Genomic DNA, 57,671 nt, shown 5'->3' with positions numbered 1-57,671 from the left:
GCCCGGCTCGGCACCGCGGACGTGGACGCGGACGTGGACGTCGACGGCGAGCCGGATCCGCACTGAGGAACCCGCCGGGGAACCCGCTCCGGCACCGCGCCGCAGCCGCTCCCGCACCGACCGGGTGTCCGGTGGACCGGGCACCCGGTCGGCGTACGATCGAAGTGCGGCGACCTCCCGCGCGCCCCTCGTCCAGGGGGCGCGGACGCGGTGGTCGGCGCCCCCGGACGCTTCCCGGCCGCCTGCGGCGGCACCCGGCGCCGCACCCGGTCGAAGGCCGGCGGAGGACCCGACACAGGGAAGAGCGGACCATGTCACTCTCCACCACTCCGACGACCGGCCCGGACCGGGCCGGCCCCCAGACCTTCGAGACGATTCCCGTGGGCGCGGGCCCGCACAGCGTGGCCGCGAGCCGCGACGGCCGGCGGGTCTACGTCACCAACTTCCTCGACGGGACGGTCACCGCCGTCGACACCCCGGCGAACACCGTCGCACTCACCTTCCCGGCCGCCGTCGGCCCGTACGGGGTGGCCGTGGACCCGGCCGGCGATCACGTGTACGTCGCCGAGAACTCCTCCACCTTCGTCAAGGTGTTCGACGCCGCCACCGGCAAGAGGACCATCGGCACCGGCATGGGTGCCCGGCCGTACGGTCTGGCCGTCACCGTCCACCCCGAGCAGTTACTGATCGCCAACGCCATCGACAACCAGGTGATGATCTCCGACCTGCTCACCAAGAGCCACGGCACCCTGACCGGCATCGACTTCCCGGTCGGCCTCGCGGCGAGCGCGGACGGCAACCGCTTCTACGCCAGCAACTACTTCGCGAACACGGTGTCGGTGTACGACGCGACCGAGGTCATCGAGGTCGACGGGCCCAAGCCGGCCGAGCCGCTCGCGGTGATCACGGTGGACCGCGGGCCGTACGGGCTCGCCGGCGACGTGCACGACGAACGGCTGTACGTGGCCCACTTCCCCTTCGACACGGTCTCCGTGATCGACCTCGGCAGCAACACCGTCACCCGCACCATCGCCGTGTCCGGCGGCCCGCGGGGCGTCGCCGTCAGCCCGGACGGCAGCCGCCTCTACGTCAGCAACTTCTTCGGGCGGACGCTGACGGTCGTCCCCCTCTGACCCCCTCCGGCCCATACATTCGCATGCATGTTCGATTCTCGGCGTAGGCTGGACCCATGAGCACCACCGCCGCCGTCCACCTCCAGCCGTCGCTGTTCGACGACCCCGGCCCGGCCGGGCCCGTCCTGGGGCCGCTGACCGGCGTGCGCCGGGAGGTGCTGGGCTCGGGCGCCTGGGTGGACCTGCTGCCCGGCTGGCTGCACGGCGCCGACCGGCTGTTCGAACAGCTGGCCGCCGAGGTGCCCTGGCGGGCCGAACGGCGCGAGATGTACGAGCGCACCGTGGACGTCCCCCGGCTGCTCGCCTCCTACGGCGAAGGGGACGCGCCGCCCCACCCGGTGCTCGGCGAGGCCCGCGCGGCGCTCGGCGCGCACTACGCGCGGGAGCTGGGCGAGCCGTTCCGCACCCTCGGCCTCTGCTACTACCGGGACGGCCGGGACAGCGTGGCCTGGCACGGCGACCGGATCGGGCGCGGCGCGCGCCAGGACACCATGGTGGCGATCCTGTCCGTCGGCGAGCCCCGGCCGCTGCTGCTGCGCCCCCGGGGCGGCGGCGGACCGGTGCTGCGGCACCGGCTCGGGCACGGGGACCTGCTGGTGATGGGCGGCTCCTGCCAGCGCACCTGGGAGCACGCGGTGCCCAAGACGGCCCGCCCGGCGGGCCCCCGGATCAGTATCCAGTTCCGGCCGCGCGGCGTCTCCTGAGACCGTCGGCGCACCGACCCGGGAGGCCGCGGCATGCCGAAGGCGGGCAGGTACCACGAGGGCGTCCCCTGCTGGGTCGAGCTGGGCGCGGTGGACCTCGGACGGGCCCGGCGCTTCTACGGCGGGCTGTTCGGCTGGGAGTTCGTCGAGCTGCCCGGCTGGAGCGTCGCCACCCTGCGCGGCGCCCAGGTCGCCGGACTCACCGCCCGGCCGCCCGGCGCCGCGCAGTCCTGGACGACGTACCTGGCGGTGGCCGACGCCGCCCGGACGGCCGAGGAGGTGCCGGCGGCGGGCGGCCGCGTGCTGCGGGAGCCGTACGAGGTACCGCCCGAACAGGGCTGGGCCGCGCTCGCGGCCGACCCGGGCGGAGCGGTGTTCGGCCTGCGGCAGGGACTGCTCTGGCAGGGCGCGGGCCTGGTCGACGAGCCCGCCGCGTTCAGCTGGAGCGAGCTGCACTCCCCCGACCCGGACCGCGCCCGGGCCTTCTACCGGCGGGTCTTCGGCTACGAGTACGGCCGTGAGAGCGACGGCGCCACCCTGTTCCGGGTCGACGGCCTGCCGGCCGGCGCGATCGCCCTGGGCCCCGACAGCGGCTGGTCGGTCCACTTCGGCACCGCCGACACCGACCTCGCGGTCGCCCGGGTCCGCGACCTGGGCGGAACCGTCCTGACCGCCCCCGAACCCACCCCCTACGGCCGCCGCGCCGTGGTCCGCGACGACGCCGGAGCGCCCTTCACGCTGATCGGCCTCCCGTCGGCGGAGCGGTCCCTGGCCGCCTGAACCCCGGCTGTCCGGACCCGGCTGTCCGGACCCGGGCTACCCGAGCCCCGGCTGCCCGAGCCCCCGGCGCAGCCGGGCGACGTCCTCGGCGTCCTTCGCCCGGCGCGGACGGCGCGGGTCCCAGACCGGCATCATCCGCTTGATCTCGATCTGCGCCGCCGGTGCGACGATCGGACAGACCAGAGCGCCGAGCCGCCCCGGCGGTCCGTCCAGCAGCCCGGCCGGCCAGGCCGTCCCCGCCCAGGGGCCACCGGCCACCAGCACCCGGCCGTCCGGCGCGAGGTCGACCAGCGCGAAGCCGGACTCCAGGCCGTCCCTGACGACGTCGAACTGCTGCTCCGGCGGGCTGCCCGCCAGCGGGCGGTAGCCGAGGGCGTCCAGCCCGGCGGCGAGCGCGGCGGCGTCGGCGGCCGGGACGAACCAGTCGACGTCCTCGTGGTCGCGGGTCTGCTCGCCGAGGAAGAAGTCCATCGCCCAGCCGCCCCGCAGCCACACACGTGTGCCGAGACGGCGGGCGAGGCCCACCGTCTCGGCGATCTGCGCGAGTTGCCCGTCGGCTCGCTCCCGGTCCATGGACCCCACCTCCACGGCACCGGACGCTATACCCGTCGCAGCTTCTCGTCGCGGGGTTCTCGTCAGGGCCCGGGTCTCAGTCCTTGACGGCGCCCGCCAGCCCGGAGACCAGCTTGCGCTGCACCGCGATGAAGAAGATCAGGACCGGCACGGTCATCAGCGTGGAGGCCGCCATGATGCCGCCCCAGTCGTTCTCGTCCGGCTTGAAGAACACCAGCAGGGCCGAGGGGAGGGTCTGGTTCTCGGTCGCGCTGATGATGAAGGTCTTGGCGAAGACGAAGTCGTTCCACGCCGCGATGAAGGAGAACACGCTGGTCGCGGCCAGCCCGGGGGCGACCAGCGGCAGCAGGATCGTCCACAGGATGCGGGTCCGGCTCGCGCCGTCGATCTGCGCGGCCTCCTCGATCGACACCGGCACGGCGGCGACGAAGCCCCGCATCATCCAGATCCCGAACGGCAGCGAGAACGCCAGCTGCACCAGGATCAGCGAGGCCAGGGTGTTGAGCCCGATGCCCGGCGCGTACTGGCCCGCGTCGCGGAACATGAAGAACAGCGGGATGGTCAGCGCCTCGACCGGGATCATCTGGGCGATCAGGAACATCACCATGATGGTGGTGCGGAAGCGGAACTTGAACCTGGTCACCGCGACCGCCGCGAGGAAGACCACCACCGCGGAGAGCGCCACCACCGACAGCGCGATCACCAGGCTGTTGACGAAGTACCGGCCGAAGCCGGACACGCTGAGCACCTGGCGGAAGCTCTCCAGCGTCGGGTGCGCCGTCCACGGACGGGGGTTCAGCGACTGCACCTCGCCCTTCGGCTTGAAGGCCGAGAGCACCATCCAGAAGATCGGGAAGGCGGTGACGACGGCCACCAGGAGGGCGGTGGTGTTGGCGCCCAGGCGCCAGCGGCTACGGGCGTTCACAGTTCGTTCCCCGTCCTGCGCAGCGAGCGGATGTAGAGGACGGTGGGGATCACCAGGATCAGCAGCATGATCACGCCGATGGCCGCGCCGAGCCCGTACTGGGAGGAGGCGAAGGCCTTCTGGTAGGCGTAGACGTTGAGCACCAGGTTCTGGCCGGCGATGCCGCCGCCCTCGGTCATCACGTAGATCTGGGTGAAGACCTTGAAGTCCCAGATGACCGACTGGATCACCACGATGGTCAGGATCGGCCGGAGCATCGGGGCGGTGATCCGGCGGAAGGTGGTCCAGGTGCCGGCACCGTCCAGCGCCGCCGCCTCCAGGACCTCGGTCGGGATCGCCTTGATGCCCGCGTACAGCGTCACCATGACGAACGGGAACGAGTGCCAGACCACGACGGCACCGACGATCAGGAACGCCGACCACTTGTCGTAGAACCAGTTGTACTCGTGGAAGCCGTTCAGGCCGATGCTCACCAGGGTCTTGTTGACCAGGCCGAGGTTGGTGTCGAACAGGAAGCTCCACACCGTCGAGCCGGTCATCGCCGGCGCCGCCCAGGCCGCCATCGCGGCGGTGGTCAGCACCAGCCGGGGCACCCGGCCCACCTTGGTCAGCAGCACCGCGAGGGTGGCGCCGACGGCCAGGGTGGCGACCACGCAGAACGCGGCGAAGCCGATCGTCTGGCTCAGCACCGACCAGAACTGTCCGTCGCTCAGGATCTTCTGGTAGTTGCCGAAGCCGACGAAGCTGGTCGGCACCCCGCCGGAGGCCTGTGCCTGCCCGAAGTCCAGCACGGACAGCAGGCCGAGCTGGTAGATCGGGTAGGCCACCAGCGGGATCATGACGACCGCGGCCGGCAGCAGGAGCAGCAGCGGGGTTCGGCGTCGGCCGCGCGGGGGCGCGGCCGACGCCCTGCCCCGGCGCCACCCGCTCGGGGAAGGCGGCGCCGCCGGGGCGGTCGTGGTGGATGCGGACACGTACGGGACCTGCTCTCTGGATGCCCGGTGGGCCCGGGTCCGGCGGCGGGGAGCCACCGCCGGACCCGGGTTCAGCCGGCCTGGGCTGTCGACCTGGACCTGCTGGGCCTTCGCTCAGTGGGCGGCGAAGGCCGAGGTGATCTGGGTGGCGGCGTCGCCCGAGGCCTTCGCGACGTCCGCCTTGCCCGTGACGACCTGCTGGAGCATCGTCGGAATGACGGCCTGCGCGTCGATCTGCGCCCAGGCCTGGTCCAGCGGCACGAACTTGGTGCCGGCCGCGATGGTGTCGGTGAAGGGCTTGAGGAAGGCGTCCTTGGCGGCGACCTTGGTGTTGACCGACTTCAGCGTCGGCAGGTTGCCCATGGCGTCGTACATCTGCTCCTGGTACGCCGGGCTCGCCAGCAGCTCGGCGAACTCCACGGCCAGGGTGCGGTGCTTCGCCGCCTTCATCACACCGAGGTTGTTGCCGCCGGCGAACGCCGGGGCGATCGAGCCGGCCTTCTCGCCGGGCAGCGGGACGACCGCGTACTTGTCCTTGGCCGCGCCCGCGTCCACCTTGCTGCGGCTGGAGTTCGGCAGGATCGCCATCGCCGCCTTGCCGGCCGCGAAGAGGTCGACGGTCTTGCCGCCGGTGAGGTCGGCGCACTGCTGGACCGGGCAGCCGTTCTCGTTGAACAGGTCCGTGTAGCGCTTGAGGCCGGCCTGCGAGGCGGGCGAGCTGATCGCCGCCTTGAACTTGTCGCCCTCCTTGACGGCGATGTCGCCGCCCGCGTCCCAGACGAAGGGCAGCGCGCCGAAGGTGTACTTGCCGCCGACCGCGATGCCGAAGGTGTCCGGGTGCGCGGAGTGGATCTTCTCGGTGGCGGCGACCAGGTCGGCGTAGGAGGTCGGCGCGGCCAGGCCCGCCTCGGTGAACATGTCGGTGCGGTAGTACAGCGCGCGCACACCGACCCACCACGGCAGGCCGTAGGTCTTGCCGTCGAGCACGGCGGTCTTGGCGATCGCCGGGTCGAGGTCGCCCTTGTCCTTCCACTTGTCGAGGTCGGCGCCGATCTCGGCGAGACCGCCGGCCGCGACGTAGCCGGGCAGGTCGGTGTTGCCGAACTCGACCAGGTCCGGGGCGCTGTTCGGGTCGTTGAACGCGCCCTTCATCTTGGCGGCACGGGCCGAGGCGTCGGTGTCGATGTAGCTGACGTTCACGGTGACGCCCTGGTGGGAGGCCTGGAACTCGGTGACCGCCTTGCTGATCACCGCCTCCTTCGCGGCGTTGCCGGCCTCGTTGTACAGCCAGACCTGCAGCGTGCCGGTCTTGTCGTCGGCGGCCTTGTCGCCGGCCGGCACGGCGGTGCCGGGCGAGCAGGCGGCGGCAGCGAGGCAGGTGGCGGCGAGAACGGCGGCCGCGGTGGTCCGTCTGACGATGCGCATGGGTGTGGAGCCTCCCCTCCCGACAGCTGCCGCCGAGACGCGCGCCGCTGGGGACGGGCACGTCGAAGCAGGCCCTGACCGGGGCCGGTGATGGGTGCGTACGTGAACGCGTGGATGTGGGGGTGGTGCAACGCGGGTACGGCAGAGCGACCGCTCGGGTGGGCTGCGTCGCCTGCTCGATGCCAGGGACGTTAGGCGCGGGCGCTCGCGCCCAACAAGACCCGGTTCGCGAAGTTTTGCACTGCACAACGCTGTATCGAAAAAGCGGCGGCCACCCCCGAACGGGGTACGGTTCGACAACCGCTGCCGTCCGGCGGCGGAACGAGAGGGGAACGGGACCGATGACGGAACAGGAGGCCAGCTCGGCCACCTCCACCACCGCGAAACCGAAGAAGGCGGCGGGCGAGCGCAACCAGTCCTCCTCGCTGCGCCGGGCGCTGTCCGTCCTCGGCTACGTCCGCGACCACGGCGACGGGCGCGGCGTCCCGCTCGCCCAGCTCGCCGAGGCGCTCGACCTCAACAAGTCGACCGTGCTGCGGCTGACCGGCCCGCTTCTGGACGAGCACCTGCTCGACCGCGACCGGGAGACCGGCTGGTTCCGGCTCGGCCACGGCTCGCTGCGCCTCGGCCAGGCCTATCTCACCACCCTCGACCTGCGCAGCGTCGCCGCCGAGCACCTGCGCCGCCTCCAGCGCGAGGCCGGCGAGACCGTCCACCTCACCGTCTGGCAGGCACCGGGCATCGTCTACCTGGACAAGGTCGAGGACGAGACCAATGTGCGGATGGCCTCCCGGGTCGGCAGCCGGGCCCCCGCCTACTGCACCGCGACGGGGAAGGCGATCCTCGCCTGGCTCCCCGAGGAGGCCGTCACCGAGGTCGTCGCCGCCGGCCTGCGCCCGGTCACCGCCTGGACCATCTCCGACGAGACCCACCTGCGCGCCGACCTCGCCCGCATCCGCGCCCGCGGCTACTCGATCGACGACCGCGAGAACGAGCCCGAGGTCCGCTGCGTCGCCGCCCCGATCTTCGACCACACCGGCGAGGTGACCGCCGCACTCTCGGTGTCCGGCCTCACCTCCCGGATGACCGCCGCCCGCGTCCGCGCCCTCGGCCCGATCGTCGCCCAGGTCGGCCTGCGCATCTCCCGCGAACTCGGCTCCGACCGCCCGGTCCCGTGACACGCGGAAGGGCCCGGCACCTGAACGAACAGGTGCCGGGCCCTTCCGACCTCGGAGCGCCAGGCCCGGGTTGCACGGACTCTCCCCACTGAAAGTGGGACGTGCTCTGGTAGCACCACTGACGCCTGACGAGGAATCATCTCCCTCGCGACAGGAAGAACACTACCAGCTCGGAACACCTGCCCGAACCACGGGAAAACCCCGGGTGACATGCGAACGGGCCCGGCACCCGTGAACTCGGGTACCGGGCCCGTTCGGCCTCGGAGCGCCAGGCCCGGGTTGCACGGACTCTCCCCACTGAAAGTGGGACGTGCTCTGGTAGCACCACTGACGCCTGACGAGAGATCGTCTCTCTCGCAACAGGAGGAACACTACCAGGCCGGAGCGGGTGCGCCGGACCACGAACGGTCGCCGCCACCGAACCCCGCCGCCGTCACAGCTTCATAACGTCGTGTCAGTTGAATGGCTGTGACATTGCACATATCACATCATGCTTCCCATGAGAAAAATCATCACCTTACTGTCCACCGCCACCGCCATCGCCGTCCTCGGCGGCGCCGTCGCCGTCGGGGCCGAGCCCGGGAGCGGAGGGATCGACGCCGAGAGCGTGCTGGCCGACACCGGACAGGGAACGCTGGCATGGAGCTCCTGCGGGGACCCGGCCACGCCCGCGCTCCAGTGCGCGATGCTCGACGTGCCGGTGGACTACTCCGACCCGCGCGGACGCAAGATCAAGATCAAGCTGAACCGTCTCCCGGCCACCGCGCCGAAGGAGAAGCGCCAGGGGCCGATCCTGCTCAACCCCGGCGGCCCCGGGGGCTCCGGACTCTGGATGCCCGTCTCCATCGCCGGGCAGGTCCCGGCCGACGTCGCGTCCACCTACGACTGGATCGGCTTCGACCCGCGCGGGACCAACGGCAGCGAGCCCCATGTCGTCTGCGACGCCCACTACTTCGAGGCCGAGCGCCCCGACTACCAGGTGAGCCAGGGCTCCGCGAAGGCCTGGCTGAAGAAGGCCGCCGGCTACGCCTCCGACTGCGCCGCGGAGTGGTCCTGGCTGCTCCCGCACATGACCACCGTCGACAACGCGCGCGACATGGACAGCATCCGGCGGGCGCTCGGCGAGCCGAAGATCAACTTCTACGGCGCATCCTGGGGCACCACGCTCGGCTCGACCTACGGGCAGCTGTTCCCCTCGCGGGTGCGCCGGATGGTGTACGACAGCATCGTCGGGCCCACCATCTCCTGGTACGAGCACAACAAGCTCCAGGACAAGGAGCACCAGCGCCGCTTCGACGCCTTCGCGGCCTGGACCGCCAAGGCCGACTCCGTCTACCACCTCGGCACCGACCCGGCCGACGTGAAGCGGGCCTACGACCAGGTCGAGGCCGCCCTGCGGACCGACCCGCTGGACGCCGCCCCGGCCCCCGGGAAGATCGGGCCGGCCGAGTTCGAGGACACCTTCTACGGCGGCGGCTACAACTTCCTGCGCTGGCCCCGGATGGCCACGGTGATCTCCGCGTACGTGACCCGGCACGACACCCGGCCGCTCGCCATCGCCTACAACCGCTACGCGGCGCCCAGCGGGAACGACGGCTCCTTCCCCGCGTACAACGCGGTCCAGTGCAACGAGAACGCCTGGCCCCGCGACTGGGAGTACTGGAAGAAGGACCAGGCCGAGGTCAACGCCGTCGCGCCGTTCTACACCTACAACAACATGTGGTACAATGCCGCCTGCATGTTCTGGCCGCACGAGGGCAACCGGGCCGGCCGACTGAAGATCACCGGGAAGGGCCTGCCGCCCGCCCTGCTCTTCCAGTCCACCGAGGACGGCGCCACCCCGTACGAGGGCGGGCTCGCCATGCGCGACGCACTGCCCAACGCCAAGCTCGTCGTCCAGGACGGCGGCAGCTTCCACGGGATCCTGTTCCGCGGCAACGCCTGTCTGGACGACACCTTCACCGCCTACCTCCGCGACGGCAGCCTGCCGAGCGGCAAGGGCCGGATCGCCAAGACCTGCGCCGCCGGTGCCGAACCCGACCCGGTCTACGTGACCCCGCCGCCGACCGCCAAGGCCGCCACCGGGGCCACCGGCTCACCCGACGCCGCCCCGCTGTCGCCCACCGACCCGGAGGCCGTTCTCGGCGGGCTCCGCTGACGGAGGAACGAAAAGCGGAGGGGCCCGGCACCTGAACGAACAGGTGCCGGGCCCCTCCGACTTGGAGCGCCAGGCCCGGGTCGCACGGACTCTCCCCACTGAAAGTGGGACGTGCTCTGGTAGCACCACTGACGCCTGACGAGGAATCATCTCCCTCGCGACACGAAGAACACTACCAGGTCAGAGCACCTGCTCCGACCGCGCGGGCTCGTCGGGACGGCGGCCCTCCCGCGCACCGTCGGGCCTCGTGTACCGGACCCCGGTGGCGAGGGTGAAACCGAGCGCCTCCAGTCGCGCGGCGACGACGGCCGGGCTCGTCTTCCCCCCGCTGGCCTGCAGGACGTGCGCCAGCCCGACGGGCACCCGGGGGTCCAGCCACCGGGCGCTGGATTGCGGGTCCGGTCGAATCATCTCGACGTCCTCGGCCGTGACCGTCTCGGGAAGCGCCCCGTCCACCTCCAGCTCCAGGCTGAAACCGAGCTCCTTCAGCCGCGCCTGCACCACCGCCGGCGAACACTTCGCCCGGTGTGCCGCACGGAGCACCTGCCCGTGCGACACGACCCCACCGGACGTCGGCCGGCCCACCCGCTGGCCGATCTCCTCGTCGAGGACGGACAGGCTGAGCGGATCGGCCGAAGCCGGCACCGTGACGCCGGCGGGCAGTCGATGCCCGAGGTCGGCAAGTCGGGCCGCCACGCTCCGGGGTTCCCTGCGCAGTCGCAGGGCGGCGTCCATGACGTGCTTCAGCTGAAGCGGTTCCAGGGGGTCCAGCCAGGGCCCGGCGAAGTTGAGTCCACTGCTCAGGAGGATCAGGTCCTCGGGCTCGACGCAATCCGGAACGACCGCGCCGTCCGGCAGGGTGAGCCCGAGCTCCGTCAGACGCGCCGCGACCGCCGGCGGCGACCAGCCCAACCGCTCGGCCGCCGCCAGGACATGGCCGATGGACACCGCCACCGAGTAGCTCAGCCACGGCCCGAGCCCGTCGAGGTCCCGGCTCACGAGCACCAGGTCGTCGGCCTGTACGGCCTCGGGAACCACCGCACCGTCCGGCAGCGTCAACCCGAACCCGGCCAACCGCTCCACCACCGCCGCCGGCGCCCACCCCAACCAGCCGGCGACCATCAGCGCGTGCCCCAACCACAGCTGGCCGCCGAGGTCCGGCGCGCGCCAACTTCCGTCCTCGGTCCAGATGATCAGGTCCTCGGGCTCCACGGCCTCCGGGAGGACCACGCCTTCGGAGAGGGGGAATCCCAGCTCCGACAGGCGCGTCACCACCGCCGTCGGCGACCGTCCGAGGAGTTCCGCGGCCTTGAGGACATGGCCGGGGGTGACCCCCGTGGCGGCCGTCAGCCACGGAGCCACCGCGTCGAGGTCCCGGCTCACCAGCACCAGGTCCGCGGTCTCGACGGTCTCCGGAACCACCACACCGTCCCCCAGCGTGAACCCGAATCCGGCCAACCGCTCCACCACCGCCGCCGGCGCCCACCCCAACCGGCCGGCACACCGCAGCACGTGCTGCACGGACACCGGCCCCGAGTGCTTCAACCACGGCCAGGTGCGATCGAGCCGCTCGCTGAGGATCAGCAGGTCGTCGGGGTCCGCCTCCTCCGGCAGGGCGGCCCCGGCGGCTCCCCGCAGGCCGAACTCCGCGAGCCTCGCCAGCACGGCCGAGGTCGGACGCCCCAGCCAGGCGGCCACGTCGAGCACATGCCCGGCCGGGACGGGGACGTCACGCTCCAACCAGCGGTCCCGGGGATCGGTGTCGTCCCCGGGAGTCACGCGGCCACGAGGCGCACGGGCTGCCTGGTTGAGCAGGTAGTGGTCGGACGGACGGGCGAGGACGGCGGGCCCGTCCCCGGTCACCGCGACATCGGCGAACGTTCCGGCCGCGGCCCAGGCCAGCGCCCGCCATTCGACGACGTAGGCGGGTATGGTCCGAGGGGTTCGGAAGGCGGGCAGACCCGACGCGTCCGTCCGGACGAGGTCCGCGTCCGAGGGGAAGCAGCCGACGACGGCGCTGTCCCCCGAAGGCCCGCGCGAGGACCCCAGGGCGAAACTGCGGGCCGCCGCCTCGGCGGCCACGGCATCGGCCAGCCCCGGTAGGTGGCGCACCAGTTCGGACAACCACCCGTGGTCCAGCACCTCGGCGCCGGGCCGCAGCAGTGCCGGGATCTGCCGGTGCAGGAGCTCCGACACCCATCCGGTGTCGTACGACAGCGTCTCCCGCCGGTCGACGGTGAGCCGGGGCGTCTTCTTCCCGCTGAGATCGACAACGACTCCGAAGAGGGGCAGGCCGACCCAGAGGCCGTCCGCCAGGACGCCCCCGCCGCTTCCCACCCACCAGACGTCGGGCCGGTCCGTGGCGTCGACCCGGACCTTGGGTACACGCTCCGCCTCCCGCCGGTAGGGATCCTGCGCGCCCAACGGCGCCACCGGGGAGAGCTCGTCCGGCTTCCAGTGCAGGTCGGTCTCGCCGTCCTGCGCCGTCACGGTGTACTGGGAGCGCCAGAGCAGCCGCCGCAACAGGTCGGTGCAGGAAGGCGCGGTGTCGGGATTGCGGAGGTAGAGGCGCACGATGGTTCCGGCGTCGTAGTCGCGCCCGAGGTCACGGATCCGGAACAGCGAACCCGGGCCCGCGATGTGCACCTCCAGCCGGTTCCCCGGGTGGCCCTCGCGGTCGAGCCGACAGGTGGTCACCCGGATGTCATCGGCGATCATGAAGTAGCTCAGCACCCCGATGCCGAAGCGACTGTTGGGGTGGAAGTCGATGCCCTCGGCACGCCAAGCCGCCTGCTCGTCGATGAACTCGGGGAGCTCCGCGAAACGCACGCCCGCGTGCGAGAACACCTCGCGCAGCTCACGCGTGCCCATGCCGATGCCGTTGTCGCGGCATTCGATGTACGCGCGGCCGTCCTCGTCCACCCCCTGCACGAAGCCGATCCGCCCCGACCACTTCCGGAGGTTCGGGCGCTGCTTGCGCAGGTACCGGGTCCGGGCGTCTCGGTAACGGCAGGCGTCGAGCGCGTTCTGGTACAGCTCCCGGATCGCCAGGGCCGGGTCCCCGTAGAGCTGTTCGCCCATGAGGAGCTCCTGGATCCGGTCGTCGGCGAGCCGGAACCGCAGGTCGGTCGCCTCGTAGACCGGCCTGTTCCGTGCGTCGACGGCGGCGCGGACGCGGTCGGCGGTCGCGTGCGTCGGCAGGAGCTGGAGCGGGGCGAGCTGAGGATCGTCGGCCGCCTGGGTGTCGATCGTCCGCAACAGGGCGTCCAGCGCGGCGGCCTGTTCCCGCAGGGCCAGCCCCACCGCCGGGTGGTGGCAGGCGGCGGAGAGCACCCTGGTCCGGCCGCGCTCCTCCCAGCCGGCCCCCTGGACGGTCAGGTGCAGCTCGGCCAGGTCGACCGCGTCGAGGCGGATGCCGAGGTGGTCCACCACCACGTCCGGCAGCCGCAAGGGGTCGATGGCGAGGTGGTGCGCCACCGCCAGCAGCGCGATCAACAGCTGCTCCCGCAGCTGCTGTTCCGCCGTGGTGGATCCGACCAGTTGACGCACCGGACGGACCGCGCTCGGGTCGTAGGCGGTCCGGAGCGACCGCAACAGGGTCGTGAGCGTGTCGAGTCCGAACAGCTCGTGCACCAGGCGGCGGTCGACCTCGGTCTCGACCCCCTCGGTCAACCGGTCGACCGGCCCGCACAGTTCGTCCAGGATCTCCTCGTAGTGCCCGCCCGGCTTGTGGGCCAGCCACTGGCGGAACACCCACCAGCCGATGCCGGCCGCCCCGGCGCGGTCACCGTCCCGGACGGCCTGGGCCGCCCGGCGGACCTGCCGCGACCGGCCGACGGCGAACTGCTCGTAGGCCGACCGCGGTTCGGAGGGGTTCGCGGCCGGCGCGAGGTCGCCCGGCACGACCGGCAGGGCGCGGACCGCCGCCCGGTTCGCGCAGGCCACGTACAGGAAGGGCACGACCACCAGGAGCAGCGCCTCGGCCGGTGAGAGCGCCGGCTTGTCCCTGCCGAGCACCTTCGACAGCAGCCAGCCCAGCCGGACGGTCATCCGCTCCGCCAGGTCGGTGCGGAACCAGGGGTCCTCGCTCAACGCCCGCCCGTCGCGATCGGCCTCCCGGGCCAGTCCCGCGACCAGCACGGCGGCCGTCCCGCTCATCGCCTCGGCTCCCTGGCCGCCGCCGGCCAGCGTCCAGGCGGGGTGCTCCCTGGCCAGCCTGACCCACGGGTGCACACCGTCCGGGCCGGTGCTGCCGCGGTCCGGGCGCTCGAACAGCACGAAGTCGTCGAGACCGGTCTCGGTCCTGATCCGGATCCGCTGCGGCGCGGCCCTGTGCGCGACGGTCAGCCGGTCCAGCTCGCGCTGGAGGGGGCCGGACAGCTCGGCCAGGGTGCGGGGACCGCCCTCGTCCGCCACCACCGCGCTGAGGGCCCGCGAGAAGAAGCTGAAGGCCGCGCCCTCGTCCGCGAAGAACTGCGCCGACTCCCCCTTCGAGCAGGCGTAGACGTAGCCGTAGTGCCGCTCCCCGATCCGTTTCACGTCCGTCTCGGACCAGCGGTGGGCGTTGGTGACGGACATCTCCTTGAGCGTGATGCCCTCCCGGCAGGCGTCGACGAAGACCACGACGTCGCCGGCGAGGCTGCGCTCGACGTAGGGGCCGAAGTCGAGGGACAGGCACTTGCCGGGGAAGTCGTGGGCGCTCGTGCGGGCTCCCTTGGGCACGAGGTAGTCCACGTCGCCGTGGTGGACTCCGTGTCCGCTCAGGCACAGCAGGAGGGTGTCCCCCTCCGCCGCGCTCTGGAAGAAGCCCTCGATCGCCGCGTCGATGCTCTCCCGGTCCGTCTCGCCGGGCTCGTGGACGGCCACGTCGTAGCCGGCCGACGTCAACGCGCCCGCCAGCTCGGCCATGTCGTCGGTGACGAAGGGCAGATCGGGGATCGCCTTGTCGCGGTACTCGGGCACGCCGATCAGCAGGGCCCGGAAGGATCCGTTCATCGTGTGCGCAGCGGGCCGCCCGGTCAGGACCCGAAGGTCAGCGTGATGGCGCCCTTCGCCGCCACCTGGGCCGAGGTGCCGACCAGGGTGATCCCTCCGCTCGCGGTGACCTCGAAGGCGATCTGGGCCTGCTTGAGCGGCATGCCGCCGTCCGGGACCCGGATCTCGCCGAGCACGGCCTGGAGACCGTCGACGGTGCGCTGGAGGTTCGCCCGGAGGACCTCGACCGGGATGCTGCGGACCGAGGCCTCGCCCGCCGCGCCGTCCCGACGACCGAACAGGCCCTTCTCTCCGACCGTGGACGACTGCCCGGTGTCGTCGATCGAGACCAGGAAGTCGAGGGTGTGCACACCCTCCCCCACCGCACCGACGGTCGTGTCCGCGTCCTTGCGCTGCTCAAACACCGAGTCCCCATCCTCATGTGAGCGTCGTCGAGTTGACACATCATAGGGGAACCCGGTCGGGCTTCGGATCGACCGTCACCCGCCCGTGTCGCCGGGGAACCGCGCGGTCGCGGCGAGGTCCGCGCCGGGCTGCGGCGCGCAGCGCGAAGGCGAGGGCGGCGGCGGTGAGGAGCAGGAGGTGGGCGGCCTCGGCGGCGGGGTCGGTGAGGGCGAGGGTGCCGTGGCGGTGTTCGACGAAGCCGTTGTGGAAGAGCCAGCCGGCGAGGCCGATCAGCGGGGCGGCCGCCGGGTGGGAGTGGCGGCCGACGGCGGCGGCGAGGGCGGTGTAGGCGGTGAGGGCCACCCAGGTGGGACGGAGTTCGCCGAGGACGGCGAGGACGGGGAGCAGCGCGGCGGAGGCGGTGAGGGCGACGGCGAGCGCCGCCGAGGGGGCGAGGCGGGCGGTCACGCCGTCACCGTCAGGCGGGTGCCGGGGTGGCGCCGCAGGGCCTCCAGTTCGCGCTGGAGCGGCGGTTTGGGGACGGCGAGGACCGCGCAGGTGGCGTGCCGCGTGCAGTAGGCGGTGATCGACGGGTGCAGGACGCGGGCGAGGGCGCCCCGCCCGCCCGCGCCGAGCACGAGCAGGTCGTCCGGCCGGTCGGCGCAGCGCACCAGGGCCTGCCCGGTCTCGCCGCGGACGGCGACGGCGCGCAGCCGGACGCCCGCCCCGGCGCCGGCGAAGGCCTGGTCGAGGGCGTCGTGCAGCCGGGTGGCGGCGGCCTCGCGGCAGGCGGTCAGCAGCGGCGGGCAGGGTGAGCGGCGGTAGCCGAACTCGCCGCCGACCGGGGTCCAGCAGTGCACGGCGAGGACCTCGGCGTCGAGGCGGCGGGCCTCGGCGACGGCGCGGTGCAGGGCGGCGAGGCTGCCGAGCGAGCCGCTGACCCCGACCACGACGCGGCCGCGGCCGTCGTCCTCGGGGCAACGGGGTGTGCCGGGGAGGTCTGTCGGCTGCTCGTCCGCCATGGTGCTGTCCGTCCTCACGGGTGGTGGCTGGTGTCGTCGGGTCCAGCCAAGCCGTGGCGGAGGGGGGCGGGCGGTTCGTTGACGCAGCTCTGACGCGCACGGGCCCGGTCCGTACGGGTTCCTGACGCGCGGTGGACTCCGGTCAGGCGGTGCCCGGCCCGGCACCCGGCGCGGTGCCCGGCCCGTCGGCCTCCCAGAGGTCGGCGAACATCCGGTCCAGGTGCTCCTCGCCGATCGGCGGGACGGGCAGCGGGTGGGTGGCGCGGGTGCGGAAGCCGTCGAGCAGCAGGGCGAGGTAGCGGCGCCACAGGTCGGGGCGCAGGTCTGCGGCGGCGGGCAGGGCGCGGCAGAGCGGGCCGAGCATGAACAGCAGGTCCATGGTGACGACGTCGGTGCGCAGGGTTCCCTGCTCCTGCGCGCGGGCGACCAGCGTGCCGACCGTCACGGCGTTGCGGCGGCTGATCTCGATCATCCCGGGGACGGCCGGGATGGCCTGGGTGACCAGGTCGTTGATGCCCCGGTCGGCGGCGACCAGTTCGAAGATCCGCGCGAAGTAGCGTTCGATGGCGCTCCAGGCGTCCTCGGTGGCGAGCGCCTCGGCCCCGGCCTCGTCGAGCAGGTGGGCGGCGTCCGCGAAGACCTCGCCGATCAGCGCCTCACGGGTCGGGAAGTGCCGGTAGAGCGTGGCGTTGCCGACGCCCGCCTCCTTGGCGATCTGGTCGAGCGGTACGTCCAGCCCGTGCGCGGCGAAGAGGTCGCGGGCGGTGGCGAGCAGCAGGTCGCGGTTGCGCTGCGCGTCGCGCCGCAACCGCGCCGGGGGGTTCGCCCCGGTGGGGCCGCCGGTGCCGTTCGTCCTGCTCGCTGCCATGCCCCGACCCTAGCAACCCGGGCGGTCCCCGCCGGGCCGGCCGGAGCGGCGGCGGCGCGCCCGGCGGGACGGTGGCCGGGGGGCCACCGGTGGAAGAACAGGTGGCGGCGGGGTCCGGGCGAGGCGGCGGTGACCTGCGAGGACGCGGGGGACCGGTGCGCAAGGCCGACTGGACGGCCGCGGACGCCTGCCGCGCCCGGGGCCGGTGGTGGTCCGCCGCCCTGTCCTCGGGCCGAGCCGCGCCTCGACCTGTCGCCCCCAGGCTGTCGACCTCCTCACACCCGCCGCCCAATCCGCCTCCGCGCCCTGCCGTCCGCCTAGGGTGATCTTCCTCGGCGCGGACCCGGATCGGGCGATGGGGTGGAGCAGATGAGCGTTTCCCTGACGGCACACCAGCTGATCGGGCTGCTGGTCGACCCCGGCAGCTACCGGAGCTGGGACGAACCGGGCACCGCCGAGCCCGCCGACCCCGGCTACCGGGCGAGCCTCACCCGGGCGCGGGAGCGCACCGGCGTGGACGAGGCGGTGGTCACCGGCCTCGGCCGGATCGGCGGGGAACCGGTGGCCCTGGTCGCCTCCGAGTTCGGCTTCCTCGGCGGCTCCATCGGCGTGGCCACCGCCGAACGGATCACCCGCGCCGTGGAGCGGGCCACCGCCGAACGCCTCCCGCTGGTCGCCCTCCCGGTCTCCGGCGGCACGCGGATGCAGGAGGGGTCCGCCGCCTTCCTCTGCATGCTGCGGATCACCGCCGCCGTGCAGGCCCACCGGGCCGCGGGCCTGCCGTACGTCACCTACCTGCGCAATCCCACCATGGGCGGGGTGTTCGCCTCCTGGGGCACCCTCGGGCAGCTGGTCCTCGCCGAGCCCGGCGCACGGCTCGGCTTCCTCGGCCCGCGGGTGTACGAGGAGCTGCGGGGCGTCGGGCTTCCGCCCGAGGTGCAGCGCGCCGAGACGCTCGCCGAACGCGGCCTGGTCGACGCGGTGGTGGCGCCCGAGGAACTGCGCGAGGTGCTGCGCCGCGCGCTGTCCATCCTGACCCGTCAACCGCTGCCGGCCCCTTCCCCCGCCTCTCCCCGCACGGAGCCCGCCGAGCGCCCCGATGCCTGGCAGGCCGTCCTCAGCACCCGCCGCCCCGACCGTCCGGGCACCCGGGAGCTGCTGCGCCGCACCACCGAGGAGCTGGTCCTGCTCGACTCCCCCGGCGGCCGCGACGGCGCCCTCGTCCGCGCACTCGCCGTGCTGGGCGGGCAGCCCGCCGTGGTCGTCGGCCAGGAACGCCGGGCCGGCACCCGGGAACGTCCCTTCACCGCCGCCGACCTGCGCGCAGTCCGCCGCACCGCCCGCCTCGCCGAGCAGCTCGGCCTGCCGCTCGTCACCGTGGTCGACACGGCGGGCGCCGAGCTCTCCGTCCAGGCCGAACTGGACGGCGTGGCCGTCGAGATCGCCCACTGCCTCACCACCCTGCTCTCCCTGCGGACGCCCGTGCTCGCCGTCCTGCTCGGCCAGGGCTCCGGCGGCGGCGCGCTGGCCCTGCTCCCCGCCGACCACGTCCTCGCCGCCGCCAACGCCTGGCTCGCCCCGCTCCCCCCGGAAGGCGCCTCCGCCATCGTCCACCGTGACGGTACCCACGCGCCCGACCTGGCCCGCTCCCAGGGCATCACCGCCCACGACCTGGCCGCCGTCGGCCTGGTCGACACCGTGATCGCCGAACTCCCCGACGCCGCCGACGAGCCCGCCCCCTTCTGCGCCCGCCTCGGCCACGCCGTCGCCACCACCCTGGCCACCCTCACCGCTACCCCCGAACCCACCCGCCTCACCGCCCGCACCACCCGCCACCGCCGCCTGGGCGACGTCCTCGACCTGCCCTGACGGCCGTTTGCGGCGTGGGAAGTCGGCCGATCCGACTTCCCACTCCCCCGGCCCGCAGCACTTCGCCCCGCCGAGCCGGAGCTCGGCGGGGCGAAGTGCTGCGGGCGGCTGTGGGCCGATGTCGGATCAACCTCTCAAAACAGACACGTGGATAACTTGTGCGCATATACGACAAGTTTCAATGATTCGGTGCTTTACTCCCGTCTCAAGATCAGGTCCCCACTGCCCTGATCCCGGTGCGTACACGGAGGTCTGACGCCGTGCGTGCCGAAGCTTCCGACCTGGAGGGATGTCCGGAGTGAACTGGTCAAAGCGGGAGCCAACATCCGCCGACGGGCACGGGCGGGCGGTCACGCCCCGGCCCGGCGCGGGCGGGACGAGTCGGCCGAGGCGGCTCGGCCGCACATCGCGGCAGATAGCCGGGGGGTACTGAATGAGCACCACGGTTCGCCGCTCAGGGCGGCACCGGGGGCGGCCGCGCCGCTCACTCATCGGATTGCTGGTGATGGCCCTGCTGATCGGAGCGGGCGCCGTCGCGTTCCCGTTCCTCGCCGCGCCGCAGTCGCACGCGGCGGCGGGTGACCCGTTCAATCCGGCGGACCCCCAGGTCTTCATCGCGCAGGAATCGCCGACGCGGTTGTACCGGTCGATCACCGGAGCATCCGGCAGTGTCACCTTCCAGCCGGAAGGTCCCGTCGCCTCGACCTCCTACAACGCCATCAGCTACAACCCGGCGGACAACTACCTGTACGGCATCGACACCGGCACGACCCCCGGTGCGGTCGTCCGGATCGGGCAGGGCGGCGTCGTCACCCGCGTCGGTACCGACATCGTGCCGGGCACCGGGATCAACTGGGGCGCCTTCGCGCCGGACGGGAGTCTCTACGTCGGCAACAGCTCGACCGACACGGTCTACCGGGTCAATGTCGCCACCGGCAAGGTGACCGCGACGATCAAGCTGTCCGCGGTACCGAACGCATGGGATCTCACCTACGCGAACGGCTACTTCTGGGGTGTCGACACGAGCGGCTACCTGGTCCGCGCGGATCTCCTTGGAGCGGCCAAGACGGTCACAACGTTCCCCGCCGCGACGGTGACGCTGGGCGCCGGTGGCTTCGGTGCCGCCTGGACGTTCGGCAACGACAACATCGGCATCTCTGAGAACACGTCCGGAACGGTCTACCAGATCAAGATCACCAATCCGGCGGCCGCGAACCCGACGTTCACCCTCGTCTCCTCGTCACCGGGACCGGCGAGCGCCTACAACGACGGCGCGGCCTCGCTTGGTCAGCCGACCGACCTGTCGATCGTGAAGAGCGGTCCGGACGTGGTGAGGCCGGGCACCACCGTGACGTACACGCTGAAGGTGAAGAACAACGGGCCCGGTAACGCCAGCGGTTACACCGTCTCCGACACCGTCCCGGCGCCGCTCACCAACGTGAAGACCACGGCGCCCGGTTGCACCGTCGCCGGCAACACGGTGGTGTGTGTCGGCGGGCGCACCCTCGCGGGGGTCGAGAACACCATCACCATCACGGCGGACAGCCCCGCCACGATGACCGGCTGCGTCACCAACACCGGCGCGGTGCTGGCCAATGAGCAGGATCCGACGGCCGGCAACAACCAGTCCTCGGTGAAGACCTGCGCCGCGGCGCCGGCGCTGACGGTGAAGAAGTCGGCCGACCCGGGCACCGTGAGCAAGGTCGGCGACAGCGTGAAGTACTCCTTCGTGCTGACCAACACCGGAAACGTCGAGCTGTCGAACCCGGGTGTCACCGAAACGGCGTTCTCGGGCAGCACGCCGCCGGTGATCGACTGCCCGGCCGGTCCGCTGGCCCCGGGTGCGTCGCTGACCTGCACCGCCACCTACGCCGTCACCCCGGCCGACCTGGACGCCGGCTCGATCAAGAACACCGCCACCGCGCACGGCACCGCTCCGGGGTCCACCACCCCGACCGTCTCCCAGCCGGACTCGGCGACGGTCACCGCGACGTCCAACCCCGGCCTGAAGGTGGTCAAGTCCGCCACCACGAGCCGGCCGGACAAACTGGTCCTCGGTGAGCAGATCGCGTACAGCTTCGTGGTCACCAATACCGGCAACGTCACGCTGAAGGACGTCAAGGTCAACGAGACCGGGTTCACCGGCACCGGCACCCCGCCGGTCGCGACCTGCCCCGCCGGTCCGGCGGCCGCGCTGGCCCCCGGCGCGGATATGACCTGCACCGCCACCTACACGGTGACCCAGGCCGACGTGGACGCCGGCTCCATCAAGAACACCGCCACCGGCACCGGCAACCCGCCGACCGGCCCGCCGCCGGTCTCCCCGCCCAGCGAGGTGACCGTCCCGGCGCCGTCCGACCCGGCGCTGACCGTGGTCAAGTCCGCCTCCACCGACAAGCTGGTCGCCGGCGAGAAGATCACGTACAGCTTCCGTGTCACCAACACCGGCAACACCACGCTGAAGGACGTCAAGGTCACCGAGACCGCGTTCACCGGCAGTGGCACGCTCGACCCGGTGACGTGCCCGAGCGGTGCCGCTTCGCTCGCTCCGGGCGCCTCCGTCGTCTGCACCGCCGGGTACACCGTGACGCAGGCCGACGTGGACGCGGGTTCGGTGAAGAACACCGCCACCGCGACCGGTACCCCGCCGAGCGGCCCGCCGCCGGTCTCCCCGCCGTCCGAGGTGACGATCACCGAGCCGCCGGCTCCCGCGATGACGGTGGTCAAGTCGGCCACCAGCAGCCGGCCCGACAAGCTCGTCCTCGGTGAGCAGATCACCTACAGCTTCGCCGTCAAGAACACGGGCAACGTCACGCTGAAGGACGTCAAGGTCACCGAGGGCGCGTTCACCGGCAGCGGCACCATGTCGCCGGTCACCTGCCCGAGTGCCGAGGCCGCCTCGCTGGCCCCGGGCGCCACCGTCACCTGCACCGCCACGTACACGGTCACCCAGGCCGACGTGGACGCGGGCTCGGTCAAGAACAGCGCCACCGCCACCGGCACCCCGCCGACCGGACCGCCGCCGGTGTCGCCTCCGTCCGAGGTGACCGTCCCGGCACCGAACGACCCGAAGCTCACGGTGGTGAAGTCGGCTTCGACCGGCAAGCTCGTCGCCGGTGAGGCGATCACCTACACGTTCGGGGTGAAGAACACCGGCAACGTCACGCTGAAGGACGTGAAGGTCACCGAGGGCGCGTTCACCGGCACCGGCACGCTCTCCCCGGTCACCTGCCCCACCGCCGAGGCCGCCTCGCTGGCCCCCGGCGCGACGATGACCTGCACCGCCACCTACACCGTCACCCAGGCCGACGTCGACGCCGGCTCGGTCAAGAACAGCGCCACCGCCACCGGCAACCCGCCGACCGGACCGCCGCCGGTGTCGCCTCCGAGCGAGGTCACCATCACCGAACCCCCGGCTCCGGCACTGGCGGTGGCCAAGACCTCCTCCACCGAGAAGCTGGTGGCCGGCGAGAAGATCACCTACAGCTTCCGCGTCACCAACACCGGCAACGTCACCGTCAAGGACGTCAAGGTCACCGACGGCCCGTTCACCGGCAGCGGCAAGCTCGACCCGGTCGTCTGTCCGGCGGAGGCCGCCTCGCTCGCGCCCGGCGCCACCGTCACCTGCACCGCCGGCTACACGGTGACGCAGGCGGACGTGGACGCGGGTTCGGTGAAGAACAGCGCCACCGCGACCGGTACGCCGCCGAGCGGCCCGCCGCCGGTGTCGCCTCCGGGTGACGTCACCATCACCCAGCCCCCGGCTCCCGCGATGACGGTCGTCAAGTCCGCCACCAGCAGCCGGCCCGACAAGCTGATCGTCGGCGAGACGATCACCTACAGCTTCGTCGTCAAGAACACCGGCAACGTGACGTTGAAGGACGTCAAGGTCACCGAGGGCCCGTTCACCGGCAGCGGCACGCTGTCCCCCGTCACCTGCCCCACCGCCCAGGCGGCCTCGCTGGCGCCCGGTGCGGAGATGACCTGCACCGCCACCTACACCGTCACCCAGGCCGACGTCGACGCCGGCTCCGTCAAGAACACCGCCACCGCCACCGGCGTCCCGCCGACCGGACCGCCGCCCGTCTCGCCTCCGGGTGAGGTGACCGTCCCCGGGCCGTCGGAGCCGGCGCTGACCGTGGCCAAGACCGCGACCAGCAGCCGGCCCGACAAGCTGATCGTCGGCGAGACGGTCGCTTACAAGTTCGCGGTGAAGAACACCGGCAACGTCACGCTCAAGGACGTCAAGGTCACCGAGGGCGAGTTCACCGGCACGGGCACACCGCCGGCCATCACCTGCCCCGCCACCGAGGCCGCCTCGCTGGCTCCGGGCGCGACGATGACCTGCACCGCCACCTACACCGTCACCCAGGCCGACGTGGACCGGGGCTTCGTCCGGAACACCGCGACCGCGACCGGCGTCCCGCCGACCGGCCCGCCGCCGGTCTCCCCGCCCAGCGAGGTGACCGTCCCGGCGCCGAACGAGCCGGCACTGACCGTGGCCAAGACCGCCACCAGCAGCCGGCCCGACAAGCTGATCGTCGGCGAGACGATCACCTACAGCTTCGTCGTCAAGAACACCGGCAACGTCACCCTCAAGGACATCACGCTCAACGAGGGCGAGTTCACCGGCACCGGCGAGCTGTCGCCGCTCGCCTGCCCCACCGCCGAGGCCGCCTCGCTGGCCCCCGGCGTGACGATGACCTGCACCGCCACCTACACCGTCACCCAGGCCGACGTCGACGCGGGCTCCATCAGGAACACCGCCACCGCCACCGGCGTCCCGCCGACCGGACCGCCGCCGGTGTCGCCTCCGTCCGAGGTGACCGTCCCGGCACCGAACGACCCGAAGCTGACCGTGATGAAGTCGGCCTCGACCGGCAACCTCGTCACCGGTGAGCAGATCACGTACAGCTTCGCGGTGAAGAACACCGGTAACGTCACGCTGAAGGACGTCAAGGTCACCGAGGGCGCGTTCACCGGCGCCGGCACGCTCTCCCCCGTCACCTGCCCCAGCGGCGCCGCTTCGCTCGCGCCCGGCGCCACCGTCACCTGCACCGCCACCTACACGGTCACGCAGGCCGACGTGGACGCGGGTTCGGTGAAGAACAGCGCGACCGCGACCGGTACGCCGCCGAGCGGCCCGCCGCCGGTGTCGCCGCCGTCCGAGGTCACGGTGACCACGCAGGACCAGCCCGGTCTGTCCGTGGTGAAGTCCGCCTCGACCGGCACGCTGGTCGCGGGTGAGGAGGTCGTCTACAAGTTCGAGGTGAAGAACACCGGCAATGTCACGCTGAAGGACGTCAAGGTCACCGAGGGCGCGTTCACCGGCAGCGGCACGCTGTCGCCGGTCACCTGCCCGAGCGGGGCCGCCTCGCTCGCGCCGGGCGCGACCGTCACCTGCACCGCCACCTACACGGTCACGCAGGCCGACGTGGACGCCGGCTCCACCAAGAACACCGCCACCGGTACCGGCACCCCGCCGCGCGGCGAGCCGCCGGTCTCCCCGCCCACCGGGACGACCATCACGACGACCGACCAGCCCGGCCTGTCCGTGGTCAAGACCGGCCACAGCAGCAAGCCGAACGAGCTCGTGGTCGGCGAGCAGGTCCGGTACGACTTCACGGTCACCAACACCGGCAACGTCACGCTCAAGGACGTGAAGGTCACCGAGGGCGCGTTCACCGGCACCGGCACACTGTCGCCGGTCACCTGCCCCACCGCCGAGGCCGCCTCCCTGGCCCCCGGCGCGTCGACGACCTGCACCGCCACCTACACCGTCACCCAGGCCGACGTCGACGCCGGCTCCATCAAGAACGCCGCCACCGCCACCGGCACCCCGCCGCGCGGCGAGCCGCCCGTCTCCCCGCCGTCCGAGACGATCGTCCCGGCGCCGGAGAAGCCCGCGCTGGCGGTCGTGAAGACCTCCTCGACCGGCACGCTCGTCGCCGGCGAGCAGGTCACCTACAAGTTCGCCGTCACCAACACCGGCAACGTGACGCTGAAGGACGTCAAGGTCACCGAGGGCCAGTTCACCGGCCACGGCAAGCTCGACCCGATCACCTGCCCCAAGGAGGCCGCCACCCTCGCCCCCGGCGCGACGGTACTGTGCACCACCACCTACACCGTCACCCAGGCCGACGTGGACGCGGGCACGGTCAAGAACAGCGCCACCGCCACCGGCACCCCGCCCAAGGGCCGGCCGCCGGTGTCGCCGCCGTCCGAGACGACCATCACGACGGACGACCAGCCCGGCCTGTCCGTGGTCAAGTCCGCCTCCACCGGTCAGGAGGACAAGCTCGTCGCCGGCCAGAAGATCACCTACAGCTTCGCGGTGCGCAACACCGGCAACGTGACGCTCAAGGACATCAAGATCACCGAAGGCGACTTCACCGGCCACGGCAAGCTCGACCCGATCACCTGCCCCAAGGAGGCCGCCACCCTCGCCCCCGGCACCACCGTCACCTGCACCGCCGGCTACACGGTGACCCAGGCCGACGTCGACGCCGGCTCGGTGAAGAACACCGCGACCGCGACCGGCACCCCGCCGCGCGGTGAGCCGCCGGTGTCGCCCCCGTCCGAGGTGGAGCTGCCGCAGGCGCCGAAGCCCGCGCTCGCGGTGGTCAAGTCCGCCGAGACCGAGAAGCCCGGCAGGCTGGTCGCCGGTGAGAAGGTCACGTACCGGTTCGCCGTCACCAACACCGGCAACGTCACCGTCAAGGACGTGAAGGTGACCGAGGGCGAGTTCACCGGCACCGGCAAGCTCTCCCCCGTCACCTGCCCGAAGGACGCGGCCTCGCTCGCGCCCGGCGCCACCGCCACCTGCACCGCCGCCTACACGGTCACGCAGGCCGACGTCGACGCCGGCACGATCAGGAACACGGCCACCGCCACCGGCACCCCGCCCAAGGGCGAGCCGCCGGTGTCGCCCCCGTCCGGGATCACCGTCCCCTCCGACGGTCGCGGCGCGCTCGGCCTCACCAAGACCGCCGAGGTCACCGACGTCAACGGCAACGGCAGGACCGACACCGGCGACCGCATCGACTGGAAGCTCACCGTCGCCAACCAGGGCACCGCCACCGTCACCGGCATCAGGGTCGACGACCCCACCGCCGGCGAGGTGACCTGCCCGAGGAGCAGCCTGGCCCCCGGCGAGACGATGCTGTGCACCACCAAGCCGCACACCATCACCGCGCAGGACGCCCAGCACGGCAAGGTCGTCAACACGGCCACCGCCACCGGCAACGGCGTCACCTCCCCCGAGGCCACCGCCACCGTCAAGGTCGAACCCGACCCGGTCACACCCGGCAAGCCCGCCGAACCCGGCCCCACCGGCATCCTCGCCCGCACCGGCACCGCCGTCCTCACGGTGGTCGGGATCGCAGGCGCACTGCTGATCATCGGCGGACTCGCCCTCGCCCTCACCAGGCGCCGCCGCAACAACTGAAGCGGCGCGACCGGTGACAGCCGGAGAACCGATCGGTTCTTGTAACCGGATCGCCTGAGAGTGCCCCGCCGGGTGTCACGGAATCCATCCGTGACACCCGGCGGGGCACTGCCGTGAGGAGTTCCCCCCACCCGAAGTCCCCGTTCGGGCACCCCCGTTGTGGTGCCGGTCTCAGATCAACCGCGACTCGGCGTGGTGGCGCCGGTGGCGGTGGGTGACGGGCGGGGGTGCCGGGCGGTGAGTGCGCTCACAAGGATTCCCTCGGCACGACGGACGGTAGTGCTCGGGCCGATACCCGGGCGGGGGTGAAAGCGTCGCAGGTCAGGGGCCTCGGCGGGGGGCCTTCGAATCGACGGAGCGCGGGATCGCTACGACGGGGCGTCGTAGTGGAGGGGTCTTGGCAGCGGGCAAACCCGTCTGGCAACAATTGGTCTCGTCGCCAGCCGCACTCGGTACCTGTCCCACCGGAGTGCGGCTCTTCACAACGACTGTCCGGCGTACGCCCCGCGACCGTTTCGGCCCCTGTCCGGCCACGGTCCGGGCGGGGCGAACGCCGGCCCAACCTGATTGAGGTCTTGTTCTTCATGCCCGCTTTCAAGCTTCGTATGCGTTCCTCCGCCGCCGTTCTCGCCGGTGCCGCCGCCGTGACCGCCCTGGGTGCCGGCCTGGTGCCCGCCGCCGCGTCCGCCGCGACCCCGTCGCCGCAGACCATCGCCGCGCAGATCGTCCCGGCGAACCAGCTCAACTCGTTCAGCCAGATCATCGCCCACGAGTCCAGCTGGAACGTGACCGCGACCAACCCGTCCTCGGGCGCGTACGGCCTGGCGCAGGCGCTGCCGGGTTCCAAGATGGCCTCGCACGGCTCCGACTGGAAGACCAGCGCCACCACCCAGATCCGCTGGGCGCTGGACTACATGAACGAGCGCTACGGCAGCCCGAACAACGCCTGGGCGTTCTGGCAGACCCACCACTGGTACTAAGCCGACCAGTAGCGGTACTCGACTTCACCGGACCATCTGTCCCCCCTCACCCCGGGGTCGGACAGGGATCACCGGGGTGACCCACGGCCCGGCCGCGCGCAATCCGCGCGGCCGGGCCTTCGGGCGTTCCCGGGCCGGTCGGTGCCGGTCGGGGCCGGGAGGCTCGGACATCCGGGCCGGAAGGCTCGAATATCGAGGCCGGGGGGCTCGGATATATTCGGGCCGAGACGAAGTCCCGCCACCGCTCGGGCCCCGCCCGGCCCCGCCCGAGGAGCACCCGGTGCCCAAGTCCCCCCGCACCCCGGCGACCGCCACCACCCAGACCGTGGCGCAGGTCAACCAGACCGTGCTGCTGGAGGTGCTGCGCCGGCACGGGTCGCTGTCCCGGCAACGGCTGGCGGCCGAGAGCGGGCTGTCGACGGCGACCGTGCACCGGCTGGTCGAGGTGCTGCGGGCGGCGGGCCAGGTGGTGGTGGAGGCCGAGCGCGCGCCGTCCAGCGGGGGCCGCCCGCCGCAGCTGATCCGGTACAACGCCGGGGCGCAGACCGTCCTCGCGGTGGCGATGCGTCCGCGCCGGATCGTCGGGGTGGTCGCCGACCTGCACGGCAGCGTGCTGCACGAGGCCGAGCACCACTGGGCGGCGGGCCTCGGGCCGGAGCGCGTCCGCGAGCCGTCCGCCGAGGACCTCACCGGACCGCTGCTGGCGCTGGTCGACGGGCTGCGGGCGTGGGCCACCCGGCACGCGGGCGCGCCGCGCGCGCTGGTGGTCGGGGTGCCCGGGGTGGTCCGGGACCGGACCGGGCTGGTGGAGTTCGCCCCGGCGCTGGACTGGCCCGGGCTGCGGCTGCGCGCGCTGCTGCACGAGCGGCTGGGCGTCCCGGTGGCGGTCGAGAGCAATGTGGACCTGGTCGCACTGGCCGTGCAGCACGGCGAGGCGGGCGCCGGGGTGAGCGACCTCGCCGCGGTGGTGGTGGGGATCGAGGTCGGCGCCGGCATCGTGCTGGACGGCCGGCTGCACCGGGGCCGGCTGGGGTCGGCGGGGGCGCTGGGGTACCTGATGGGCGACCGCCGGGCGCTGGACCGTCCGCTGGGCCGCACCGGCGACACCCAGGCCCGGATCGGCGACCACGCCGTCGACCGGCGGATCGCCGAGGCCGGGCTGACCGTCTCGGGGACGTCGGCCGAGCGGGTCGCCGAGCTGTTCCGGCTGGCACGGGAGGGCGTGCCGGCGGCGGGGCGGCTGGTCGACGAGTTCACCGACGACCTGGCCCTGCTGGTGGCCAATCTGACGAGTGTGCTCGGCCCCGAGCTCGTCGCGCTCGGCGGGCGGCTGCTCTGGGAGAGCGGCGGCGAGATGCTGCCCGCGATCGAGTCCCGGCTGCAGGGGCGGGTGCCGGTGCTGCCGCGGCTGATGATGGTGCACTCGACCACCACCGAGCTGGTGGGCGCCGCCGCGGCGGCCGTCCGGCTGGCCGACGGGGCCACCTTCATCACGCGCTGAGCCGCCCCGGGCGCACAACCTCCGGAGCGCAGGTCGGCCACAGGTCCGCCTGACTATTTCTCAATGTGATAGAAACTCCTCGTGGCCCATCGACCCAAGGAGATCCGGATGTTCGCGGCCGCCTTCGCCATGGACCCGGTCCGCTTCCCCGATGTCTACGGCCCCGAGGCGCGCGCCCGGGTGCTGGCACGCGCGGACGTCGTCGAGGACCTGGCCGAACCGGGCGGGGTCTGGGGCCGCGAGCGGCTCGACGCGGCGCCGGACGCGCTGCGCGAGGTCGAGGTGCTGCTCACCGGGTGGGGCGGGCCCGTACTCGACGCGGCGGCGCTGGAGCGGATGCCCCGGCTGGCCCTGGTGCTGTACGCGGCCGGGTCGGTGCGGCGGATCATCACCGAGGAGTTCTGGGCGGCCGGCATCCCGATCGTCACCGCCGCCCACGCCAACGCCGTACCGGTCGCCGAGTTCACCGTCGCGCAGATCGTCTACGCGCTCAAGGACGGCTGGCGGCACGTGCTCGCCGCCCGCGCCGCCCGAGCGCCCGTCCGGTCCGGCCGGGCCCCCGGCGCGTACGGGGCCACCGTCGGCGTGCTGTCGCTCGGGGAGACCGGGCGGCTGGTCTGCGAGCGGCTGCGCGGCTACGACCTGCGGGTGATCGCCCACGATCCGTACACCGCACCGCCGCCGGGGGTGCGGGCGGTCGGCCTGGACGAACTCTTCGCCACCGCCGACGTGGTGAGCGTCCACACCCCGCTCGTCCCGGAGACCCGGGGACTGGTCGGCCGGCGCCTGCTCGCCTCGATGAAGCCCGGCGCCGCCCTGGTCAACACCGCGCGCGGCGCCGTCCTCGACGAGCCGGCCCTGCTCGACGTGCTCGCCGAACGGCCCGACCTGTTCGCGGTCCTGGACGTCACCGATCCCGAACCGCCGCTGCCCGGCTCACCGTTGTTCACCCTGCCGAACGTCGTGGTCACCCCGCACCTGGCCGGCAGCCAGGGCCTGGAGCGGCGGCGCCTCGGCGACCTGGTGGTCGGCGAGTTCGAGCGGTGGGCCCACGGCGAACCGCTCCGCCACGCCCTGGAGCGCGGCGCCTACGAACGGATGGCCTGACCCGTGTCGAGCCACCTGCCCGACGTGCTGGTCGTCCTGACGGACCAGCAGACCGCCGACGCGATGGGCGCCGCCGGGAACCCGCACCTGAGCACCCCGCACATGGACGCGCTGGCCGCCGCCGGCACCCTCTACCGGCAGGCGTACTGCGCCCAGCCGCTGTGCGCGCCCTCCCGGGCCAGCCTGCTCACCGGACAGCTGCCCAGCGCGCTCGGCGTCACCGGCAACGAGGCCGCCGCGCCCGACGGCACCGCGCCGGAGCCGCTGCTGGGCCGGGTGTTCGCCGAGGCCGGCTACGACTGCGCCTACGGCGGCAAGTGGCACCTGCCCGAACTCGACCTGCCCGAGGGCCGCGGCTTCCGCCGCCTCCACCCGGCCGGTGACGACGCCGCACTCGCCCGCGCCGCGGCCGCCTTCCTCCGCACGCCGCACCCCCGCCCGTTCCTGCTGGTGCTCTCGTTCCTGGAGCCGCACGGCATCTGCGAATGGGCGCGCGGCCAGCAGCCGAAGACCGGCCCGCTGCCCGCCCCGCCGCCCGTCGCGCAGTGCCCGCCGCTGCCCGCCAACTTCCCGCCCGCACCGTACGAGGCACGGCTCCCCCGGCTCGCCCAGCGCGCCTGGGCGCACACCCACCCCACCGCCGAGTGGCGCGAGGACGACTGGCGGCGCTACCGGCAGGCGTACTACGCGCTGGTCGAGCGGGTGGACGCGAACCTCGGCGCGGTGCTGGCCGCCCTGCGCGAGCACGAGCGGACGACCGGCCGGCAGACCGTCGTGGTGTTCACCTCCGACCACGGCGACGGCACCGGCGCGCACGGGTGGAACCAGAAGTGGGCGTTGTTCGAGGAGTCGGTGCGGGTGCCGTTCCTGGTCAGCGGGCCCGGCGGCACGCCCGGCGAGGTCAGCGACCGGCTGGTCTCCACCGGACCGGACCTGCTGCCCACCCTCTGCGACCTCGCCGGGATCCCCGTGCCGCCCGGCCTGCCCGGGCGCAGCGTGCGGGCGCCGGAGCCCCGGGAGAGCGTGGTGGTGGAGACCCGCTGGGAGCTGCCCGGGTTCAACAACGCGCTAGGCCGGATGATCCGGGACGAGCGGCACAAGTACGTCTGCTACGCCTGGGGGGACCACCGGGAGCAGCTGTTCGACCTCACCGAGGATCCGGGCGAGATGGTCAACCTGGCGGTGGACGCCCGGCATTCGGCGCTGCTGGACCGCTTCCGCGCGCTGCTCGCCGGGCACTGTGCCCGAACCGGCGACCCGTTCGCACGCTTCGTGCCGGTCACCGACGAGAGTTGACGGCCCGTCAGTCGGATTCGGGGTCCAGGCCGAGCAGTTCGCGGGTACGGCGGTACTTGGCGGCGAGGCGTTCGGCGGTGGCCGGGTCCAGGCTCGCCAGCCGGTCCGGCGCGGAGTTGTGCGCGAGGTCGGCCTGCTTGACGACGAGGGCGCCGGGGGTGGCCAGGATGCGCGCGGTGTACTCCTCCAGCGGCTCGCCGGGCCGTTTGGTGAGCGCGTCCACGATCGCCTTGGTGGTGTCGCCGAGGGCGGCGCCGGCCAGCCACTCACGCGTCAGCGCGTCGTCCTCGACGGCGTCGTGCAGCCAGCCGGCCGCGATCTGCTCCTCGCTGCCGCCGCGCTCGGCGACGCCGTGGGCGACCGCCGCCAGGTGCTCGGTGTAGGGACGGCCGTTCTTGTCGGTCTGCCCCGCGTGCGCGTTCCGGGCGATCCGCTCGACCTCGGCCAGGCTCAGGTACTCCACGCCGCCATGGTAGGCGCAGGGCCCGCCGGGCCGCGCGGGGGCCCGCCCGTGGCGGCCGTGCGCCCGGCTGATTGACTTCCGGCGTCCCGCCCACCAGGCCCCGCCGGGCCCCGCCGGGCCCCGCCCGCGACCGCACCGAGGGAGTCATGCCCAGCCTGCACCCGCTGCTGTCCGGTTTCGCCCCGATCTGGGCGCTGACCGGCGTCGGCTACCTGCTCGGCCGCAGCCGCCTGCTCGGCGAGCACGCGGAGCAGGTGCTGAATCGTTTCGTCTTCCATGCGGCCATGCCCGCGGCACTGTTCCTGATGATCGCCCGCACGCCGCTGGACCGGTTCGCCAATCCGTCGATGGCGGCGTTCGTCGCGGGCACGGTGGTCGCGGGCGGGCTCGGGCTGCTCGCCTCGCAGCGGCTGTTCGGGCGCGGAGTGCCGGAGCGGGCGCTCGGCGCGATGGCCGCCGGCTACGTCAACTCGGCCAACCTGGGCATCCCGGTGGCGGTGCAGGTGCTCGGCGACGCCTCCTTCGTGGGCCCGGTGGTGCTGTTCCAGATCCTGCTGGTCACCCCGGTGGTACTGACCGTCCTCGACTCGCGGCGCGCCGGACTGCGGGCCGCGCTCACGCTGCCGCTGCGCAACCCGATCCTGCTGGCCGTGGGGCTCGGCGCCGCGGTGTCGGCGACCGGGTGGCACCCGCCCGCCGAGCTGAGCCGTTCCTGCGAACTGCTCGGCGGCGCGGCCGTGCCGACCGCCCTGGTGGCGCTCGGCCTCTCGCTCTGCCACCCGCCCGCCGTCACCGGCGCCTCCCGCTACCTGGAGGTCGGGACGGCGGTCGCGCTCAAGACCGTCGTCCAGCCGCTGACGGCCTGGGCGGTCGGCGCGCTGGTGCTCGGCCTGCCGGCGCACCAGCTGCTCACCGTGGTGCTGTTCTCCGCCCTGCCGACCGCTCAGAACGCGTTCACCTACGCACGCGAGTACGGCCACGGAGCCGCCTTCGCCCGGGACTCGGTGCTCGCCTCGACGCTGGTCTCGATGGCCACCCTGTCCCTGGTCGCCTGGGCCCTCGGCCCGGGCTGAGACAACCGGCCGGAGAGGGCGGGCCGAACGGACGGGACCGGTCCGGGCGCACCGGCCCGGGAAAACCGGTCGCGCCCGAACCTCCGCCGGACTAGAAAGGGCGGATGACCGACGCGCGCCCGACCTTCCGCCCGATCATCCGCCCGCTGGAGGCCCACGAGTTCGACGGCTGGGCCCGGGTCCTCACCAACACCTACGGGGAGGACACGGACGGGGCGGAACTCGCCGCCGAGCGCGCCGTCCTCGACCTCGACCGCTCCCTCGCCGCGTTCGACGAGGACGGCGAACCGGTCGGCGGAGCCGCCGCGCACATCCGCCGGCTCACCGTGCCCGGCGCCGAACTTCCCGTCGCCGGCGTCACCTGGGTCGGCGTCTCCCCCACCCACCGCCGCCGGGGTGTCCTCACCGCCCTGATGCGCCGCCAGCTCGACGACCTGCGCGCACGCGGCACCGAGCCGATCGCCGCCCTGCGCGCCTCGGAGGCCGGCATCTACGGCCGCTTCGGCTACGGCCCGGCCACCCGGGGCGCGCTGTTCCACGCCGACAAGCGCCTCCTGCGGCTGCGCCCCGGCACCGACCTCGGCACGGGAACCGTCCGGCTCCTGGACGCCGGGCGGGCCCGGCCGCTGGTCGCCGCCGTCTACGACCGGGTTCGCCGCGAGCGGGCCGGCTGGCCGGACCGCACCGAGCCGTTCTGGGACGCCCGGCTCCGGGACGACGCGGGCTCGCGCGGCGGCGCCACCGCCCTGCGTCACGCCGTCCACCGCGCGGCCGACGGCACCCCCGACGGTTATGCGCTGTACCGGCTCAAGGACGACGGCGGGAACAGCGCCGTCCGGGTCGTCGAGGTGACCGCCGCGACGGTCCCGGCGTACGCGGCGCTCTGGGACCACCTCATCGGGATCGACCTCTTCTTCCGGCTGGAGTACGAGGGCGCGCCCGACGAGCCGCTGGTGCACCTGCTCACCGACCCACGCGTCGCCCGGGTCAGTACCGTGGACCGGCTCTGGGTCCGGCTGGTGGACGTCGGCCGCGCGCTCGCCGCCCGCCGGTACGCCACGCCGCTGGACGTCGTGCTCGACGTCCAGGACGACTTCTGCCCGTGGAACGCCGGGCACCACCGGCTGGTGGCCGACGGCGACACGGTCTCGTGCGAGCCCACCACCGCTCCGGCCGACCTGCGGCTGTCCGCGGCCGAGCTCGGCGCGGCCTACCTCGGCGGCACCACACTGGTTTCGCTCGCCGCCGCCGGCCGGGTGACGGAGTTGCGCCCGGGGGCGCTGGACGCCTGCAGCACGGCGTTCCGGGGAGCGCGCGAGCCGTTCTGCCCGGCCGGGAAGGCCTTCCCGGCCTACTGAGCGCGACGGCGCCCGCCCCGGGCTCCGACCGGGGGCGGGCACCGTGCGATTCACCGGTCCCGGACGGCGATCAGCTCGCGGCCGCGCAGCGTGTACAGCACGCCGGCATCGTCGGCCGCGACCCGGGCTCCGCTGTACCACTCGGCGTCCACCTGGACGAGCACGGTGGCGGCCAGCGTCACGGGGTCCAGGCGGAAGAGCGTCTTCTCGCTGATCCCGTACAGCCGGCCGCGGGCGACCAGCAGCCGCGGGTTGGCCGAGGTGATCGCCCGCAGGTCGGAGCGGACGTCGATCACCGGGGCGCGGCCCGGCCGGGCGGTCCGCAGGTCCGCGGCGAAGGCCTGCCCGTTCACCGTGATGCCGAACAGCCGGTGCCCGTGCACCTCCAGGCTGCTGATGCCCGAGCCGAAGTCGGTGGTGGTCCGCCACAGTTCGCGCCCGGCCACCGGGTCCCAGGCCGCCAGGTCGCCGCGCGGGCCGGCGGTCTTGGCGTTGTCGCCGCCGAGGAACGCCTGTCCGTGCCCGGCCGCCACGGCCCGCACCAGCTGCTCCGGGCCGAGCGGGTCGACGTGCACGGTCGGCTGCCCGCTGCCGGGGCGGTAGGTGACGAACGAGCCGCCGCCGGTGGTGTCGGCCTGCACGCCGAGCAGCAGCAGGCGGTGCTCGTCGTCCCAGCGCACGGTCTGCGGGCGGTTCTGCTCCTGCGGCAGCCTCGCCTCCTGGACCGGCACCTCGTCGGCCCACGGCCGGTACCGCCAGATCCCCTGCGAGGAGTAGACGCCCAGGTAGAGGGTGCCGTCCTCGAGGACCACGGTGTCCTTGGCCTCGCCGGGGACGGGGAGCTTCCGCACCGTCCCGGCGTTCAGGTCGTGCAGCGCGACCGAGCCGTTGCCGCCGACGTACACCCGGCCGTACCGGGCGGCCACCGACATGCCGAGCTGCGCCTCGGCGGGCGCACCGGCGGCCACCAGGTCGGTGGTGGTCACGGCGCCGGTGCTGGTGGAGAGGGTCCAGGCGGTGCCGCCCTCGGTGACACCGGCCAGGGTGTCACCGATCCGGCCCAGGCCCCAGGAGTTGCCGTCGGGCACGGGCACCGCGAAGGCCTCCGGAGCGTCCGCGCCGAGCCGGTAGCGCCAGACGGTGCCGTGCTCGGTGGAGGTGAACCAGACGGTGTCGCCGAGGCGTTGGAAGTTGGTGACGCTCTTGGTGCCCGGCACCGGGAAGGAGCGCAGCACGGCATGGGTGGCCGGGTCCAGCAGGGCGACGTGGGCGGGCCTGCCCTCGGTCGAGACGGCGAGCAGGTCGTCGCCGAGGGCGGTGATCTGGCGCACGATGGTGTCGGCCGCGAGCTCGGGCGGGGTGATGTCGGCGACCCGGCCGGTGGCCCGCTCGACCGCGAACAGCGAGGCCAGGGTGGCCCCGCCGCCGCCCGCGAGGTTGCTGCCGACGCCCAGGTAGGCGTGGGTCGCGGTGGCCTCGACGGCCCGGCCCTGGGTGGCGCCCGGCGCGGGCGAGGCGACCTCGGAAAGCACACCGGTCGCGGGGTCGTAGGCGTACAGCCCGGGGCCGGCCGCCCGGCCCTTCTGCCGGCCGGTGGCGAACAGCACGCCGTCGGGGGCGACCGCGACGTCCCGCACGTCCGCGCCGGGCACGGTGGCGAGGCCGCGCACGCTGCCGTCGGCCGGGTCGAAGCGGTAGAGGTTGGCGGCCTTCGGCGCGTCCGTGACCCCGAGGTACAGCACGCCGGCGTGGGCGGCCGAGCCCTGCACGAAGTTGCCGGTCGGCAGGACGGCGGTGCCGGTGACGCGGCCGGTCGGCACGTGGTAACCGACCACCTTGGCCGGGGCCAGGTTGCGCGAGCCGATCCAGAGCGTCTCACCGATCAGGGTGGCGCTCATCAGCGGGAAGTCGGCGTTGCCCGGGCCGAGTCCGGTCACCTCGGGGGTGCCGGACGGGCGGCGCGGCGCGGCCTGGGCGGGCCCGGCGCCGAGCGCGCCGGCCGCCGTCAGGGCGGTCACGGAGGCCGCGCCGCGCAGGAGTTGGCGGCGGGACGGTCGAGCGGACGGCGTCATGGTGTTCCTCGGAGGAGTCGGATCGGGTTCAGTGCTGCCCGGCGGCGGCGAGCAGCTCGCGGGTGTACGGATTCTCGGGGGCGGTGAACAGCCGCTCGGTGGGGGCCTGTTCGACCACCCGGCCGTGCCGCATCACCAGCACCTCGTCGCAGAGGTGGCGGACCAGCGCGAGGTCGTGCGAGATGAACACCAGGCCGACGCCGGTGCGGTGGCGCAGGTCGAGCAGCAGGTTGAGGATCTGCGCCTGCACCGAGACGTCCAGCGCGGAGGTGGGCTCGTCGGCCACCAGCACCTCCGGCCCGACGGCGAGCGCCCGGGCGACGGCCACCCGCTGACGCTGGCCGCCGGACAGCCGGTGCGGCAGCGCGTCCAGCAACTCGGCTGGCAGGCCCACGAGTTCGACCAGTTCCTCGATGCGCCCGAGTGGCAGCCCGTGGGCGAGCAGCGGCTCGGCGAGCGCCTCGCGCACGGTCATCCGCGGGCTGAGCGAGGCGTACGGGTCCTGGAAGACGAACTGGACCCGGCGGCGCAGCGCGCGTTCCTCCGCCGCGGTGGCCCCCTCCCAGGACCGGCCGCCGACCCGGACGGTGCCGGAGCTCGGGCGCAGCAGCCCGAGCAGGGCGCGGGCCAGTGTCGACTTGCCGGAGCCGGACTCGCCGATCACCCCGACGGCCCGGCCCGCCGCGGCGGTCAGGCCGACGCCGTCGAGCGCGGGCGCGCCCCGACGGCGGCGTCCGTAGCGGACGGTGAGGTTCTCGGCGACCAGCACCGGTTCGGCGGCGGGCACGGCCTTCGTGGACACAGCGGGCTCCGCGAGCGCCTCGGGCACCTCGGGAGCGGCCGGGGCCGCCTCCCCCGGCGCCACCGGCACGTGGCAGGCGTACCCGCGCTCCCCGCCCGTCCCCGACTCCGTCGCCCATCCGGGCGCCTCCTGCCCGCACCGCTCCACCGCGGCGGCGCAGCGCGGCGCGAACGCGCAGCCCGGCAGCGGCTCCCCGGCGGCGGGCGGGCGGCCGCCGATCACGGCGAGCGGCAGCCCGCGCGGGCCGTCCAGCCGGGGCACGGCGGCCAGCAGTCCGGCCGTGTAGCGGTGTCGCGGCTCCGCCAACAGCCGCTCGACCGGGGCACGTTCGGCGATCCGCCCGGCGTACATGACCTGGACGGTGTCGCAGCTTCGGGCGACCACGCCGAGGTCGTGGGTGATCAGCAGGACGGCGGTACCGGTCTCGTCGCGGAGCCGGACCAGCAGGTCGAGGATGCCCGCCTGGGTGGTCGGGTCGAGGGCGGTGGTGGGTTCGTCGGCGATCAGCAGGTCGGGCCGGTTGACCATCGCCATGGCGATCAGCACGCGCTGGCGCATGCCGCCGGAGAACTCGTGCGGGCGGTCGCGGTAGCGGCGGGCCGGCTCGGGGATGCCGACCAGGTCGAGGAGTTCGAGCGCACGGGCGCGGGCGTCGGTCCGGCTCGCGCCGTGCACCAGGGCGGCCTCGGCGAGCTGGCGGCCGATCGGCATCCGGGGGTTGAGGTAGGCGAGCGGGTCCTGGAAGACCATGCCGATCCGCCGGCCCCGGACGGCGCGGACGGCGGGTCCGGGGAGGGTGAGCAGGTCGGTGCCGTCCAGGCGGACGGTGCCGGCGGTGGTCCGGCAGCCGGGCGGCAGCATCCGGTTGACGGCGAGCGCGGTGAGCGTCTTGCCGGATCCGGACTCGCCGACCAGGCCGAGGATCTCGCCCGGGCGGATGGTGAAGTCGACGCCGTGGACCACCTGGTGAGGTCCGGCCTCGACCCGCAGCCCGGCCACCTCCAGCAGCGGCGATGCGGTCGTCGGAGGCGTCGGAGTCGTCGGGGCCGTCGCGGCCGCAGGGGCCGTCGGGGTGTTCGTCGTCGGCGCGGTCACCGCAGCTTCTCCCGGTTGAACGAGTCGGCGAGCAGGGTCAGTCCGAAGACCAGCAGGCCCAGCAGCAGCACCGGCGCGAGGGCGTAACCCGGGTGCAGGAAGAGGTACTTGCTACCGGTGTTGATCATCGTGCCGAGCGAGGGGGTGGGCGGCTGGATGCCGAAGCCGAGCACGCTCAGGCCGCCCTCGATCTTGGCAGCGTGCGCCATCGCCACGGCCAGCAGCGCGGTGGCGGCGTCGGTGACGTTGGGCAGCACGTACCGGCGCAGCGTGCGCGCCCTCGGCACGCCGAGCACCCGGGCGGCCACCACGTGGTCGCGGGCGAGCTGGGCGAGCAGGGCGGCCCGGGCCTGCCGACCGAAGACGGGCAGCGCGCTCAGCACGACGGTCACCACGACGCTGCCGAGGCCGGGACGCACGATCAGCGCGATCGCCAGCCCCAGCAGCAGCCCGTGGAAGCCGAGCAGCAGGTCGAACAGGCGCTGGACGACCTCGCCGAGCAGCCGGTTCAGGCCGCCGAGCAGCCCGAGCAGGGTGCCGAGCACGGCGGCGACGGGGACGGCCAGCAGGCAGACCAGCAGCTCGATCCGAACCCCGTACAGCGCGCGGGCCAGCAGGTCGCGGCCGACCTCGTCGGTGCCGAGCGGGTGGGACCAGGACGGTCCGGCCAGCGCCTCGCGGCCCTGCTGGTAGGGGTCGGCGGGGAGCAGCAGCGGGCCGAGCAGCCCGAGCAGCACCACCAGGGCGACCAGCACCGCGCCGGTCCGCCCGCGCCGGTCGCGCAGCACGGCGGGCACGGCGGAGGGCAGCGCGCGGCGACCGATCGCGGCGAGAACGGACGTGGTGCTCATCGGGCCTCCCCGGCGCCGGCGCGGGCGATCCGCGGGTCCAGTCGGCCGACCAGCAACTCGGAGCCGAGCTGCACGGTGACGGCCACCGCGACCGCGAGCATGATCAGGGTCTGCGCGACCGGGTAGTCCCGCTGGTTGATCGCGTCGAGCAGCAGCTGTCCGAGGCCGTGCCGCGCGAACAGCTGCTCGGCGACGACGGCGCCGCCGAGCAGCTCCCCCAGGTTGAGCCCGAACTCGACGCAGAACGGCGCGAGGCTGTTGGGGAGCACGTGCCGCAGCAGGATCCGCCGGGGCGGGGCGCCCTTGGCGATCGCGGTGAGCACGAACTCCTCCTGCCGGGTGCGCCGCAGCTCGGTGGCGAGCAGCCGGGCGAGCACCACCGAGCCGGGCAGGGCCAGGGCGACGGCGGGCAGCGCCAGGTACTGCACGGACAGGTCCGGCGCGGTGAAGAGGTCCCGCTCGCCGCCGGCCGGCAGGACGCGCAGCAGCACGGCGAAGACGAAGACGAACAGCACCGCCGTGACGTACACCGGCAGGGCGAGCACGGCGGTGGTGAGCGGGTCGAGCGCCCGGGCCAGCCGGCCGCGCCGCTCGGCGGCCAGCGCGGCGCCCAGCAGCAGGCCGAGGACGAGCATCAGCAGGCCCGCGGCGATGGCGAGTTGGACGGTGGATCCGAGGCTCTGGCCAATCATCCGGGTGACCGGTTCGCGGTAGTGGAAGGAGAGTCCGGGGTCGCCGCGGAGCAGCCCGCCGAGCCAGGTGGCGTACTGGACGGGCAGCGGCCGGTCCACGCCGAGCTGGCGGCCGAGGTGGTCGCGCTGCTCCTGGTCGGCCTCGGCGCCGAGCGCGGCGGAGACCGGGTCGCCGGGGGCCAGGCGGAGCAGCAGGAAGACGGCCACCGAGGCGAGCCAGAGGGTGGCCAGGGCTCCGGCGGCCTTTCTGGTCCAGTACGGCACGGGGTTCTCCGGGGGTGGGCGGGGCGGCGTGCGGGGGTCACCGTCCCCGGGCGGTGGGGGTCGTCCGGGGACGGCGGTCGGCGGTCGACTGTCGGCGGTCGCGGTCGCGGTCGGCGGTCGGTGCCGGGGAAAGGCCTAGGCGTCCCGGCGGGTGTCGGTCAGCTTCAGGTAGCCCAGCGCGCTGGTGGACACGTCCCGCACCGAGGAGGCGAAGGCGTAGGTCTCCCAGGCGTGCGCGAGGGTGATGTGGAAGGACTGCGCGAGCAGGTACTCGGACAGCTCGTGGTTGACGTCGGCCCGGGCCCGCTCGTCGGCGGCGGCGAAGGCGCGGGCCTGGAGGTCGGCGTAGGCCGGGTCGGTGACGTGCGAGGTGTTCCGGCCGACCTGCAGCGGCCCGGAGACGGTGATGCCGCTGAGCGGGGAGACGCTGACCATGCCGTGGTTGGCCACGAACAGGCCCTCCAGGGTGCCCTGCTGGATCTTCGGCTGGAGGGCCGCGTTGTCCAGCAGCTGCACGTCGACGCCGAAGCCGGCCTGCTCCAGGTCGTACTTGACCAGTTCGACCAGCGAGCTGAACACCGGCGAGTTGGCGGCGGTGAGCGGCACCCTGACGCCCTCCGCGCCGGCCTCGCGCAGCAGCCCGCGCGCCTTCTCCGGGTCGTGCTTGTAGCGGGTGACCTGGTCCGGGGTGACACCGGGGGTGGTGGACGGCCAGGGCAGGCTGCTCGCCTCGGCGTGGCCGCCGTAGACCTGGTCGACGATCCGCTCGCGGTCCACCGCGTGCTGCAGCGCCTGGCGGACCCGGAGGTCGTCGAAGGGCTTGGAGGTGACGACCACGCCGAGGAAGGCCTGCTGGTAGGAGGCCTTGGCGGACTGCACGGTGAAGCCGGGGTTGCCCGCCAGCACCTTGAGGTCGCGCCCGGGGACCGCCCCGATCAGGTGCCCCTGCCCGGACTGCAGGGCGGAGAGCGCGGCCTGACTGCTCGTCACCGACCGGACGGTGATCCGCTCGAAGCGCGGGCGCCCGCTCTGCCAGTAGCGTTCGTTACGGACGAGGTCGAGCTGGTTGCCGCCCTTGAACGACTGCCAGGTGAAGGGTCCGGTGCCGTTGACGGTGTCGCTCGCCCGGCCCTCGACGTAGGTGCGCGCGTCCACCACCGGGTTGAAGGCGAGCGCGTCGAACAGGTTGCTGGTGGGCTTGGCGAGGGTGAGGGTGACCTCGTTCCTCGCGCTGGCCTTCACATCGGCGAGGCGCTCCAGCAGCGGCTTGACCTGGGAGGTCTTGGTGGCGCCGACCAGCGAGAAGACGACGTCGTCGGCCTCCAGCGCGCGCCCGTCGTGGAAGGTGACGTCCTCGCGCAGCTTGAGCACCAGCTTCAGCCGGTCGGCGCTCCACTCCCAGGAGGTGGCCAGCCAGGGCACCGGCTGGAGGGTCGCCGGGTCGAGGTCGACCAGCCGGTCCAGGACGAGGTTGACGAACGCCGGGGTGTCCGGGCCGCGGTGGAGCAGCTGGGTGGGGTCCGGCGCGCTGCCGTAGACGATCTGCAGGTCGGGCGCGGACGCCGCGGCACTGGCGCCGGGGGCGGCGCCCGCGTCCGGGTCGGTGGCCGAGCGGCAGCCCGCCGCCAGCAGGGCCGCTCCGGCGCTCAGGCCGAGGAAGCCTCTTCGGGGCAGGCCGTGGTGACGGGCCGCTTCGCTCATGGTGCTGCTACCTCTTGGTGGTTGGGGGTTCTGCGGGAGGCGGGCCGGGCGGCCGGCTCAGTACTGGGTGACGACCACGCTGTCGCTGTAGAGCACCACGTCGGGCCCGCCGGTCGGGTACGGAATGCCCTTGGCCGGGTTCCAGTTGGCCCGGTAGATCCCGGTCTTGAAGTACGGGGCCTGGTTCTGGTGGTAGTTGTTGAGCCCGCTGTGCGCGCCGACCTGCACGCCGTCGCGGTACACCGTGATCGAGCCGGGCGTGCTGTCGGTGGACCAGGTCACGTCGAACGCCCACTGGTTCCAGTGCCCGAACTGGACGGTGCCGAGCGGGATCACCGCCTCGGCGACGGTGGCCGGGTCGGTGAGCCAGTGCACCTTGAGGCGCCAGCTGCCGTCCTTGACGGTGAGGGCGATCGGCGGCTTGGTGTCGCTGCCGTCGGCGAGCGGGTAGCCGTGCCACTGGGCGACGATCGTCTCGGTGGAGGTCTGCACCCAGTCGGCGGGCAGGTAGTCGGCGAGGGCGAAGCGGTAGCTGCCCCAGCCGAGGGCGTTCACGGCCACCTCGGAGCGGTAGGACACGCCGTCGTTGGGGACGCTGAAGCGGGCGGCGAGGCCGGAGCCGCCGGCGGGCGCGCCGGTGACGGTGATGGTCCCGTTGCCGTCGATGCGCTGGCGGGTCCAGTGGGAGACGGTGCCGGACTCGAAGTCGTCGGCGAACACGGTGCCGGCCGTGGTGGCGGCCGTCGTGGCGGCGGCGGTGCCGTTCGCGACGGCCGCCGGGGCGGCGAGGGTGCCGGTCAGCAGGGCGGCGGCCAGCACGGTGCCGGCGGCGCGGCGCGCGGAGGTGAGGGCGGACATGGGGTACTCCTCGATCGGTACGGGTCGGTGGAACGGCGGGCGGTGACCGGGGCGGCCGGCCGACGACGGTGGGCAGGCGTCAGCCGGCCCGTCGACAGGAGGCCTCCGGTCCGCCGGCCCCCGCGCGGCCCACCCAGACCGGGCTGGACCAGGCCCACTGGTCGTTCAGCTGCCGGACCCGTACGTGGTAGAAGTCGCCGTCCCCGCCCGGCCGTTCGTCGACCAGATCGAGATCGGCGGCGAGCTCGCGGCCGGGCACCGCCCGGTCGAAGCGGTAGGCGCCCGAGACGAAGCCGCCGATGAAGCCGGTCCGCGGCCCTTCCCGCAACTCGCCGACGCTGTAGGAGGTCTCGACGCCGTTGACGAGCGCCGTCAGCCTGGTCCGGTCGTCGCCGGAGACGGCCAGCGAGAAGCCCTGGGTGGCGTCGGTCGCGGTGTTCGGGTTGCCCTCGGTGACGGTCCGCAGCCGCACCTCGCCCGGCCCGGTGCGCCACCAGTCGTGCGGCCGGTAGCTCGCGGGCTCCGCCTCCGCCGGGGCCACCGTCTCCGAGCCGCGCAACCGGGGCTGGACGTCGAGCAGTTCACCGCCCTCGACGCGCAGGACGACGTCCCAGTCCACGGCCGCCTCGCGCCGGCCCCAGCCGACGGCGAAGCCGAGCGTGCCGTCGAAGCCCTTCTCCCCGCCCGCGGCCGCGAGGATCTCGGGCCGGGAGAGACGGTGGATCGGCACGCCGTTGCGGACCACCTCGACGTGGTCGAGGGCGTCCCGGCCGCGCACGGTGACCTGGATCCGGCGGCGGTCGGCGGACGGCGCCTCGCCGCCCATCGGCACGCCGTTGACCGAGGTGGCGAGCAGGATGCGGTCACCGGTGATCGCGTAGGTGCGGCGCGCCTGGACGGCGTCCCAGACCGCCGTCCGGGTCAACTCGGGCGCCCAGACGGCGAGTCGGCCGTGACCGTGACTGCCGGGGAATGCGCTGTGGTGGTCGGTGGAGCCGATCAGCCCGAACCGGTGGCCGAGCCGCAGCCCGTGCACGGCGGTGCCGGTGGTGTCGCGCGGCCCCATGGTGTGCAGGTAGTTTCGCGGCGCCTCGTCGGACTCGGCGCAGCCGTGCATCGACATCACCTCGACCACCGGGGCGAACTCCTCGGTGTACGCGTCCCAGTTGATGCCGCGCCGTCCGGTGCCGTAGCCGATGTGGTGCGGGAGCGCCCAGGTCCGCACGCCCTCGGCGGCGAGCGTTCGCAGCCGGGCGCGCAGCCCGTCCAGGTCGGCGGCGCGGATGATCTCGCCGCGCGGGCCGTCGAAGTACACGCAGTGGTCGCCGTACGCGAGGCTGTGCCACTCGAAGGACTGGAAGGTGACGAAGCGCCCGTCCTGGTGGGCGGCGGCGGTGACCTCCTGGACGTGCTCCCAGCGGTCGGCGAGGCGGGCGAAGCCCTCGGTGTGGTAGTCGACCAGGCCGGCCAGCTCGGGAGTGCGCTCGGGCAGATCGGGCCACCAGCCGTGGCCGGTGACGCTGGCGAAGTCGAGCTGGAGGCGGGCGTTGGCGTAGGCGTCCTCGATGGAACCGTGGCCGTAGCTGATCCCGCAGTGGTTGTGGAGGTCGCCGACGTAGAGGCCGAGACCGCCGTAGCCGGGTGCGTCGGTGGTGGGGGCTGTCATCGGTTCGGGGCTTCCTCTGTTTGATCGACTCTGAGAAGAAGTCTTTCCCGATCTTCGAGGGAGGGTCAAGGCCGGGCCGAGCGGCGTCGTCCGATCGCCACAGGGGGAAACATGTGATTCACAGAGCCATCCCACGTGACAGGCCGCTTGCGATGCAGGCCGGCTCATCTCCATCGCCCGGAAGAGGCTCCGCCACTTTCTATCGATCTGATAGAAAGTGGCGGACATCCCGCCACCGCCCCGTGAGGACGACACCCCGACGATGCCGATCACCACCCTGCCCACCGCACCCGACCTCTCCGGCTCCGCACTGGTCCGCGCGCCCGAACACCCCGAGCCCGGCTACTGGGCGGGCTGCCCGAGCGTGCGCTACGAGCCCGACCGCGACCGCTTCCTGCTCACCTACCGCGAGCGCCGCCCGCGCGGCACCGAGACTTCGGCCGCCGACCAGGACCGGGGCTGGCGCTGCGCCGTGGCCGAGAGCCGGGACGGCGTGGAGTTCCGCGACCTCTGGTCCGTGGAGCGCGCCGAGCTCGGCTCGCCCTCCATGGAGCGCTTCGCCCTGCTCCGGCGCGACGACGACTACCTGCTCCACCTCAGCTACGTCGACCCCGTCGACCGGCGCTGGCGGATCGACGCGCTGCGCGCCGACACCCCCGAGTCCTTCGACCTCGCCACCCGCACCCCGGTCCTCACCGCCGCCGGCACCGGCACCGAGGGCGTCAAGGACCCGTACCTGCTCGAACACGACGGCGGCGTCCGGCTGTTCGCGACCGTCTCGCGGTCCCGCGCCTTCACCGCCGGGGAACGCGCCCGCGCCCACGCCACCGCCGACATCCACACCACCGGCCTGACCGTCCAGCCCACCGCACTCGCCGGCTCCCCCGACGGCCTGCGGTTCACCGCCCCGCCCGGCCGGGCCGCCGAGGTCCTCGACGTCGGCCCGGCCGGCGCCTGGGACGCCTACGAGTCACGGATCACCGCCGTGCTGCCCGACGGCTCCGGCGGCTGGCTCGCGCTCTACGACGGCTCGGCCGACGCGGACGGCAACTACGAGGAGCGGTGCGGGCTCGCCACCTCCGCCGATCTGCGCCACTGGCAGCGCCTGACGCCCGACGGCCCGTGGCTGGACGTCCGCTACGCCGACGTGGTGGCCGCCCGGGGCCGCTGGTACCTGTACTACGAGTGGACCCGCCCGGACGGCGCCCACGAGCTGCGGGTCGCCGTCCTCGACGAGTTCGCCGGCCTGCGCCCCTAGGGTGCTCCAGGGTCCGCCTTCAAGCCCCAGGACCTCGCGGGTCACGGGCTGCCGACGAGGCCCCCGTCGACGACGAAGTCGGCGTCCGTGATGCTCGCCGCGCCGGGACCGGCCAGGAAGACCACGAGGCCCGCGATCTCCGGCGGACGGGTGAAGCGGCCGGTCGCCGACCGGGCCCCGGCGGCGCGGACCGCGTCGCCGGGGTCGACGCCACGGGACCGTCCGACCGCGGCGGCGACACCGTCCGCGCCCCGCTCACTCCGCCCGGGCCGCGGCCACCACCTCGGTCATCGCCGTCAGGAACCGCCGCGCCACCGCGAGTTCCGCGTCCCCGAACGCCCCCATCGCGGCGACCAGATCGGCGATCAGCCCGCCGAAGAAACCCTGGCCGAGCTCGACCGCGCGCTCCTCCACCAGCAGCCGCACCTTGCGACGGTCCCCCGGATCGCGCTCGCGCCGGATCAGCCCGAGCCGCTCCAGCCGGTCGACCAGCCCGGTCGTCCCGGCCGAGTTCAGCCCCAGCGCCTCGCCGAGCCGCCCCGGCGTGACCACCGTCCCGGCCCGCGCGGCGTCCAGCAGGTGGACCAGCGCCCGCAGATCGGTCGGGTGCAGGCCGTTCCGAGCGGCGAACTCGGCTCCGAACAGGTCGAGTTCGACGGTCAGCCCGCGCAGCAGATGGACCAGCTGCATCGGTGTCCGCTCCGGCTCCACCTCTTCTCCTTCCCTCCGGGGTCCCCTGGACGTATTCTCTCGCTGAGCGAGATACATGCTCACCGAGCGAGCACCTCGAACCCCGAGTGCCTCGAACCCTGGGGGAAGACTATGTCCGTACGCCCTGCCGCCCGCCCCGACCCCTCCCCCGCCGTTCCCCTCGGCACCCGCCTCGCCACGTTCCTCGCCGCCTACGACGAAGCCCTCGCCCGCTGGCCGCTCCCGGTCGAGACGCTCACCGTCCCCACCCCGTACGGCGCCACCCGGGTCAATGCCTGCGGCCCGCACGACGGCCGCCCTCTCGTCCTGGTGCACGGCGGCGGCGCCACCGCCACCTGCTGGTCCGCCACCGCCACCGCCCTCGCCGGGGCCGGCCACCGGGTGCTCGCCGTCGACCTCGTCGGCGACCCGGGCCGCAGCACCCTCGACCGCCCCCGCCTCCGCGGCCTCCCCGAGCTGCTCGGCTGGCTCGACGCCGTGCTCGACGGGCTGGGCGTGTCCGCCGCCGACCTGGCCGGCCACTCCTACGGCGGGTGGATCGCCCTGCGGTACGCCCTGCACGCCCCCGCCCGGGTCCGGCGGCTCGCCCTGCTCGACCCCACCCAGTGCTTCACCGGCTTCCGGCCCCATTACCTGTTGCGCGTCCTGCCGCTCCTCCTGGCACCGCGCACCGCCGCCAAGGCCCGCTCCTACCTCGACTGGGAGAGCGGCGGCACCGGGCTCGACCCGGCCTGGCGCGAGCTCTACGCCCTCGGCTTCGCGGACTTCCCCGCCACCCGCCCGGTCACCGGCCCCCGCCCGAGCGCGGCCGAACTGCGCACGCTGACGGCCCCCACCCTCGTCCTGCTCGCCGAACGCAGCCGCACCCACCACGCCCACACGGTGGCCGCCCACACCCGCCGGACCCTGCCCGACGCGACCGTCACCGTCGTGCCCGGCGCCTCCCACCACACGCTGCTGACGGCCCACCCCGACGAGCTGAACCGCCACCTCACCGCCTTCCTGGCCCCCGATCACCCCTGACCGTCCACCCCTGCTACGACAGCTCGTGGCACGGCGGCGTCCACGAGGGCCACGACGACCACATCCGGCGGCTCCCCGGCCGAGGCAGAGCAGCCCGCCGGCCCCGCACTCCCCTTCCGGAGGGTGCGGGGCCGCAACCCCGACAGGCGCCCTAGCGGCCCGCCAGCCCGGCGATCAGTGCGCCGAGGGCCACCTCCAGATCGCCGCAGCGCTCGCCCACGCCCACGAAGCCCACCTCCGCCAGCACCCGGCCCAGCGCGGGCAGGCGCTCGCGATCCGCGGACTCGATGACGGTCCGCCGCTGACTCGGCTCGCGGGGCGGGCTGACGGGGTGTTCGGAGAGCAACTCGCCGAGGACCAGCTGCCAGCAGGCGCGGAACGCGGTCAGCGCCCGCTCGGGCGACAGCCCGGCGGCCATGAGGTCGGCGAGACAGGCGTCGTTGAACGCCAGCGCGTTCCGGGCGACCAGCTCGCCCCGGACCAGCACCGTCACCACCCAGGCGTGGCCGGCCAGGTAGTCATGGGCGTCGAGCAGTCGGCGCAGCAGCCGCTCCTGCGGCCCCGCACCCGGGACATCGACCGGCATGCCCTCCGCGATCTGCTCCAGGACGGCGATCAGCAGCGCGTCCCGGTCGGCCACGTGCCGGTACAGCGAAGCGGGCGCCGTGCCGAGCTCGGTGGCGACGGCCCGCATGGTGAGCGCGTCGATGCCGTCGCGCTCGATCACCCGGCGTCCGGCGGCGACCACCCCGGCCGTGGTCAGCCCCGGGCGGGGCCGCTTGCGGCCGTACTTGCCGCGCTCGGCCTCCGGCTGCTCCGGGGCGGCCGGCCCAGCCGCCTCGCCTGCCTCGTCCGTCTCGTCCGTCTCGTCCTCGCCGACGCCCGGCCGGTTGCTCCGTTCTGACACGCCGCCATCCTGCCATGCCTGCGCCAAACCGCCTCCGACCTGGACACTTGCACCACTTAATAGGCAAGGCTTACCTTACGCGAACAACGTTCGCATCGGAGGTCGCCATGCCCGAGTCCGCGCCGCCCCGCACCACCGCCGCCACCACCGCCTCACCCGGGTCCAGCGCTCCCCGACCGACCGCCCGGCCCACCGCCGCCCGCGCCGGACTGGTCCTGGTCACCGTCTCCGTCTGCCAGCTGATGGTCACCCTCGACGCCAGCATCGTGAACATCGCGCTCCCCGCCATGGGCGAGTCCCTGGGCTTCGCCGACAGCGCCCTGCCCTGGGTGGTCAACGCCTACGCGCTGGCCTTCGGCGGACTGCTGCTGCTCGGCGGCCGAACCGCCGACCTCGTCGGACACCGCCGCGCGGTCCTCTCCGGCCTGGTGCTGTTCGGCCTCGCCTCGGTGCTCGGCGGGTTCGCGCAGACCCCCGCCCAGCTGGTCGCGGCGCGGGCCGGCCAGGGCGTGGCGGCCGCCGTCCTGGCCCCGATCGGGCTGACGCTGATCATGGTGACCTTCGCCGAGGGTGCCGCCAGGGCGCGCGCCGTCGGCATCTGGTCGATGGTGACGGCGGGCGGCAGCGCGCTGGGCGTCCTGCTCGGCGGAGTGCTGACGGACCTGCTCGACTGGCGCTGGGTGTTCTTCGTCAACGTGCCGACCGTGCTCGCCGGCCTCGTGCTGGCTCTCCGTTCGGTGCCCGCCGTCCGACCGCCGCTCGCCGGCCGCCCGGACGTGCTCGGCGCCATCCTCGGCACCGGTGCGATGACCGCCCTGGTCTACGGCCTGATGGAGACCGACCGCCACCCGTGGGGTTCGGCCCGGACGCTCGGCACGCTCGCCGCCGCCGCCCTGCTCGGACTCCTCTTCCTGTGCTGGGAGGCGCGCATCGCCCGGGCGCCGATCGTCCGGCTGGGCGTGCTGCGGGCCCGGACGGCCTGGGTGTCGAGCCTGCTGGTCACGCTGCTCGGCGCGGGCATGCTGGTCGGCTTCTACTTCTGCTCGCTGTTCCTGCAGAACGTCCTCGGCTACGGCCCGCTGGCGGCCGGCGCCGCGTTCCTGCCGTTCTGCGCCGGGACGGCGGCGGGCAGTATGGTCGCGGGACGCCTCACCGCCCGCTTCGGCGGCCGGGCCACCCTCACCGGCGCGCTTGTGCTCGCCGCGCTGGGGATGCTCTGGTTCGGCGGGCTCGGCCTGGACTCCGACTATCCGACCGGCTTTGTCGGACCGTCGATCGTGACCAGCGTGGGCGTCGGCGTCTGCATGGTCGCCAACACCGCGATGGGCACCTCCGGCGTCGATCCCCGCGAGGCCGGACTGGTCAGCGGGCTGCTCAACGCCGGCCGCCAGTGCGGGGGCAGCATCGGACTCGCCGTCCTGTCGACCGTCGCGGTCGCCGCCACCCGCCGGGCCGCCGCGGACGGGCACACCGCGCGGGCCGCCCTCGCCACCGGCTACGACCACGCCTTCGTGGTCGTAGCCGGGGTGCTCGGTGCGGCCGCCCTGCTCGCGCTGTTCTTCGTTCCGTCCCGCCGGCGGACGCCGGTCCGTCAGTAGATCAGGTATCCCGGCCGGTGCCCCTCGTCCTCGATCTCACCGTCGGCCTGGGCCTTCAGCTTTCGGGACAGCGCCTCCAGCGCGCGTGAGGCCGCGACCTCCTCGCCGATCCGGGCGAGCGGTCGGTCGTCCACGCTGCGGGTCGACTCCCCGCGCGCGGTGAGGCCCGGGGCCCGGGCGCCGGTCAGCCTCGCCTGGCATCCGGTGTGGACGCCGTCCTCCTCGAAGCTCAGCTCCACATCCCACTGGTTGTGCATGCCACACCTCCTGGCGCCGGTCCCCGTCGCGCCTGCTCGGGCCGGTACGGGCGGTGCCCGCGACGGGCCGCTCACACCAGCGTGCGCCCCCCGGCCCGACGGCGGCAACCGGGCACCGGGCCACCCCGTACGCCGCCGCTCCGTACTCCGCCACGCCGTCCGCCGCCGTGACGGAGCACGACCCGCCGGGCGGCGCGGCAACGCAGGTCGGCGCCCCACCCCGGCGGTAGGCTGGCCGCAACGCGCGCCGATGCCGCGGGACACCCCGCTCCGGATCGCCCGGCCGCACGGGCGGACCCGTCCGAGCAGCCACCCGTCCGAGGAGCCACCCCGGAGCGGAGCCGCCCCGGAAACCGAGCGGTGGTGCGGTGCGGTCAACAACCCTCGGGTGGTCCCTCCGTGGCGGTCTTCGTCCTGGCTCTGAGCGCCGCCTGCTTCCTGGGCCTCGGATTCGTCCTCCAGCAGCACGCGGCGCAGCGGGCCCCGCGTGCCGATCTGCTGCACTGGCGGCTGCTGCTCGACCTGTTGCGGATGCCGGAGTGGCTGCTCGGCACCGCCTTCATGGTCACCGGGCTGATCCTCTCCGCGCTCGCCCTCAACAAGGGCGAGGTCTCGCTCGTCGAACCGCTGCTCGCCACCAACCTCATCTTCGCGATGGCGCTCGCCCGGGTGCTGACCCGCCAGACGCTCGGGCGCTCCGGCTGGGCCGGGGTACTGCTGCTCGCGCTCGGCGTGACGGCGTTCATCGTGGCCGGCCGCCCCACCGGCGGCGGCGCTCCGGCGAGCGAACTGCGGCACTGGCTGGTGGTCGGCACCGTGGTCGGGCTGACGCTGCTCCTGATCTCCACGGCCCGCCGGCTGCCGCTGTTCGAGGAGGCGACGGTGCTCGCCCTGGCCGCCGGCCTGCTCTACGGGCTGCAGGACGCGCTCACCCGCACCACCACCCAGCGGCTCGACCACCAGGGCCTGGACGCCGTGCTGCGCAGTTGGCAGCCGTACGCGGTGGTGGCGGCCGGGGTGGTCGGGCTGCTGCTGGTGCAGAGCGCCTTCGAGGCCGCGCCGCTGCGGATGTCCCTGCCCGCGCTGACCGCCGCCCAGCCGATCACCGGGATCGCCTGCGCGGTCGGGTTCCTCGGCGACCGGCTCCGGGTCACCCCCGGTGCGCTGGCCTGGCAGGCGGCCGGCCTGGTGGCCATCGTCATCGGCGTGGTGGTCATCGGCCGCCACCCGGCCCTGCCCGGCACCGTCGGCGACACCCTGGAGTCCATCGGCGAAAGCCCGGACGACGCCGTGGACGACACGGCGCAGACCCCGGACGACGCCGTGGACGACACTACGCAGACTCCGCCCACCGGCCGGCCTGCCGCCCCGCCCTCCGATCGGCCCACCGACCCGCCCGACCCCGACTGACCGACCGGGAGCCCCCATGTGCTGGAGTGCCCGGGCGGACCTCGCCGTCGGCGGTGCGGTGACGGCCGTCGGTGTGCTCTGCCTGGTCCGCGTCCGGCGTTCCGGCCGGTCCGGACGCCTGCCGCTCGCCGCGCTCCCGCTGGTGCTCGGCGTGCACCAGCTGATCGAGGCCGCCGTCTGGTTCGGCGCCGACGGCGACCTGCCCGCCGCCCCGGCCACCTGGGCCCGGACCGCCTGGGCGGTGATCGCCCTGCCCCTGCTCCCCCTCCTGGTACCCATCGGCGTCCGCCGCGCGGCGCTCGACGCCGACCCCTCGCGACGGCGGCTGCTCACGGCGCTGGTCCTGCTCGGTCTGCTGGTCGCCGTGCCGCTGGCCCACGCCGTCGCCACCCACCCGATCGACGCCACCGCCCACGCCCACACCCTCGACTACCGCATCGGCGTCCCGCATCCCGCCCTCCTCCTGGTCGGCTACCTCCTCGCCACCGTCGGCGCCCTGCTTGTCAGCGGCGACCGCCGGCTGCGCCGCCTCGGCATCCTCACCGGCGCCGGCGCTGTCGCCTGCGCCCTCCTCTGGCGACTGGCCTTCATCTCCACCTGGTGCGCCCTCGCCGCCCTCGCCTCCGTCCTCCTCCTCCAGTGGACGTCCGCCCCCGACGCCACCCACCCCCGGCGGGGAGCCGTCAGCCCACCGGGCGGCCCCGCCACTCCAGGGGAGTGACCTCGATGGCCCGGTCGGGGTCACCGTCCCACTCGGTGCGAAGGCCTCACGGGCGGGGCCCGTCTCCAGCGACGACCAGGCCGGACCACCGTCCCCTCCGGCCTCCCGACGGCTGACCGCCGTCGTCCGGAAGTACCGGTCAGCGGCACTCTCGCGGTACTCCAGCGTGTACTCACCACCGTCCTCGTGCCAGATCCGGGCGAGCGCCTCCGGCAGGTCGGCGCCGTCTGGAGGACCAGGAACCGGTCACCGTCCACCACCGATCCACCAGGCCGCAGACCTCCCGCCGCGCCGGCGCGACCCTGCCGCAGTGTGCTGAGGCCCCGCCCGACCGTCACCTCCGTCAGTCCGCCGGGACCGGCGCCGCCGTGTTCGCCGGGGCGGGTTGCTTCTCTTTCGGGGCGCTGCTCGTGGTGGCGGCCCGGGTACGGCCACGGGTGCGGTCCATCTCGCGCCACTCCGGTCGCAGGCCGGACAGGGTGGTGATGACGAAGTAGAGGCCGCCGCACACGAGCAGCACGGGTATGAGCCCCACCGTCGTCACGGTGGCGCCGGCCAGGAGGCCGCCGAGCGGGATCCCGGCCCAGGCGAGGGAGTCGCTGAGGGCGTTGACCCGCCCCAGCAAGTGGCGCGGCACCCGCTCGAAGAAGACGGCGCCGAGGATCGGGTTGAGGAATCCGGATCCGAAACCGCTCACCACGAAGACGGCGACCACCACGCTCATCGGCACGTCCAGGGCCAGGACGACGAACCGTGGGGCCCCGCAGAGCAGGAAGCCGACGAAGAACACGGTGCGGCGCCGAAGCCGGTGGGCGACGGCCGCAGCGATCAGGCTGCCGGCCACCGCCGCGACCCCCCAGGCCGTCCCGGTCAGGCCGATCGCGGCGGGGCCGCCGCCCGACTCCCTGGCCCAGACCGGGACCAGCACCGCCAGGAACGCCGCGTCCAGGAGGTTGGTCAGTGCGATCGTCAGGATGATCGTCAGCAGCAGCGGTTCACGCCGCAGGAACGCGAAGCCCTCCCGGAAGAGCTGCCAGTATCCGGCGGCGGGCCCGTCCTCCGCGGCATCGGCCGGGGCCGGGGCCGGGACGGCGGCCCGGCCGGTCCCGCGCGGCAGCGCGACGGCGATGGCGAGCGAGCCCAGCGCGAAGCCGAGCGCATTGGCCGTCAGACCGGCCATCGGACCGAGCAGCGCGACCAGCGCGCCGCCGACGGCCGGGCCCAGTGTGGTGGCCAGCCGCTCGACCACGCCCGCCAGGCCGGTGGCCCGCTCCAGCGGGACGCGGGCCCGGTCGGCCGCCTCGGGAACCATGACCTCCTTGGCGAGGTCCCCCGGGCCACGGGCGGCGCCGATCACCGCGACCATGACCAGCAGCAGCCAGAACGGGAGCAGCCCCAGGCCGTGCAGCAGGGGCACCAGGCCGGCGGCGACGGCGCTCACCGCGTCCGTGGTCCAGGAGACGACCCGTGGCCCGAGCCGGTCGATCACCGGGCCGGTGAACGCCTTGACCAGCACGTACGGCGCCAGTTCGACGAACGCGACCACGCCGGTCATCGTGGCGCTGCCGGTGGTGGCGAGCACGAACCACGGCAGGGCGATGGCCGACACCCGGGTGCCGGTCAGCGAGATCGCCATCGCCGTCAGCACCCCGGCCAGCGGCCGCAGGCTGCGCGGCGCGGCCTCCGGGGCGGCGCCCGCGGAGGGAACCGTGTGCCGCGCGGTCATGATCGCCCCTCCGCCCCGCCCGAGTCCGCGCCGCTCTGCGGCTCCGGCAGCACCTGGACGACCACGGCGACCCGGTCCGTGCCCTCGGGCACGGGCTTCCCCGGGGTGATCCGGCGGTAGCGGGCGACCACCGCCGACAGGTCTCCGGCCAGGGCCCGGGCCTCCTCCGGGGTCAGCTGGAGCACCATGTCGCTGAGGTCCAGCGCGTTCCGCCACTCGACCGGCATGGTCTCGTAGGCGTTGAGCGCCGTCTGCGCGGTCATGGTGTGCGCCGCCACGATCGAGCGCAGATAGCCGAGCGCCGCCTCCGGCTCCTGCTCCGCGAGTTCGGTGTCGGTCCACCACGTCACCTGGTGGACCGACTTCCACCAGCGCTCACGGGCGTTGCCCCGCTCGGTGTCCTCGGCGACGAAACCGGCGGCCGCCAGCTGGCGCAGGTGGTAGCTGGTCGCGCCGGAGTTCAGCCCCAGTTGCTCCGCCAGCCTGGTGGCGGTGGACGGGCCGTTCTTGCGCAGCAGCCCGATCAGCTGCACGCGCACGGGATGGGCCAGGGCACGCAGGCCCTTGGCGTCGATCACGACATCGGTCTGCGGATCCGGGCCGTGCGGCCACCTGCGGTCATCGGTCATGGCAGCACCATAGAACCGCAAAGAACTCTTCGCAAAGGTTTTTTGCGAAGAACTCTTTGCGGATTCGAACGGGGCGCCGGCCGACCACCGGGTCCGCGCGGGCCGCCGTCAGTCCCGCGCGACCGTCAGCACCACCACCACCGTGAGCCCGCCACCGGGCGTCTGCTCCACCTCCAGCCGGCCCCCGGCCGACCTGACCAGGCCCGATATCGACGGACCCACCCGCTCGGACCCGCCCTCCGGTCCACCCGCACGCCCACCGCCCGCACCACCGCCCGCACCACCGGGACCGCCGCCGTGCACCCTGCCGAACAGCCAGCGCCGCGCCTCCGGCGGTTCCGACGAGCCCCGGTCGACCACCCGCAGTTCGACCCGGGCCGGCGCCGCCGCCCACGGATCCGATCCACCGACGACCTCCGCGAACTCCGCCCGGCCCCGGCCACCCGACCCGCCCGGCCCGCCCGAAGCCCCCCGGCCAGCGGGCCGGCCGGCCGGTCCCGGCAGTGCGTCGGCCCGCACCAGCACCCGTGTGCCCGGCGGGTTGCGGCGGATCGCGTGGTCCACCAGCCCGGCCAGCGCCGCCTCCAGCCGCACCGAGTCGGCGACCACCACCGGCAGCCCCACCGGCACCCTCGCGGTCACCGCCGACGCCCGCCCGCCGCCCCGCAGCACCCGCCCCACCAGCTCGGCCGGCTGCACGTGCCGCGCGTCCGGCACGCACCCACCGGCCCGGTCCGTCCAGCGCAACCGCTCCAGCTCCGGCCGCGACAGCGGCTGCGGCCCGGCCATCCCACCAGGCCCGGACCGCCCCTGACCACCGGCGACCGCGGTGGCGACCGCGCCGCCGAGCGCACCCGCCCGACCGCCCGGTTCCGGCCGCCCGCCGGCGCCGACCCCCTTGAGCAGCCGAGCGCCCGCCAGCGCCCCGGACCGCCCGAGCGGACCGAGCCCGCCCAGCGCCCGGGCGCCCGACGCGACGTAGCCCCAGAGCTTCCCGCCTGCCATCGTCCTGCCCCTCGTCCCGCGCGGACCGGATCCACCGCCTCCACGGCGGCCCGGTGCGGGCCGTCTCCCCGGCCCTGGGCCAAGCCTGCGTCCCCGCCGCCCGGGTGACAATCCGGCTCTCGGGCCCCTGGGGGCACTACCACCCCTCCGACCAGCGGGGCCGTCCCCCGCCGACCGTCGGGAGCACCACACCGGCGCGCGCCCTGCGTCGTGCGCCCCCAAAACCGCCGCCCGCCGGTGTCCCCCGCGGCCACCCACCCCGCCGCCCGGCCACCGCCGCATCGTCGCCGCCCGCGGAGCCCGGCCGGCTCCGCCCGACCTGCTCCGCCCGGCCCGCTCGGCCCGGCGAACCTAGACTGACCCCATGGCCCGGCTCAACGACAAGGTCAGGGAGCTGCTCCAGGAGTACGCCGACCTGATCTCGATCACCGGTGGCGACGGCTTCCGTGCCCGCGCCTACGAGAAGGCCGCCCGGGCGGTCGGCGGCCACCCCGATGACATCGACGGCCTGGACGTCAAGGGACTCCAGCAGATCCCGGGCGTCGGCAGGTCCACCGCCGAGAAGATCGCCGAGTACCTCGCCGACGGGCGGATCGAGGCCCTGGAGTCGCTCCGGGCCAAGATCCCGGTCGGCGTCCGCGCCATGATGTCCGTTCCCGGCGTCGGCCCGAAACGCGCCCTCGCCCTCTACCGCGACCTCGGCATCGCCTCCGTCGACGAGCTCGCCGAGGCGATCCGCGCCGACCGGCTGAGCGAGGTGCCCGGCCTGGGCGAGCGCAGCGGCGAGAAGATCCTGCACGGCATCGAGCTGATGCGGCAGTCCGGCGGCCGTACCCTGCTGGACACCGCGACCGCCCTGGCCGACCAGCTCGTCGCGGCGCTGCGGGCCGTCCCCGGGTGCACCCGCTGCGCGTACGCGGGCTCTCTGCGCCGGATGCGCGAGACGGTCGGCGACATCGACGTGCTGGCCACCGCCGAGGACTCGGCGCCCCTGATGGCCGCGCTCACCGGCCTCCCCCACGTGGCCGAGGTGATCGGCACCGGGCCGACCAAGACCTCGGTGCGCACCACCGAGGGCATCCAGGTGGACCTGCGGGTGGTGCCCGAGGAGGACTGGGGCGCGGCGCTGGTGTACTTCACCGGCTCGAAGGCGCACAACATCAAGCTCCGGACGATGGCGGTCCGGGCCGGGCTGAAGCTCTCCGAGTACGGGCTGTTCGAGGCCGAGGACGGCGCCAAGATCGTCTCGGCGAGCGAGGACGAGGTGTACGCGGCACTCGGTCTGCCGTGGATCGCGCCACCGCTGCGCGAGGACCGGGGCGAGATCGAGGCCGCCCTGCGCGGCGAGCTGCCGGAGCTGGTGACCGAGGCGGACCTGCGCGGCGACCTGCACACCCACACCGACCTCACCGACGGCCTGGCCACCCTGGAGGAGATGATCGACACCGCGGCCGCCCGCGGCTACGCCTACTTCGCGGTCACCGACCACGCCCCCGACCTGGTGATGCAGCGGATGACCGACGAGAAGATGCTCGCCCAGCGCGAGCGGCTGCGCGAACTGGCCGGCCGCCACCGCCGGATGCGGCTGCTGCACGGCACCGAGCTGAACATCGGACCGGACGGCACCGTGGACTGGCCGGCCGGGTTCCTGGCCGGGTTCGACGTCTGCGTGGCCTCGGTCCACTCGCACTTCGGCGCGGACCGCGACACCCAGACCCGCCGGCTGATCCGGGCCTGCGAGAACCCGCACGTGCACGTCATCGGCCATCTCACCACCCGGCGGATCGGCCGGCGCGGGCCGATCGACGTCGACCTGGACGCCGTCTTCGCGGCCGCCGCCCGGACCGGTACCGCCATCGAGATCAACAGCTCGCCGCAGCGCCTCGACCTGCGCGACGAGGACGTGCTCCGGGCCAAGCGCCACGGTGTGAGGTTCACGATCGACAGCGACGCGCACGCCACCCCGCACCTCGCCTACCCCCGGTACGGGATCGGCACGGCGCAGCGCGCCTGGCTGACCGCCGAGGACGTCATCAACACCTGGCCGTGGCAGCGCCTGAAGCGGTTCCTGCGCAAGGACGCGCTCCGCGGCTGACCCTTCCGCACGATTCCGGCACCTTGGGATGATTCAGGAGAAAACTTCCCGGAACCCCTGGTGCATCCGCCGTCCCGGGCGCATCATGGTAGTGGACCTGCGGGGTCGTCGAGGAAG

The 57,671-nt window shown here is 73.9% G+C and carries 43 protein-coding genes and 1 pseudogene (1 of these 44 only partly in view); 20 read left to right on the top strand and 24 right to left on the bottom strand.

The genetic code is table 11. The features are described 5' to 3' along the window. The 4 genes from ACFVVU_RS26200 to ACFVVU_RS26185 form a co-directional block, all read left to right on the top strand. Positions 1-66 carry the 3' end of an APC family permease gene (locus tag ACFVVU_RS26200; protein WP_387792536.1) on the top strand. Its footprint begins 1,503 nt before the window's first position, so the window shows 66 of its 1,569 coding nt (coding positions 1,504-1,569); its start codon lies beyond the left edge, outside the window; it ends in the stop codon at positions 64-66. Positions 67-311: 245 nt separating this feature from the next. Beyond that, positions 312-1,133: a YncE family protein gene (locus tag ACFVVU_RS26195; protein WP_387792534.1), complete on the top strand. Its 822-nt coding sequence runs from the start codon at positions 312-314 to the stop codon at positions 1,131-1,133. Positions 1,134-1,189: 56 nt separating this feature from the next. Further along, positions 1,190-1,837, top strand: coding sequence for an alpha-ketoglutarate-dependent dioxygenase AlkB (locus ACFVVU_RS26190; protein ID WP_387792532.1), 648 nt, complete (start codon positions 1,190-1,192; stop codon positions 1,835-1,837). A gap of 33 nt (positions 1,838-1,870) precedes the next feature. Further along, on the top strand, positions 1,871-2,617 hold the full coding sequence (locus ACFVVU_RS26185; protein WP_387792530.1) for a VOC family protein: 747 nt from the start codon (positions 1,871-1,873) through the stop codon (positions 2,615-2,617). Between the two features lie 36 nt (positions 2,618-2,653). Here the strand turns inward: ACFVVU_RS26185 and ACFVVU_RS26180 are convergent, their stop codons facing one another. The 4 genes from ACFVVU_RS26180 to ACFVVU_RS26165 all read right to left on the bottom strand — a co-directional run bounded on the left by ACFVVU_RS26180 (position 2,654) and on the right by ACFVVU_RS26165 (position 6,514). Next, positions 2,654-3,190, bottom strand: coding sequence for a nucleotidyltransferase domain-containing protein (locus ACFVVU_RS26180; protein ID WP_387792529.1), 537 nt, complete (start codon positions 3,188-3,190; stop codon positions 2,654-2,656). A 76-nt stretch (positions 3,191-3,266) separates the two neighbouring features. After that, entirely contained in the window at positions 3,267-4,115 is an 849-nt protein-coding gene (locus tag ACFVVU_RS26175) for a carbohydrate ABC transporter permease (RefSeq protein WP_355374084.1), read from the bottom strand. Further along, the gene (locus tag ACFVVU_RS26170) at positions 4,112-5,089 is read right to left on the bottom strand and encodes a carbohydrate ABC transporter permease (protein ID WP_387792527.1); all 978 of its coding nucleotides are present in this window, start codon (positions 5,087-5,089) and stop codon (positions 4,112-4,114) included. The genes ACFVVU_RS26175 and ACFVVU_RS26170 overlap by 4 nt, the downstream gene beginning before the upstream one ends. A 114-nt stretch (positions 5,090-5,203) precedes the next feature. Then, positions 5,204-6,514, bottom strand: coding sequence for an extracellular solute-binding protein (locus ACFVVU_RS26165; protein ID WP_380688662.1), 1,311 nt, complete (start codon positions 6,512-6,514; stop codon positions 5,204-5,206). A gap of 341 nt (positions 6,515-6,855) precedes the next feature. Between ACFVVU_RS26165 and ACFVVU_RS26160 the strand changes: the two genes are divergently transcribed. Next, positions 6,856-7,692: an IclR family transcriptional regulator gene (locus tag ACFVVU_RS26160; protein WP_355368848.1), complete on the top strand. Its 837-nt coding sequence runs from the start codon at positions 6,856-6,858 to the stop codon at positions 7,690-7,692. A gap of 499 nt (positions 7,693-8,191) precedes the next feature. Continuing rightward, the gene (locus tag ACFVVU_RS26155; RefSeq protein WP_387792525.1) at positions 8,192-9,850 is read left to right on the top strand and encodes an alpha/beta hydrolase; all 1,659 of its coding nucleotides are present in this window, start codon (positions 8,192-8,194) and stop codon (positions 9,848-9,850) included. A 180-nt stretch (positions 9,851-10,030) separates the two neighbouring features. On the opposite strand, the gene ACFVVU_RS26150 is transcribed toward ACFVVU_RS26155, so the two are convergent. From ACFVVU_RS26150 to ACFVVU_RS26130, 5 genes are all read right to left on the bottom strand, one after another. Then, complete coding sequence (locus tag ACFVVU_RS26150) at positions 10,031-14,845, bottom strand: caspase family protein (RefSeq protein ID WP_387792523.1); 4,815 nt, start codon at positions 14,843-14,845, stop codon at positions 10,031-10,033. Positions 14,846-14,868: 23 nt separating this feature from the next. Next, complete coding sequence (locus ACFVVU_RS26145; protein WP_380683565.1) at positions 14,869-15,249, bottom strand: hypothetical protein; 381 nt, start codon at positions 15,247-15,249, stop codon at positions 14,869-14,871. A gap of 40 nt (positions 15,250-15,289) precedes the next feature. Further along, the gene (locus ACFVVU_RS26140; RefSeq protein WP_387792522.1) at positions 15,290-15,697 is read right to left on the bottom strand and encodes a hypothetical protein; all 408 of its coding nucleotides are present in this window, start codon (positions 15,695-15,697) and stop codon (positions 15,290-15,292) included. Then, entirely contained in the window at positions 15,694-16,269 is a 576-nt protein-coding gene (locus tag ACFVVU_RS26135) for a universal stress protein (RefSeq protein WP_380683563.1), read from the bottom strand. The genes ACFVVU_RS26140 and ACFVVU_RS26135 overlap by 4 nt, the downstream gene beginning before the upstream one ends. A gap of 124 nt (positions 16,270-16,393) precedes the next feature. Then, positions 16,394-17,119, bottom strand: a complete 726-nt coding sequence (locus ACFVVU_RS26130) for a TetR/AcrR family transcriptional regulator (RefSeq protein ID WP_387792520.1) — start codon at positions 17,117-17,119, stop codon at positions 16,394-16,396. A 369-nt stretch (positions 17,120-17,488) separates the two neighbouring features. Here ACFVVU_RS26130 and ACFVVU_RS26125 point away from each other — a divergent pair, with 369 nt between their 5' ends. The 6 genes from ACFVVU_RS26125 to ACFVVU_RS26100 all read left to right on the top strand — a co-directional run bounded on the left by ACFVVU_RS26125 (position 17,489) and on the right by ACFVVU_RS26100 (position 31,319). Then, positions 17,489-18,988: a carboxyl transferase domain-containing protein gene (locus ACFVVU_RS26125; RefSeq protein WP_387792518.1), complete on the top strand. Its 1,500-nt coding sequence runs from the start codon at positions 17,489-17,491 to the stop codon at positions 18,986-18,988. Between the two features lie 505 nt (positions 18,989-19,493). Continuing rightward, a complete protein-coding gene (locus ACFVVU_RS26120) occupies positions 19,494-26,435 on the top strand; it encodes a DUF6923 family protein (protein ID WP_387792516.1) in 6,942 nt (2,313 codons plus the stop codon). A gap of 605 nt (positions 26,436-27,040) precedes the next feature. Further along, positions 27,041-27,415: a transglycosylase SLT domain-containing protein gene (locus ACFVVU_RS26115; RefSeq protein WP_380715351.1), complete on the top strand. Its 375-nt coding sequence runs from the start codon at positions 27,041-27,043 to the stop codon at positions 27,413-27,415. Between the two features lie 280 nt (positions 27,416-27,695). Beyond that, positions 27,696-28,916, top strand: a complete 1,221-nt coding sequence (locus ACFVVU_RS26110) for an ROK family transcriptional regulator (protein WP_380681234.1) — start codon at positions 27,696-27,698, stop codon at positions 28,914-28,916. 81 nt (positions 28,917-28,997) lie between these two features. Continuing rightward, positions 28,998-30,023 (top strand): hydroxyacid dehydrogenase, encoded by a 1,026-nt coding sequence (locus tag ACFVVU_RS26105; protein ID WP_387792514.1) that lies wholly within the window; start codon positions 28,998-29,000, stop codon positions 30,021-30,023. A gap of 3 nt (positions 30,024-30,026) precedes the next feature. Then, positions 30,027-31,319 (top strand): sulfatase, encoded by a 1,293-nt coding sequence (locus ACFVVU_RS26100; protein WP_387792512.1) that lies wholly within the window; start codon positions 30,027-30,029, stop codon positions 31,317-31,319. A gap of 7 nt (positions 31,320-31,326) precedes the next feature. On the opposite strand, the gene ACFVVU_RS26095 is transcribed toward ACFVVU_RS26100, so the two are convergent. Next, positions 31,327-31,782, bottom strand: a complete 456-nt coding sequence (locus tag ACFVVU_RS26095; RefSeq protein WP_380681227.1) for an HD domain-containing protein — start codon at positions 31,780-31,782, stop codon at positions 31,327-31,329. Between the two features lie 146 nt (positions 31,783-31,928). On the opposite strand from ACFVVU_RS26095, the gene ACFVVU_RS26090 reads away from it, so the two are divergent. Both ACFVVU_RS26090 and ACFVVU_RS26085 read left to right on the top strand, forming a co-directional pair. Continuing rightward, complete coding sequence (locus ACFVVU_RS26090) at positions 31,929-32,855, top strand: AEC family transporter (protein WP_387792510.1); 927 nt, start codon at positions 31,929-31,931, stop codon at positions 32,853-32,855. A 104-nt stretch (positions 32,856-32,959) separates the two neighbouring features. Next, positions 32,960-34,213: a GNAT family N-acetyltransferase gene (locus ACFVVU_RS26085; RefSeq protein WP_387792508.1), complete on the top strand. Its 1,254-nt coding sequence runs from the start codon at positions 32,960-32,962 to the stop codon at positions 34,211-34,213. A gap of 50 nt (positions 34,214-34,263) precedes the next feature. Here the strand turns inward: ACFVVU_RS26085 and ACFVVU_RS26080 are convergent, their stop codons facing one another. The 7 genes from ACFVVU_RS26080 to ACFVVU_RS26050 all read right to left on the bottom strand — a co-directional run bounded on the left by ACFVVU_RS26080 (position 34,264) and on the right by ACFVVU_RS26050 (position 44,214). Then, positions 34,264-36,285: a hypothetical protein gene (locus tag ACFVVU_RS26080; protein WP_387792505.1), complete on the bottom strand. Its 2,022-nt coding sequence runs from the start codon at positions 36,283-36,285 to the stop codon at positions 34,264-34,266. A 28-nt stretch (positions 36,286-36,313) separates the two neighbouring features. Further along, complete coding sequence (locus ACFVVU_RS26075) at positions 36,314-38,182, bottom strand: dipeptide ABC transporter ATP-binding protein (protein WP_387792503.1); 1,869 nt, start codon at positions 38,180-38,182, stop codon at positions 36,314-36,316. Further along, positions 38,179-39,033: an ABC transporter permease gene (locus tag ACFVVU_RS26070; RefSeq protein WP_380681212.1), complete on the bottom strand. Its 855-nt coding sequence runs from the start codon at positions 39,031-39,033 to the stop codon at positions 38,179-38,181. Before ACFVVU_RS26070 ends, ACFVVU_RS26075 begins: the two co-directional genes overlap by 4 nt. Next, positions 39,030-39,989 (bottom strand): ABC transporter permease, encoded by a 960-nt coding sequence (locus ACFVVU_RS26065; RefSeq protein WP_355368904.1) that lies wholly within the window; start codon positions 39,987-39,989, stop codon positions 39,030-39,032. Before ACFVVU_RS26065 ends, ACFVVU_RS26070 begins: the two co-directional genes overlap by 4 nt. A 135-nt stretch (positions 39,990-40,124) precedes the next feature. Continuing rightward, entirely contained in the window at positions 40,125-41,690 is a 1,566-nt protein-coding gene (locus ACFVVU_RS26060; protein WP_387792501.1) for an ABC transporter substrate-binding protein, read from the bottom strand. A gap of 57 nt (positions 41,691-41,747) precedes the next feature. After that, a complete protein-coding gene (locus ACFVVU_RS26055; protein WP_380681203.1) occupies positions 41,748-42,548 on the bottom strand; it encodes a polysaccharide lyase in 801 nt (266 codons plus the stop codon). Between the two features lie 79 nt (positions 42,549-42,627). Then, a complete protein-coding gene (locus tag ACFVVU_RS26050; protein ID WP_387792499.1) occupies positions 42,628-44,214 on the bottom strand; it encodes a DUF3604 domain-containing protein in 1,587 nt (528 codons plus the stop codon). 262 nt (positions 44,215-44,476) lie between these two features. Between ACFVVU_RS26050 and ACFVVU_RS26045 the strand changes: the two genes are divergently transcribed. Further along, complete coding sequence (locus ACFVVU_RS26045; protein WP_387792497.1) at positions 44,477-45,472, top strand: hypothetical protein; 996 nt, start codon at positions 44,477-44,479, stop codon at positions 45,470-45,472. A 41-nt stretch (positions 45,473-45,513) separates the two neighbouring features. Here the strand turns inward: ACFVVU_RS26045 and ACFVVU_RS26040 are convergent. Together ACFVVU_RS26040 and ACFVVU_RS26035 are read right to left on the bottom strand one after the other, a co-directional pair. After that, positions 45,514-45,657 (bottom strand): annotated as a pseudogene (locus ACFVVU_RS26040) (SDR family oxidoreductase); the annotation flags it as partial. 70 nt (positions 45,658-45,727) lie between these two features. Beyond that, on the bottom strand, positions 45,728-46,162 hold the full coding sequence (locus tag ACFVVU_RS26035; protein WP_380681240.1) for a MarR family winged helix-turn-helix transcriptional regulator: 435 nt from the start codon (positions 46,160-46,162) through the stop codon (positions 45,728-45,730). 132 nt (positions 46,163-46,294) lie between these two features. Between ACFVVU_RS26035 and ACFVVU_RS26030 the strand changes: the two genes are divergently transcribed. Continuing rightward, positions 46,295-47,206: an alpha/beta fold hydrolase gene (locus ACFVVU_RS26030; RefSeq protein ID WP_387792495.1), complete on the top strand. Its 912-nt coding sequence runs from the start codon at positions 46,295-46,297 to the stop codon at positions 47,204-47,206. A 151-nt stretch (positions 47,207-47,357) separates the two neighbouring features. Here ACFVVU_RS26030 and ACFVVU_RS26025 read toward each other — a convergent pair whose 3' ends face one another. Beyond that, positions 47,358-48,113: a TetR/AcrR family transcriptional regulator gene (locus tag ACFVVU_RS26025; protein ID WP_387792494.1), complete on the bottom strand. Its 756-nt coding sequence runs from the start codon at positions 48,111-48,113 to the stop codon at positions 47,358-47,360. Between the two features lie 107 nt (positions 48,114-48,220). On the opposite strand from ACFVVU_RS26025, the gene ACFVVU_RS26020 reads away from it, so the two are divergent. Then, positions 48,221-49,711: an MFS transporter gene (locus ACFVVU_RS26020; RefSeq protein ID WP_387792492.1), complete on the top strand. Its 1,491-nt coding sequence runs from the start codon at positions 48,221-48,223 to the stop codon at positions 49,709-49,711. Here ACFVVU_RS26020 and ACFVVU_RS26015 read toward each other — a convergent pair. After that, positions 49,705-49,968 (bottom strand): dsRBD fold-containing protein, encoded by a 264-nt coding sequence (locus tag ACFVVU_RS26015; RefSeq protein ID WP_355368922.1) that lies wholly within the window; start codon positions 49,966-49,968, stop codon positions 49,705-49,707. The two genes, ACFVVU_RS26020 and ACFVVU_RS26015, sit on opposite strands and share 7 nt — an antisense overlap. Before the next feature lie 399 nt (positions 49,969-50,367). Between ACFVVU_RS26015 and ACFVVU_RS26010 the strand changes: the two genes are divergently transcribed. Next, a complete protein-coding gene (locus ACFVVU_RS26010) occupies positions 50,368-51,378 on the top strand; it encodes a DMT family transporter (RefSeq protein WP_380681184.1) in 1,011 nt (336 codons plus the stop codon). Between the two features lie 16 nt (positions 51,379-51,394). Further along, the gene (locus tag ACFVVU_RS26005; protein WP_380681181.1) at positions 51,395-52,099 is read left to right on the top strand and encodes a DUF6629 family protein; all 705 of its coding nucleotides are present in this window, start codon (positions 51,395-51,397) and stop codon (positions 52,097-52,099) included. A 343-nt stretch (positions 52,100-52,442) separates the two neighbouring features. Here the strand turns inward: ACFVVU_RS26005 and ACFVVU_RS26000 are convergent, their stop codons facing one another. The 3 genes from ACFVVU_RS26000 to ACFVVU_RS25990 form a co-directional block, all read right to left on the bottom strand. Then, a complete protein-coding gene (locus ACFVVU_RS26000) occupies positions 52,443-53,825 on the bottom strand; it encodes an MFS transporter (RefSeq protein ID WP_387792489.1) in 1,383 nt (460 codons plus the stop codon). Next, positions 53,822-54,454, bottom strand: coding sequence for an ArsR/SmtB family transcription factor (locus ACFVVU_RS25995; protein ID WP_380681175.1), 633 nt, complete (start codon positions 54,452-54,454; stop codon positions 53,822-53,824). Before ACFVVU_RS25995 ends, ACFVVU_RS26000 begins: the two co-directional genes overlap by 4 nt. A 108-nt stretch (positions 54,455-54,562) precedes the next feature. Beyond that, positions 54,563-55,459 (bottom strand): hypothetical protein, encoded by an 897-nt coding sequence (locus tag ACFVVU_RS25990; RefSeq protein WP_387792487.1) that lies wholly within the window; start codon positions 55,457-55,459, stop codon positions 54,563-54,565. A gap of 364 nt (positions 55,460-55,823) precedes the next feature. Here ACFVVU_RS25990 and polX point away from each other — a divergent pair, with 364 nt between their 5' ends. Then, on the top strand, positions 55,824-57,554 hold the full coding sequence (gene polX, locus ACFVVU_RS25985) for a DNA polymerase/3'-5' exonuclease PolX (RefSeq protein WP_387792485.1): 1,731 nt from the start codon (positions 55,824-55,826) through the stop codon (positions 57,552-57,554). Positions 57,555-57,671: the final 117 nt, after the last annotated feature.

The sequence above is a fragment of the Kitasatospora sp. NPDC057965 genome (assembly GCF_042887135.1).
Taxonomy (GTDB): Bacteria; Actinomycetota; Actinomycetes; order Streptomycetales; family Streptomycetaceae; genus Kitasatospora.
This window is presented reverse-complemented; position numbering and strand designations above follow the sequence as displayed.

Bases quoted from the DNA above. Each gene is read 5' to 3' on its own strand.
- ACFVVU_RS26195 (WP_387792534.1), top strand. From the start codon at position 312: ATGTCACTCTCCACCACTCCGACGACCGGCCCGGACCGGGCCGGCCCC.
- ACFVVU_RS26190 (WP_387792532.1), top strand. From the start codon at position 1,190: ATGAGCACCACCGCCGCCGTCCACCTCCAGCCGTCGCTGTTCGACGAC.
- ACFVVU_RS26185 (WP_387792530.1), top strand. From the start codon at position 1,871: ATGCCGAAGGCGGGCAGGTACCACGAGGGCGTCCCCTGCTGGGTCGAG.
- ACFVVU_RS26180 (WP_387792529.1), bottom strand. From the start codon at position 3,190: ATGGACCGGGAGCGAGCCGACGGGCAACTCGCGCAGATCGCCGAGACG.
- ACFVVU_RS26165 (WP_380688662.1), bottom strand. From the start codon at position 6,514: ATGCGCATCGTCAGACGGACCACCGCGGCCGCCGTTCTCGCCGCCACC.
- ACFVVU_RS26160 (WP_355368848.1), top strand. From the start codon at position 6,856: ATGACGGAACAGGAGGCCAGCTCGGCCACCTCCACCACCGCGAAACCG.
- ACFVVU_RS26155 (WP_387792525.1), top strand. From the start codon at position 8,192: ATGAGAAAAATCATCACCTTACTGTCCACCGCCACCGCCATCGCCGTC.
- ACFVVU_RS26150 (WP_387792523.1), bottom strand. From the start codon at position 14,845: ATGAACGGATCCTTCCGGGCCCTGCTGATCGGCGTGCCCGAGTACCGC.
- ACFVVU_RS26130 (WP_387792520.1), bottom strand. From the start codon at position 17,119: ATGGCAGCGAGCAGGACGAACGGCACCGGCGGCCCCACCGGGGCGAAC.
- ACFVVU_RS26125 (WP_387792518.1), top strand. From the start codon at position 17,489: ATGAGCGTTTCCCTGACGGCACACCAGCTGATCGGGCTGCTGGTCGAC.
- ACFVVU_RS26120 (WP_387792516.1), top strand. From the start codon at position 19,494: ATGGCCCTGCTGATCGGAGCGGGCGCCGTCGCGTTCCCGTTCCTCGCC.
- ACFVVU_RS26115 (WP_380715351.1), top strand. From the start codon at position 27,041: ATGCGTTCCTCCGCCGCCGTTCTCGCCGGTGCCGCCGCCGTGACCGCC.
- ACFVVU_RS26090 (WP_387792510.1), top strand. From the start codon at position 31,929: ATGCCCAGCCTGCACCCGCTGCTGTCCGGTTTCGCCCCGATCTGGGCG.
- ACFVVU_RS26085 (WP_387792508.1), top strand. From the start codon at position 32,960: ATGACCGACGCGCGCCCGACCTTCCGCCCGATCATCCGCCCGCTGGAG.
- ACFVVU_RS26080 (WP_387792505.1), bottom strand. From the start codon at position 36,285: ATGACGCCGTCCGCTCGACCGTCCCGCCGCCAACTCCTGCGCGGCGCG.
- ACFVVU_RS26070 (WP_380681212.1), bottom strand. From the start codon at position 39,033: ATGAGCACCACGTCCGTTCTCGCCGCGATCGGTCGCCGCGCGCTGCCC.
- ACFVVU_RS26060 (WP_387792501.1), bottom strand. From the start codon at position 41,690: ATGAGCGAAGCGGCCCGTCACCACGGCCTGCCCCGAAGAGGCTTCCTC.
- ACFVVU_RS26055 (WP_380681203.1), bottom strand. From the start codon at position 42,548: ATGTCCGCCCTCACCTCCGCGCGCCGCGCCGCCGGCACCGTGCTGGCC.
- ACFVVU_RS26050 (WP_387792499.1), bottom strand. From the start codon at position 44,214: ATGACAGCCCCCACCACCGACGCACCCGGCTACGGCGGTCTCGGCCTC.
- ACFVVU_RS26045 (WP_387792497.1), top strand. From the start codon at position 44,477: ATGCCGATCACCACCCTGCCCACCGCACCCGACCTCTCCGGCTCCGCA.
- ACFVVU_RS26035 (WP_380681240.1), bottom strand. From the start codon at position 46,162: ATGCAGCTGGTCCATCTGCTGCGCGGGCTGACCGTCGAACTCGACCTG.
- ACFVVU_RS26030 (WP_387792495.1), top strand. From the start codon at position 46,295: ATGTCCGTACGCCCTGCCGCCCGCCCCGACCCCTCCCCCGCCGTTCCC.
- ACFVVU_RS26020 (WP_387792492.1), top strand. From the start codon at position 48,221: ATGCCCGAGTCCGCGCCGCCCCGCACCACCGCCGCCACCACCGCCTCA.
- ACFVVU_RS26015 (WP_355368922.1), bottom strand. From the start codon at position 49,968: ATGCACAACCAGTGGGATGTGGAGCTGAGCTTCGAGGAGGACGGCGTC.
- ACFVVU_RS26005 (WP_380681181.1), top strand. From the start codon at position 51,395: ATGTGCTGGAGTGCCCGGGCGGACCTCGCCGTCGGCGGTGCGGTGACG.
- ACFVVU_RS26000 (WP_387792489.1), bottom strand. From the start codon at position 53,825: ATGACCGCGCGGCACACGGTTCCCTCCGCGGGCGCCGCCCCGGAGGCC.
- ACFVVU_RS25995 (WP_380681175.1), bottom strand. From the start codon at position 54,454: ATGACCGATGACCGCAGGTGGCCGCACGGCCCGGATCCGCAGACCGAT.
- ACFVVU_RS25990 (WP_387792487.1), bottom strand. From the start codon at position 55,459: ATGGCAGGCGGGAAGCTCTGGGGCTACGTCGCGTCGGGCGCCCGGGCG.
- polX (WP_387792485.1), top strand. From the start codon at position 55,824: ATGGCCCGGCTCAACGACAAGGTCAGGGAGCTGCTCCAGGAGTACGCC.